The sequence below is a fragment of the Mesorhizobium sp. 8 genome, from assembly GCF_006351905.1.
In the GTDB taxonomy this organism is placed as follows: Bacteria; Pseudomonadota; Alphaproteobacteria; order Rhizobiales; family Rhizobiaceae; genus Mesorhizobium; species Mesorhizobium composti.
In genome coordinates, this window is the sequence record NZ_CP040914.1 from 331,617 (window position 1) to 387,325 (window position 55,709).

Here is a 55,709-nt window from a genome sequence, read left to right on the forward strand (position 1 = left end):
GGCGAAGGCGGCGGGATAGGCGCTCAGCCGGCGTCGCGCTTCCAGTCGAAGACGAGCTCCTCGCGGAAGGCGAAACGCTTGATATGGTCGGCCACCACCGTCTCCAGTCGCTCCAAAGCTTCGGCGTCCTGTGCCGTCACGGCGATGTGCAGCGCTTCGGCATCGGCATCCATCACGGTGCGGCCCAACGAAAGCTCGATCGTGCCGTGAGCCGGATCGAACGCGACCGGAAACTTGTGCGCCCAGTGCTTGCACAACTGCTGGAGATATTTGCTGGCCTGTCCGGTGACGACGTCGGCGCGGCTGGTCGGCATGGTCTTTCCTCTGGGGTCTACCAGGCGCCGGTGTTCGCCATCGATGCCCACGGCTCGGCCGGCGCCTTGGGCTGGCCCTTTTGCAGGAGTTCGATTGAGATGCCGTCCGGCGAGCGGATGAAGGCCATATGGCCGTCGCGCGGCGGCCGGTTGATGGTGACGCCGCTGTCCATGAGGCGCTGGCACAGCGCGTAGATGTCGTCCACTTCATAGGCGAGGTGGCCGAAATTACGGCCGCCCTTGTACTCTTCCGGATCCCAGTTGTAGGTCAGCTCCACCAGCGGCGCGTGTTCGGCGCGGCCGCTTTGCTCGTCCTCCGGCGCGGCGAGGAAGATCAGCGTGAAGCGCCCTTTGTCGTTCTCGATGCGCCGCACCTCCTTGAGGCCGAACTTGTTGCAGTAGAAGTCGAGCGAGGCATCGACGTCGGCGACACGGACCATCGTGTGCAGGTAGCGCATGGGTATCTCCGGAATTGTGGCTGGCGGTTCGGAACGCAACATAGGGTGGGTGTATTGGGGCGGCAACCGCCAAGTATTCGCCGCTGGAAATGACAGCAAAACAGGCGACAACCAACGAGCCGTGAAAAAAGCCCGCGCAGGTCTTGCACACCCCGGAAGCGCAAGTGTTAATCTGGCGTCAAGAATCAGTTTGCTGCACTGACGAAGAAAGGGGGCGCTCGATGGGGGAAAAGGCCTCTTGGATGGGGCAGGATGCGACAGCGGTGGGGCACGACGAAGCCGGCGAGGGCGCCGATCTTCAGGAGGTCTCCGGCGCAATCAAGTGGTTCGATGTCGCCAAGGGATATGGCTTCATCCTGCCCGACGACGGCGTCACCGGCGATATCCTCCTTCATGTCACCTGTCTGCGGCGCGACGGCTTCCAGACCGCGCTTGAGGGCGCGCGCGTGGTTTGCCTTGTGCGCAAGGGGGAGCGCGGCCTGCAGGCCTTCCGCGTCCTGTCGATGGATATCATCACCGCCGTCCATCCCGCCGAGATGCAGGAACAGCGCACGCACGTCACCGTCACGCCCGAGAGCGGGCTGGAGCGGGCGCTGGTCAAGTGGTTCAACCGCACCAAGGGCTTCGGCTTCCTGACGCGCGGCGAAGGCACCGAGGACATTTTCGTTCACATGGAGACGCTGCGCCGCTACGGCGTCACCGAGTTGCGGCCGGGACAGGTGGTGCTGGTGCGCTTCGGCCGTGGCGACAAGGGGCTGATGGCCGCCGAGATCCATCCGGACGTCGGGACCTTGCCTGTCGCGCACTGAGCGGATGGCGAAGCGATGCAGAGGGGGCCGCGCTTGCGCGGCCTTTGTTTTGCCCGCCGTGGGGTCGCCGCGGCTTGGCTTTGCCGTGGCCGCATGCTTGATGGGCATGCCACGTTTCCGGCCCTTTCCGTGCCGATAAGGGGCCGAGGGCCGGGAAGATGATTGGACGAAAGAGCAGGACCTTGCGATGGCGCGTTTTGGCTGGCTGAAGGCACCGGCGCTCTGCCTGGGAGCGGTCCTTGCTTTGATGGCGTTGCTGCGGCCCACATGGTCCGGGCCGGCCGAAGGCCAGCCGATGATCCTGCCGGTCGATCCTGCGCCGCTGGTGGCGGTCACAAACCGGGGTGAGCGCCCGTTCACCATCGAGATCGCCGACGATTCAGGCAAGCGGCAGGCCGGCCTGATGTTCCGGCAGGATATGGCGGACGACCACGGCATGCTGTTCGTCTTCGAGGCCACCCAGCCGGTTGGCTTCTGGATGAGGAACACGCCGATGCCGCTCGACCTGATCTTCATCGGTCAGGACGGCCGCATCAAGGCCATCCGTCAGGGTGAGCCGTTCTCGGAAGCCGTCATCTCGCCGGACGAGCCGGTGCGCTTCGTCTTGGAACTGAAATCCGGCACGGCTGAAAAGAACGGGATCGCCGACGGTGATCTGGTCAGGCATCCGGCCATCGCGGCCGCTCCCGTTCCCGGCGAACCGCCGCCCGACAACGGCGATGCGCCGAACGTCAATGATGGGCAAGGCACCGCGAAATGACGGTTCAGGACACGACGCTGCAATTCTTCCGCCACGACGGCTTCGATCTGGCCTATCTGGACCGCCGGCCGGCGTCCGGTGCCGGCGATCCGGTGCTGATGATCCACGGCTTCGCCTCCAGCCATTATGTCAACTGGGTGGCGCCCGGCTGGTTCAAGACGCTCAACGACGCCGGCTACCGGGCGATTGCGCTCGACAATCGCGGCCACGGTTCGACATCCAAAAGCTATGAGGCTTCCGACTACACGCCGGCGCGCATGGCTGGCGATGCGGCCGCACTTCTCGACCATCTCGGCATCGGGCGGGCGCACGTCATGGGCTATTCCATGGGCGCGCGCGTTTCCGCCTTCATGGCGCTGTCCGATCCCGACAAGGTCGCGACGCTGGTGCTGGGCGGATTGGGCATCGGGCTGGTCGACGGCGTCGGCGACTGGGACCCGATCGGCGAGGCGCTGCTGGCCGAGGATGCGGCCAGCATCGCCCATGCGCGCGGGAAGACCTTTCGGGCGTTCGCCGACCAGACGCGCAGCGACCGCCGCGCGCTCGCCGCCTGTATTATCGGCTCGCGCGATGAACTGACCGAGGACCAGGTGGCACTGATCGCCCAGCCGACGCTGATTGCCGTCGGCACGAAGGACGACATCGCCGGTTCGGCCGAGGAGCTTGCCGCGCTGATGCCGAACGCCACCGCCTTCGCCATCGAAGGGCGCGACCACATGCTGTCGGTCGGCGACAAGAGCTTCAAGCAGCGCGTGCTGGAATTCTATGCGGAGAATGCGCTGTAGGGCGCACGTTGTTTATTCCGTCCGGGCTTTGGTGCCTCGGATTTGAAGCTCTGAAAGCGGTGCAGATAAAGCCGCTACAGAGGCTGCCTTGCCAGCCTCTCAACCGACCGCGCCATGTTCTCCCGCGCCTGCGCCTCGAACCGGTCGCGGAATTCCGGCGTATGGAAAATATGCGGGCGGGCGAGGAAGTTGTTCAGCACCGCGCCGCGCCCGGCCCGCCACGCCGGCTCGTCCACCCAGCTGTATTCGCGTCGTACTGCCTGTTCGTAGGCATCGAAGACATCCGGCTCGGCGCCCAGGATGGACAGGTCCATGTCGAGCAACAGGGCGGCGTCGCGAACATGGTCCGGATCGGCGAGGGCAGGGACCTCGTGCGGGGCCGTCGCCTCGATCATTGTGGCGATGCGGTCGATCCGCGTTCCGTCCGTTCGCCCAGCGAGCTTTTGCCGGGCAAGGCCGGCGCTCTGCGCCTCGTTGTCCTTGGCCCGGCTGTCGTAGATGGCGTCGTGGAACCAGATCGCCGCATCCACCGCCTCCGGATCGGACAGGGCAGTGCGGTATTCGGCGGCCAGCGCCAGCAGTGCCTCGATGTGGGCGAGACCGTGATAGTGGCGCCCGGGCGCGCGATAGAGATCGGCAAGCTCGGCCTTCAGCGTGGTATCGAGCAGCGGCGTGCTCATCGGCCGGAAAACCGCGGCTGGCGTTTCTCGCGGAAGGCGGCGCGGCCTTCGGCGTAGTCGGCGCTCTCGAAGGTCCGCGCGCCGGCTACCCGCGCCGCTTCCGCATCGGCGGCGACACCGCTCAGCGCGGCGCGGATGGAAAGCTTGGAAGCCAGAACCGAAAGCGGCGCATTGGCGGCGATCGAGGCCGCGATGCTTGAAGCGCGGGCCTCCACCTCGTCTGTCGGCACGATCTCCAGGATCAATCCTGCCGCCAGTGCCGTCTTCGCATCGATGCGGGCGCCGGTGAATGTGAGGTAGCGCGCCATCTGCGGCCCCGCCGCCGCGACGATGTCCTGCATGGCGTCCTGCGGATAGGCCAGCCCCAGCCGCGCCGCCGGCACCGAAAACAGCGCGTCGGGCGCGGCGATCCTCAAATCGGCGGCTGCCGCGAGGCCGAAACCGCCGCCGAAGCAGACGCCGCGGATTGCGGCAACCACCGGCACGCGCGCGTTGCGCACCGCCGCGAAAGCGGCGGAATTGGCCGTCTCGTAGGCCTCGGCGTTGCCGGCGCCGCGCAGCGTGTCGAATTCCGCGATATCGGCGCCGGCGGAGAAATCGCTGCCGGCACCAGTAAGCACGATCGCACGAATTTCAGCGGAGGCGGAAAGGGTCTCGAAGAGCCGGGAAAGCTCCAGCCAAAGCGCGTGGCTGATGGCGTTCTTGCGGCGTGGTCGGTTGAGCGTCACCGTGGCGACGCCGCCGGCCATACGAACCATCAAGGGTTCCTGTTCCATTGCCGGTTGATTTTGCGTCATCACAAACCACTTGAAGACAGGATAAGGAAAATTCAGTTCACGCCTGTTATCATCTGGCTTATATCAGCGGCCGGATAAGGCAAGCGGCAGCGGAGGCCTTCGATGAACAGCATGACCATGGCCCGCCCGAACGGGCTCCAGCAGGCCGATCCGATCTGGCGCTCGGTCCGCGACGAGGCGATGACCACGGTGGAACGCGACCCGCTGCTGGCGGCCTTCCTCTATTCCACCATCCTCAACCAGGACAGCCTGGAAGAGGCGGTGATTCATCGCCTGGCCGAACGGCTGGCGCATGAGGACGTCGGCGCCGACCTGATCCGCCAGACCTTCAAGGCGATGCTGGCCGACGATCCGAACTGGTCGTCGGTGGTGCGTGTCGACATCCAGGCCTATTACGACCGTGATCCGGCCTGCGACCGCTTCATCATGCCGGTGCTCTACTTCAAAGGCTTCCACGCCATCCAGACGCATCGCCTGGCGCATTGGCTGTGGAATAAGGGTCGGCAGGATTTCGCGCTCTATCTGCAAAGCCGATCCTCCTCGGTCTTCCAGACGGATATCAACCCGGCCGCCCGCATCGGCAAGGGTATCTTCCTCGACCATGCCACCGGCCTCGTCGTCGGCCAGACGGCGGTGATCGAAGACGACGTGTCGATCCTGCACGGTGTGACGCTCGGCGGCACCGGCAAGGCTGGCGGCGACCGCCATCCGAAGATCCGCCACGGCGTGCTGATCGGGGCAGGGGCCAAGATCCTCGGCAACATCGAAATCGGCCATTGCTCGAAGATCGCCGCAGGCTCCGTCGTGCTTTCGGCCGTGCCGCACAACAAGACGGTGGCCGGCGTGCCGGCCCGCGTGGTCGGCGAGACCGGCTGCGACCAGCCGTCGCGCCAGATGGACCAGCTTCTGCCGTCGCAGACGATGGATCACGTCGTCTCCTTCGATATCTGACCAGGCGCGCCCGTCGGCGCCGATATCTTGTCTCCGCGCGGTCGAGGCATAGATGCCTTTACAGCGCCGCAGTCGGCGTGCCAGAAGCCGGCGAGCCAAGCGCGGCGCCGATTGCGCCGTCGCCAGCCGTCCAACCGGAGAAAACCGTTGAAGCCTGACGAAATCCGAAAGCTCGACGCCTATTTCAAGCGCGTCTTCCAGAACCCCAAGCTGGAAGTGAAGGCACGCCCGCGCAAGGAGGATTCGGCCGAACTCTATATCGGCGACGAATTCCTCGGCCTCGTCTACAAGGACGAGGAAGAAGGGGACTACAATTTCTCGATGGCGATCCTCGACATCGACCTCGGCTGAGCCAGCCCGCCCGGCGCAGCCTTTCAGCGCGCCGTCTTGAGGATGCGTCCGGTCTCGGTCGCGATCGCCGCGTCGAGATTGCGCCAATCGGCCAGCAAGCTCTGCGGAAAGCGGTAGGTGAGGCTGAGCGCATTGCCGACATGAACGTCGCGCTCGCAAGGCGCCAGCGATTGCTCGGCGGCCGGCCCGCTCAGGCAACGGGCGACGAACGGCTCCTGTCCCGCTCTTGCCGCGACCGCCAGCACTTCGTTCACATAGCCCGACGGCTCGGTGAAGTCGTAGAGCGTCGTGCCGCCCGGCCCGGGCTTGCCGGTCGGCGCGATGAGGTTCTTGTAGATCGGCTCGAAGCGGCCGCTCATGTCACGCGACATCATGCGCGGCTCGAAAGAGACGAAGACGATCGTCCTGCGTCCGCCGACGTCGTTGAAGTCGTCGCGGGCGGCCGTGCTGTAGCCATCCATCTGCGGATAGCGGAAATAAAGGTCGAGCCGCGAGGCGATGCCGTCGCGCCGGGCACGGTCGAAACGGATGACGTTGGCCGGTACGCTGACGACGTCGTTGCCGATGACGACCTCATGCACCGTCGTATCGTCCGTATAACCCGCCTTGATGATCGAGCGGCCCAGCCATTTGCCGCCGAAACTGATGACGAGCGACAAGAGCGCCATGGCCGCGAAGGCGTAGAACACCTTCATCATCAGCGACGAATCGATCACCCGCAACTGCGGGCTGTCGACGGTTGCGGCGTTGTTGGCGGTCATTCCCGTTCTCTGTGCCGATGCGCGGCGCGCGATTTTCGCAGGCTGCAATCTGCCGCGACTGTGCGGGCGTTATGGTAAACGGGCGGTAAACGTGGCGCAGCGTGTCGTCGGCGGGATTGAAATGGTGCCGGATACGGCACAGAAAGAATGAGAGCCCACGAAGCCGACGACCATTGGAGGAGAAATGCCGCTCTATGAACTGGAAGGGAAGGCGCCCCGCCTGATCGACGCCGACAGCAACTGGATCGCTCCGGATGCGTCGGTGATCGGCGATGTCGAGCTTGGCCGCAATGTCGGCGTCTGGTTCGGCGTCGTGATCCGGGGCGACAACGACCCCATCGTCATCGGCGACGATACCAATATCCAGGAACATACCGTCATGCACACTGACGAGGGTTTTCCGCTGACGATCGGAGCCGGCTGCACCATCGGTCACCGCGCCATGCTGCATGGCTGCACGATCGGCGACAACAGCCTGATCGGCATGGGCGCCATCGTGTTGAACGGCGCCAAGATCGGCAAAAACTCGCTCGTTGGCGCTGGCGCGCTGGTTACCGAAGGCAAGGAATTTCCCGACAATTCGCTGATCGTCGGGGTGCCGGCCAAAGCGATTCGTACGCTTGACGAGGCTGCCGTCGGGCGTCTTCGCGCTTCGGCCGCGCATTACGTCGTGAACGCCCGCCGCTTCAAGGCCGGGCTGAAACGAGCCTGAATTGTTGGATTTTTACGCCGGCCCAGCCATCAGCCGCGAATCGGCAGCGACGTCGTGGCGGCGAGAAGCTGAAGCAGCTCGGTCTGGCGCGAGGTCGCTGTCTTGGCGAAGATGCTCTTGAGTTGCGCGCGCACGGTTTCCTGCGAGACGCGGAAGGCCACGGCGCAGTCCTGCACGCTCATGCCGCCGAGCAGCGCGCGTGCGACGCGATCCTCCGCCGGGGAAAGGTCGAACAGGCCGCCGAGAATGTCGGCGTGCGGCGCCGGCGCCGGCACCAGCGGCGTGACGATGGCTAGGGCTACGGTGCGGGCGAAGACGTCGTGCGCCATGCGCCTGATCGGCACCAGATGCAGGATAGCGGCCCGTCCGTGTTCGACAGTTGGCAAGGGGATGGAGGCCACGCCGCCGGTATCCTTGCGGGCCATCCGCGCGAGACTGTCGGCGAGCAGGACATCGGCGGTCGGACTGGTCAGGTAGATGCGATCGCGCGCCCGGATGCCGACCTGACCCTCGAGCGTATCGAGGAGATCGTTCTTGGCGATCACGCGCCCGTCGGCGTCGACGGCGGCGGCCGGGAGGCCGAGCCTGCGCATCGTCTCGGTGGCGTTCTGCGCCTCCTGCAAATGCAGCCGTGCAGCAAGCAGGCCGGCACGGGCAAGATGCGGCCGGAAGCCGTCGAGCAGTTTCAGGGCCGGGCTCTCGTAGGGGCCACGCTCGATCCGCCGGTCGAAGATGACGCCGACCTGATCGCCGGACGGAATGGAAATGTAGGTGCTGGCAGTCCAGCCGACCCCTGCCGGCAGCAGAATTTCCAGATTGATGATGTCGGTGGCCATTTCCGCTTCCGTCATCACGTCCAGATCAGTCATGAAGCCTGCGTAGCGCTTGGCCAGGTTTCTTTGCGGACGGGTGTTGTACTTCTCGTAGCCGCCTTCGATGTAGCGTTCCATCAGCGGCACGGCGAAGTCGGAGGCAACCCAGTTTCCCGTGCGATTTCCGTCCAGCGTGGTCAGCAGGCCGCCTTCGGCGTCGGCCATCCCGGCGAGTTTCTCAAGTATCGCGGGCCAGCGCTCCGGAACGAACGGAGCCTCGTAGATTTCGTCGATGATCGCCGCTGTGTTGTCGTTGTCCGCCATCGAATCGATGCCGGACATCAATGCACCCGACATTCTCCACCGTCTGCCCGTGGGAAGTCTAACGCATGTATCGCAAAAGTGGGAACCGGTTTCGGGAAAAAGACAGACGCAAAGTCAAAAACCCGGGGCGTTCGATTTGAAGCGGAGATCGCAACGCTTTCCGGCCCGCTTTCGGCATCCGCTAGGCTTCGGAAAAAGTGGAGCCGGCCCGGGGACGGGGCCGGCTCCTTAACCCGGTCGTTGGGGACGGGGAGGGTGGGGACTCGACCGGGTATTCCTGGCGCGTCCTATTGAACGCTGGCGACCGCGTCGGCGCGGCCGTCGTTGATGGTGACCCAGACGCCGGAATTCTGCGTCGACTGGCGCTTGAGGTAGGTGTAGTCGGTGTCGGTCCAGGCCAGCACGCGCCCTTCCAGATTGTCGAGGATGAATTCGCCCAGACTGGTGCGCACGGTCAGCACCGCGTGGCCGTCGCCGTTCGGCTGGCGTGCCACCGTCATCAGGAGATCGCCGGCCGGCACGCCCGCCTGCATCAGCCGGCGGCGCTTTTCCAGCGCATAGTCCTCGCAATCGCCGAAGCCGCTGGTGGGATAGGACCAGACCTCTTCCTTGCCCCACATTTCCATGTCGGTGCGCGGCTGGACTTCCGTGTTCACGGCGTTGTTGACCGCCACGATCGTCGCCCACAGATTGCGCGACAGTTCGACTGGACCCTGTTTCGGCGTGCGCTGCCGGCATTCGGCCGGCAGTTGCTGGCAGAATTGATAGTGGCCGACCGGCTGGGTCGTGCGGCCTCCCGTGTGCATGAAGCTTGCACCGGCATTGGCGGCAGTGGCCCACCCGGCGACCTGCATCGCCATTGCCAGAAGCAACAGCTTTCCCCTTGTCCCGAACATTGTTGTCGTCTCCCCTGTTGAGGAGACAATGACACGACCGGATTTATTTGACGCAAAAGTGCGAAGAAGATATTGAGTAAAACGAATATTGGATTAGAATAGATTTTGAATTACATAAGAATAAAATAATCAGAAAATTCCCCTGATTTTTGAAAGAGTTCATTAAGGCGCGAAATGCCCGTCGGATCGCGGGTGGCAACGATAGGGCAAAATCAAAAGGCCGGCGCGAGGCCGGCCTTGATTATCGTTGGTGAGGTTGTTCAGGACCGTTGACGGTTGAATTCCGAATCCAGCGTTTCGGGCAGCTGGACGACGGCAAATTCGATGGCGATCCCGTCCTCGAAATGGCGGACGACCTGGCCGCGCATGGTGCCGAGCACCACCTGTACGCCGATCGCCGGTTTGACGTCGATCTCGATGGCCGCGCCCGACAGCGACAGGTCGATGATGCGGCACTGGTACTGGCGCCCGTCGGTCAATTGCAGCACGCTCACCGGGTTGCGCGGCGCCGCGCGCTCGTGGCGGCGATCTTCCGGCAGGTCGAGCTCGTGCTTGTTGGCGAGCCAGGTGAGCTGGGCGGCGAGCTTGTCCTTCTTGCGCTCGGAGGCGATGATGGTCATCGCGAAGCCGTCCTGTTGGGTGCGGGTGACGACGCCTTCGACGCGGCCGATATGGTCCAGATAGGCGATGACCTTCTCGCCGGGTTCGCCGATACGATCGGTCCGCAATGCCACGTTGCCGGGTGACATGTCGATCACCTGGCAGGGATGTTCGGTGCGGTCTTCCAGCATGAAGCGCCCGTAGATCTTCACGCGGACGCGCTGGAAATTGCGCCTTTCAACCGTGGACGGCGCGTATTCGACCGCCGCTGACCTCATCACTGCCTACACCCCATTGGCATTCTCTCCGGCCGATCACCGGGAATTTCACCAGTAAACTAGGGTGGAAGAGGTTAACAAAGCAGTAAATGCGGCGCCAAAACCCGCTGAATCGTTAAGATCGGATACGTGAAGACAATGATTGCCGGCCTGCCTTGCGGTGGCTCTATTCCTCGCGGCCGCCGTCCAGGACAACAAGGTGGCGGATGCGGCGTGCCCTGCCGAATTCCGAGATGGTTTGCGGCGCTTCCAGTTCCGATGGCGCCAGCGCCGGCACGGAAATCGCCGGGCGGTTCTTGAGGAAGAGCGGCTCCCGTTCGGGGTCGATGACGCGGATGGAATCGATCAGCACGTCGACGATCGGGTCGGCGCCCAGCCAGAACGGCTTTTCGGCCGTGCTGATGATGCCGAGGCAGCGCGGATGTTCGGCGCCGCCGTCGAGCGGCAGCGCCAGAAGCTCGAAGCGGGTGGATCGGCCGGCCCGGCTGAACCCTTCATAGGTCGCCAGAACCACCGATTTCTGCTGGAAGACCCCCTGAATGAGGCGCGCCATCAACCGCTGGTCCTTCTCGCGCCACAACGAAGGGAAGGAAAAGCCTTTCAGTTCGCGCCCGTAGATGGCGCACAGCCGCGTGCCGGCGAGGCGGAACACGGCTTCGCCGCGCGTATCCTTTTCCAGGATGAACGTATCGGCGAGCAGCGTCTTGATATCGGCGGGCTCGACCTCGGTCCGCTTGGGGGCTGGGCGCCCGTCGCGCAGGCGGTTCCAATATTGAAACAGGGTGATCGATCCGCTGAGGTTCATGAACTGGTCCGTTCCCTGACGTCTGCCGTTGGTTGTCCCATCGTTGAACAGAAGGGTGGCTCCGGGACACCTTCATGCGTCGCGGAGCACAGTCCGTGCCAGCTTCGTTAAGGTTTGTTCACGGGGATCGGGGCCGTTAAGGTTAACGAATGGTTTCCGTTGCACGCCGGCGGGCGCCGTGAGAGGCTTCGAACCACTCCGGGTCGCCATGTGCGACCGTCCAGTCGGAAGTTTTCAGGGGAGCAAGGGGGCTCGACCGGCCGTTCAAGGGAAACCTTGGACGGCTTCTTTTTTGGTGATTCGCCCCGTTCCGGCATTTCGCCGTTTGTGATTCGGCCAAGGCTCCTCTACATCGGCCCAATGTCGCGATCGCATGACGAACAGACGCATGGACAACCGGCCATGGAGCCGAACGGACCGGGGACCGAAGGGCAGGCGGGGCGACCGAGCCACGAACCGGTGTTCAACCTGCCGCCGGTGGTGCTCGCCATCATCGGCCTGTGCGCCGCCATCTTCCTCTTGCAGGCCTATGTGCTCACCCCGGACCAGAACCTGGACCTGATCCGCTACGGTGCCTTCATCCCGGTGATCTATACCGGCAAGTACGGTTTCGATATCTGGGCCTTCACCAGCCCGTTCACCTATACGCTGCTGCACGGCAGTTTCCTGCACGTCGCCGTCAACATGGTCTGGCTGGCGGCTTTCGGCTCGCCGCTGGCGAACCGCTTCGGCGCGCTGCGCTTCGCCGTCTTCTTCATGGTCACCGGCCTCGCCGCGGCCTTTTTCTTCTGCGCCATCCATCCCTTCACCCAGGCGCCGCTGGTCGGCGCCTCCGGCTCGATTTCGGGCATGATGGGGGCGGCAGCGCGCTTTGCCTTCCAGATCGACCGCTCGTCGGGCAAGGCCGCCTTCGCCGGAGCGCCGCTGCCGTTTCGTCTGGTGCTGCGTTCGCGCGCGGTGGTGACGTTCCTGGCGGTGTGGATGGTCATCAACCTCATCACCGGTCTCGTCGGCTTCGTGCCGGGCAACGAGGATCAGATCGCGTGGGAGGCGCATATCGGCGGTTTTCTCGCCGGTTTCTTCAGCCTGCGCGTCTTCGACCGACCGGAAAAACCGATGTCCTGACACGCCTCGATGCCGCTTTGGATGCCCTTGCAATGCAACCAATCGCGGCGCACCATGTTCACCGGAATGTGATGGCCGGTGACGGCTGGCGCCGGCCCCATCGACCAGAGGAGGACGCCATGACTGTTAAGGCAATTCTTGCGGCGAAGGGCCACGATGTGGTTACCCTCGGGCCGAACGAGAAACTTTCCGAAGCGATCCGTATCCTCGCCGAGTACAGGATCGGCGCGCTGGTGGTGACCAATGGCGACCGCAAGATCGTCGGCATTCTTTCCGAGCGCGATGTCGTGCGCATGCTCGCCAGGGAAGGGGCTGCCGCCCTCGACACGCCGGTGCGCTCGGCGATGACGCCGAAGGTCAAGATCTGCAACGAGAACCATACGGTCAACGAGTTGATGGAGATCATGACCACCGGCCGCTTCCGCCACCTGCCGGTCGAGAAGGACGGCCTGCTCGACGGCATCGTCTCCATCGGCGACGTGGTCAAGCGCCGCATCGAGGACGTCGAGCGCGAAGCGGAGGAAATCCGCGCCTATATCGCCACCGCGTGAGATATCCGGTCGGCCTGTGCGAGCCGACCGGAAACCGGTTCAACGGTTGTCGAGTTCGGCGCGGACCAGTTCCAGCCCGCGCCGTGTGATGCGGTAAGGGCCGCCGCCGGATGAGGCGACGGCCTTCTTCCGTTTCAGTTTCCTGAAAAGGCCGAGGTCGAAACCCGGATAGCGCCAGCCGTCGCGGGTGAGACAGACGACCGTCTCGATCTTCCTGTTCTCGTTCTTCTCGATTTCGATACGCCCGCCCTGTGCGAGCAGGTGCAGGATGCGCTGTTCGGTGCGCGAAATGTCCATGGAGTGTCTTCCGGGAAAACCAATGCAAAAAACCGCTGCCGCGATCTTTCGCGGCACGGTGGCTGAAGGTTTTCTGCCCTGCCTCGCTACGAGGTCAGGGCCTCACCGGGACTGAGAATAAGTGGACATCCACTCTCCATTGGGATGGACGTCCATAGCGCGGCACGACGGAAAAGGCCACTGCCGGCTGCCGGCCGGTCAGCCTTTCTCGACCATGCGGGCCAACTGGGCGATGACGGTGCCCCAGCCGTCGTGGAAACCGAGTTCGGCGTGCTTGTCGCGATCGGCCTGACTTTTGTGCATTGCCTGAGCCACATAGTCGGTGCCTTGCGGATGGTCGCGCAAAGTGATGACGGCGGTCACGAACGGCTGCTCGGCAGGCCGCCAGCCGCCGGTGAGCGCGTTGGTGAAGACGATCCTTTCCTCGTCGTCGACCGCGAGGAAGCAGGCGTCGAGGTGGGGGGAGAACGGCTCGCCGTCCTCGCTCATGTGGGTAACAAAGGCGCCGCCGGGCTTAAGGTCCATCGCAACGACCCTGCACAAGGCCGGAGCCGGAATCCACCATTGCTCGAACCGTGTAGGATCGGTCCACGCGCGCCAGACGGCACTGCGTGGTGCCTTGATGATGCGCGAGATCGTCAGGTCCAGTTCAGGGTTCGCGATGGCGTTCATTCGTTTCGGCCCTTTCTTGTTCATCCAGTAAGAAGGCTTCCAGCCGGTCGGTCCGGGCCTCCCAGATCGCGCGCTGTTCCGCCAGCCAGCCGTCGACCGCCGCCAGCCGCTGCCGCTCGAGCGTGCAGGTGCGTACGCGTCCCTGTTTTGCGGTGCGGATGAGCCCGGAGCTTTCGAGGAGCCGGACATGCTTCATGAAAGATGGCAGGGCCATGTCGAACGGCTCCGCCAACTCGCTGATGCCGGCCGGACCTCGGCCCAATCTCCCAATTACGGCGCGGCGTGTGGGGTCGGCCAGGGCCGCGAAAACCGTATCGAGTTCTGCTGAATACTGATCCATAAGGCTAAGTATCATGGTGCGATACTTAGCGCAATGGCTAAGTTTTGTCGCGCCGGCCGTGTGCCGGCCGGCTTTGCGCTTGTCTCTCCGGTCGCTTTGCACTAGCGAAGGGCCGAGCAAAATTGCGAAAATCGCGACTTCCGGATAGCTGCCCATGACCATCGTCGACACCCGCACGCCCGACCCGAAGCGACTGATCCCCGGCGCCACCGGCGACTGGGAGGTCATCATCGGCATGGAAGTGCATGCGCAGGTCACCTCCGAGGCGAAGCTGTTTTCCGGCGCTTCGACCAGCTTCGGCGCGGCACCCAACGCTAACGTGTCGCTGGTCGATGCCGCGATGCCCGGCATGCTGCCGGTCATCAACGAGGAATGCGTCAGGCAGGCCATTCGCACCGGCCTGGGCCTGAAGGCGGAGATCAACCTGAAGTCGGTTTTCGACCGCAAGAACTACTTCTATCCCGACCTGCCGCAGGGCTACCAGATTTCGCAGTTCAAGCAGCCGATCGTCGGCGAGGGCACCGTCGTCGTCTCCGTCGGCCCCGACAGCAAGGGCCAGTACGAGGACATCCAAGTCGGCATCGAGCGTCTGCATCTCGAACAGGATGCCGGCAAGTCGATGCACGACCAGCATCCGACCATGTCCTATGTCGACCTGAACCGCTCCGGCGTGGCGCTGATGGAGATCGTGTCGAAGCCGGACATCCGCTCGTCCGACGAGGCCAAGGCCTACATCACCAAGCTGCGCACCATCGTGCGCTATCTCGGCACCTGCGACGGCAACATGGACGAAGGCTCCTTGCGCGCCGACGTCAACGTCTCGGTGCGCCGGCCCGGCGAGGGCTTCGGCACCCGTTGCGAGATCAAGAACATGAACTCCGTCCGCTTCATCGGCCAGGCCATCGAATACGAGGCGCGCCGCCAGATCGCTATCCTGGAGGACGGCGGCAAGATTGACCAGGAAACGCGCCTGTTCGATGCCGTGAAGGGCGAGACGCGCTCCATGCGCTCCAAGGAAGAGGCGCACGATTATCGCTATTTTCCCGATCCCGACCTTCTGCCGTTGGAATTCGACCAGGCCTATGTCGATGCGCTGGCCAGGGACTTGCCTGAACTGCCGGACGACAAGCGGGGCCGCCTCATCGACAAGCTCGGCCTGTCCGCCTACGACGCCTCGGTACTGGTGTCGGAAAAGGCTATCGCCGACTATTTCGAACAGGTGGCCGCCGGCCGTGACGGCAAGCTCGCCGCCAACTGGGTCATCAACGACCTGCTGGGTGCCTTGAACAAATTCGGCAAGGCCATTGAAGAGACTCCGGTTTCGCCCGCTCAGCTCGGTGCCGTCATCGATCTCATCAAGGAAGGCACCATCTCCGGCAAGATCGCCAAGGATCTGTTCGAGATCGTCTGGACCGAGGGCGGCGACCCGAAGGAGATTGTCGAGAAACGCGGCATGAAGCAGGTCACCGACACCGGCGCCATCGAGAAGGCGGTGGATGAGGTGATCGCCGCCAATCCCGACAAGGCCGAGCAGGCGCGCGCGAAGCCGACGATGGCCGGCTGGTTCGTCGGCCAGGTGATGAAGGCCACCGGCGGCAAGGCCAACCCGCAGGCCGTCAACGACCTGGTCAAGGCCAGGCTGGGCATCGAGTGATGTTCGTCCGCACCGCCGGCGAGCGCGATCTCGAAGCGATCCGCGCTTTGCTGGTGGAGACGTGGCATGCCACCTATGACACCATCTACGGTGCGGCGAAGGTGACGGAGATCACCGGCGAATGGCATTCGCTAGTCCGGCTGAAAACCCGCCTCGTCGAGCCGAACTCCGAATTCCTCGTCGCCGACGACGGCGAGGCGCTTGCCGGCGTTGCCTTCGCCAGGTCGGAAATCAAAGCGGTCAAGCTGCACCAGCTCTATGTGCGACCCGCAATGCAGGGCAGAGGCGTCGGCGGCATGCTGCTGGACGAGATCGAGGGCTGCTTCCCTGAGGCGGATAAAATCACGCTGGAAGTCGAGCCGGCCAACGAGAGGGCCGTCGCCTTTTATGTGGCGCAAGGTTTCGTCAAGACCGGCACCGTCAACGACTGTGGCCGTCAGGGGTTCGGCATCGCCGCGAACGTCTACGAGCGGCCGATCCGTTGGGCGGAATGAGAAGGCTGCGTTCGTCCACTGCGGAGTAAGCCAGCCTGCCGTTCATCGTGCGCGCATAGTTCCGCCGCATTTTTGACGGAAAGGCTGGCTGAGAGGGCGCGCCGACAGGGCCCTCGGCGGGCTACCATGACTATTCGTTCCCATATTCGCAACACGACGATTATCGCCGGCACGGCGGTGGCCGTTTTCCTGGCCATTCTGGCTTTCCAGCAGGTGCTGCGCCTCAGCGGCAATTTCCATACCGTCGTTGCCGGCCAGTTCTACCGTTCCTCGCAACTCTCCACGGCGGCGCTCGAAGGCTACGTGCATCGCTATGGGTTGAAGACCATCATCAACCTGCGCGGGGCCGAGCCGAACAGAAAATGGTATCAGGACGAAAAGCATCTCGCCGACTCGCTCGGCCTGACGATGATCGATTTCGGTATGTCGGCGACCAAGCCGATCACGAGGGACCGGGCAGCGGCACTGGTTGCTGTTCTGAAGGCGGCGCAAAAGCCGATCCTCGTCCATTGCCTCGACGGCGCCGACCGCACCGGCCTTGTCTCCGTCATTTACGCCAGCCAGGTAGCCGGTGAGGACGAGGAGACGTCAGAGAGGCAACTGACGCCGCTTTACGGGCATTTCGGCATACCGCTGGTGTCGCCGACCTTCGCCATGGATTCGAGCTGGGAAGACCTCGAGACGTTTTTCGGCATTGCCGGGTCCTAGCTCTTGCCTTCGCCGCCGCCGGACGCCATAAGCGGGCAACGGGCGGTCGCACCGCGAGGATGACGATGAAGACGCTGATCCTGCAGTTTTTCACCTGGTGGAACAGCCAGACCTGGGGCACGCGCTTCCACACCTGGCGCTTCGGCAAGAAGGTCGGCGAGGACGAGTTCGGCAACGTCTATTACGAAGGCGGAATCAATTCCGACGGCCAGACCCGCCGTTGGGTGATCTACAACGGCTATGCCGAGGCTTCCGCCATTCCGCCGGGCTGGCACGGCTGGATTCATCACCGCACCGACACGCCGCCCTCGGCCGAGACCTACAAGCCGCGCGACTGGCAAAAGCCGCACCTCCCGAACCTGACGGGAACGGCGGGCGCCTACCGGCCGAAGGGCTCCATCCTCGGAGCCGGCCGCCGCCCGCAGGTGAGTGGCGACTACGACGCCTGGACGCCGGGCTCCTGAGCCTGTTCCGGTTCGGGTTCTCGCCACATTTGCCGTTTAGCTGGTTCGCTTCGTCGCAACGCTCTACCTTTGGGCGTCGAGAATCACCGCATGCCCAAAGACGGGTCGTCCGCATGATGCCTTCCAGCCGCCTTTCGACCGTCGCCCTGGCCGCGATGCTGGCGGCCGCCTGTCCGCTGGCCGCCCATGCGCAGCAGATGCCCTGGGACCCGCCGCTTGAGAACGAGGCGCCGGCAGAGGTGCCTTTCCAGATCCAGCCGGACCCCACACAGGACCAGCCGATGGGCGAGCCGGTTCCGGACCAGCCCGCGCAGGAACCGACTCCGGATCAACCCGCCGAAGGACAGCAGCCCGCACCGGATCAGCCGACGCAGGACCAGCCCGCCGACGGTCAGCCGGCCCAGGATCAGCCGGCGCCGGCGCCGAAGGTCGAGCGCGTGAAGAACCCGATCGCCGAATTCACCGGCATCGACAAGATCACCGGCCGCATCATCACCTTCGACGTCTATATCGACGAGACCGTGCAGTTCGGCGCCTTGCAGGTGACGCCGCGCGTCTGCTATTCGCGCCCCGGCGCCGAGGAGCCGAAGACGGATTCCTTCGTCGAGGTCGACGAGATCACGCTGGACCGCAAGATCCGCCGCATTTTCACCGGCTGGATGTTCGCCGAAAGCCCCGGCCTGAACGCTGTCGAGCATCCCGTCTATGACGTGTGGCTGAAGGCCTGCAAGCAGAAGTCCGACGTGCCGCCGCCCGAAAGTGTCAAGGCGCCCGCCACCACGACCGACACGGTTCCCGATTCGGCGTCGGCCACGGCCAAGCCGGCCAACTGACCGGAACCGCTACCCGCGCCGCGCGTTTGGTGCGGCGGACGGGCGCCAGCGGGACGGAGCAGGTTATGACAGCCAGCGAGAAGGAACTTCTCGAAATCGAGAAAGGGTTCTGGACCCTCGGCGAAGCGTATTTCAAAGCCCACGCCGACAAGGAATGCCTGGTGGCTTTTCCGGACATGACGATGGCCATGAGCAACGCCGATCTCGCGGCGACCGCGAGGAACCCCAACCGCTGGCGCGATCTCTCCATCGATCTCAAGGGCATGGTCGAACCCGGCAGCGATGTCGTCATGCTGAGCTACGAGGCGCATGCGACGCGTGAGGGCGGCGAGCCCTATGCGGCGCTCGTCAGCAGCGGCTACGTCCACCGCGCCGACGGCTGGAAACTGATGTTCCATGGTCAGACGCCACTGACCGTGGACCACGGCAAGAAGAAACGGTGAACCGTCCGCCATCTCTTAGGGGTTGAAGGTCGCGCTGCCCTTCAGCGCCTCGGCCAGCATTGTCTCGTATTTGGCCCGCGGCACGTCGACGGCGCCGAAGCGCTTCAGGTGTTCGGTGGTGAACTGCGTGTCGAGCAGCACGAAATTCCGCGCTTTCAGCCGCTCGACCAGATGGACGAGGCAGACCTTGGACGCATCGGTCTCGCGCGAAAACATGCTTTCGCCGAAGAAGACGCGGCCGAGCGACACGCCGTAGAGTCCGCCGACCAGCCGGTCGTCGCGCCACGCTTCGACCGAATGGGCATGGTCCATGCGGTGCAACTCGACATAGGCCTGCCGGATCGGCGCGTTGATCCATGTCGAGGTGCGTTCCTCGCGCTTTTCCGCGCAGGCGTCGATGGTCGCCTCGAAATCGGAATCGAAACGGATGTCGAAACGGCCTTTGCGCAAGGTCTTGGCGAGGCTCCTCGGCACATGGAAGCCGTCGAGCGGAATGATGCCGCGCGTTTCCGGCCGCACCCAGAACACCTCCGGGTCCGACGCGCTTTCCGCCATCGGAAAGACGCCCGAGGCGTAGGCCTTGAGCAGCAGGTCGGTCGGAATGTGGAAACCGGGCGCGTAGGGACGGGTCATGAAGGTTCGTTGATATTCAGGCCACATCGGCCTGCAAATGTCGGCTTGCTGTGCTTCCGGTGCTCACGTACCCAAATGTACGCTCCGCTCCGGTTCTCGCAACCCGGCATTTTGGTCGCTACGCGCCCATCTTCGATTCCGGCTCGCTCTGACCTGAATCTGAACGAACCTTATCCTTCCTTGGCCAGATATTTCTCCAGCCAGTGGATGTCGTAGTCGCCGTTGGCGATGTCGGGGTTGCCGACGAGGTCGCGGAACAGCGGCAGCGTCGTCTTGATGCCGTCGACGACGAACTCGTCCAGCGCGCGCCTCAGCCGCATCATGCACTCGACGCGGTTGCGGCCGTGCACGATCAGCTTGCCGATCAGCGAGTCGTAGTAGGGCGGGATACGATAGCCCGAATAGACACCCGAATCGACGCGGATGCCGAGGCCGCCCGGCGTGTGGAAATGCGTGATCGTGCCGGGCGAGGGCGTGAAGGTGCGCGCATCCTCGGCGTTGATGCGGCACTCGATGGCGTGGCCGTTGAACTTGATGTCTTCCTGCCTGACCGAAAGCCCGGCGCCGGAGGCGACGCGGATCTGCTCGTGCACGAGATCGATGCCGGTGATCGCTTCCGTCACCGGATGCTCGACCTGCAGGCGGGTGTTCATCTCGATGAAGTAGAACTCGCCGTCTTCGTAGAGGAATTCGATGGTGCCGGCGCCGGAATAGCCGAGATCGGCCACCGCCTTGGCGCAGATGCCGCCGATCCTGGCGCGCTGGTCGGCGTTGAGGGCAGGGGAATTCGCCTCTTCCCAGACCTTCTGGTGGCGGCGCTGCAGCGAGCAGTCGCGCTCGCCGAAATGGACGCCCTTGCCGAAGCCGTCGCCGAACACCTGCAACTCGATGTGGCGCGGCTTTTCCAGGTATTTCTCGATATAGACGGCGTCGTCGCCGAAGGCCGCGCCCGCTTCCTTGCTCGCCGTCTGCAACGCCTCGATGAGGTCGTCCTCGGTGCGCGCTACCTTCATGCCGCGCCCGCCGCCGCCGGCGGAGGCCTTGATGATGACGGGATAGCCGATCTCGGCGGCGATGCGCTTGGCGTCCTTCTCGTCGGAGACGGCGCCGTCGGAGCCGGGAACCACCGGGATGCCGAGGCGCTTGGCGGTGCGCTTGGCCTCGATCTTGTCGCCCATGATGCGGATGTGGTCGCCGGTCGGGCCGATGAAGGTGATGTTGTGAGCCGCCAGTATATCGGCGAACTTGGCATTCTCCGACAGGAAGCCGTAGCCCGGATGCACGGCGTCCGCGCCGGTGATCTCGCAGGCGGCGACGATCTGGTGGATGTTGAGATAACTGTCGCGCGACGGCGGCGGCCCGATGCACACGCTCTCGTCGGCGAGCCTGACATGCATGGCGTCGGCGTCGGCGGTCGAATGCACCACCACCGTCTGGATGCCGAGCTCCTTGCAGGCGCGCAGGACCCGGAGCGCGATTTCGCCGCGATTGGCGATGAGGATCTTCTGGAACATCGGCCTTTTCCCGGCCTTATTCGATCACGACGAGCGGCATGCCGAATTCGACCGGCTGGGCGTCCTCGATGAGGATGGCCGTCACCGTGCCGGCGCGCGGTGCCGGTATCTGGTTCATCGTCTTCATCGCCTCGATGATGAGCAGTGTCTGGCCTTCCTTGACCTTCTGGCCGATCTCGACGAACGGCTTGGCGTCGGGCGAAGGGGCGAGATAGGCGGTGCCGACCATCGGCGAGGGCACTGCGTTCTTGGACGGATCGGCAGCCGGCGCGGTGATGGGCGCTCCGGCAGTCGGCGCAGCGGCGGGCGGAACCGGGGCGGCGTAAGCCGGCGGCGCGGCGAAGGCCTGCACGGCCGGCGCCTGGCGCGAGACGCGCACCTTGAGGTCGCCCAGTTCCACCTCGATTTCGCTGAGGTTGGTGTCGTTCAGAATGCCCGCGAGATCGCGGATCAGCTGCTGGTCAACACCGGTCATTTTCGTCGACATGATCGATCCTTCTTCTTGTCCGCGCTCAGAACCGGGCCGCGAGCGCTTGCAGCGCCAGCCTGTAGCCGAGTGGCCCGAAGCCGCAAATCATGCCGAGCGCATGCGGAGCGACCATCGAGACGTGGCGGAACGGCTCCCGCGCGTGGATATTCGACAGATGCACTTCCACCACCGGCACCGGTGCGGCGGAACGGATGGCGTCGTGAATGGCGATTGAGGTATGCGTATAGGCGCCCGCATTGAGAACGATGCCGGCCGCGGCGCCGCCCGCCTCCTGCACCCAGGAGACGAGATCGCCTTCGTGGTTGGACTGGCGGAAATCGATCGCCAGCCCGAGTTCCTCACCGGCCTTGCGGCAGTCGGCGGCGATGTCGTCCAGCGTCTGCGTGCCATAGATGGACGGCTCGCGCTTGCCGAGCATGTTGAGGTTGGGACCGTTGAGGACGAAAATCGTTTTCAAAAATACAGACCTTTCCCGGCGCCGCCGCGGGCGGGCGCCGGACCCTCTATAATGGGCATAGTCCACCGCGAAAAGAGCGCAAGTGCCTTCTTCGGCTGTCCACAATAGCTGCATGGGCAGGCCGGCGGCGAGGAACGCCGGCTTGCGGATATCGAGCCGTCAGAGCGAGGCCTTGGCGGCTTCGATCTTCTCGGCAAGCACCTTCTGGCCGAGCGCGCCGAAGATCACCTCGTCGCCGACGACGTAGGAGGGCGTGCCGGTGATCGCCAGCTTGTTGGCGAGGTCGTAGGTCTTCTCCAGCGCCGCCGGGATATCGGGGTCCTGCATGTGTTCGCGCAGCTTGCCCTCGTCGGCTCCCAGCGACAGCGCGATCTTGATCGCCTTGGCTTCCGTCGCACGCCCTTCGCCGCCGAGCAGGGCGGTGTGGAACTCGCCGTACTTCTCCGGCATCAGCTTGTGGAAGGCCATCGAGACCACGCTGGCCTTGTGCGAATCCGGGCTGAGAATGGGGAATTCCTTCAGGACGAAGCGCAGGTCCGGGTCGGCCTTGGTCAGCGCCTGCATGTCTTCCATGGCGCGTTTGCAGAAGCCGCAATTGTAGTCGTAGAACTCGACGATGGTGACCTTGCCGTTGGGGTTGCCGACGACGCCGTCGAAGGCCGAATTGAAGATATCGCCCTTCTGGTTCTTGATGACGTCCAGGTGGGCGAGGCGTTGTTCTTCCTTCTGCTTGGTTTCCAGCGCCTCCTGCACTTCGAGCAGGATTTCCGGATTCTTCAGAAGGTAGTCGCGCACGATCGCTTCCACCTCGGCGCGGTCGAGCGTGCCGCCGGCCGGGACCGTCGTGGTCGAGGCGACCTTGATCACGTCCGGCGCGGCCTGCATGGCAGGCTTGTTGCCTGCCGCATAGCCGGCGCCGAGCATGGCGAGCGCGGCGATGGCTCCGGTCGCACTCAGAAGAACTGCCTTGTTCATGATCCCTGTCCTTTTGGTCGTTCCGGCGGCGACGGCGCCTGCCGGAGAAATGTTCAGTTGCTCTTGGCCGGTCCGAAATTGATGATGTCCTGCGCGCGTAGCCAGGCAGGCTCGCCGCGCTTCAGGCTCTTTTGCGCGCGCATGGCGAATATCTTCGCGTCGCGGAAAGCGCCGGAATAGAAATAGCCCTCGGCCGTCGCCAGTTCCGCCTTGGCGACGTCGCCTTGTTCGCCATAGGCTTGCGCAAGATAGCGGTAGGCCGCGCCGTTTTCGCGGTCGCGCGCAAGCCCGCTTTCGATCTGCGCGACCGCTTTCTTCAACGAATCCGGCGTGCCCTGTGCCAGCAGCGCCTGGCCGTAGGACACCGGCAGGATGCCCGATTTGGCCGGATCGAGACGGACCGCCTTGGCATAGGCCGTGGCGGCGTCCTTCGGCCGGTTCGCCTTCATCAGGATGTCGCCCCGCAATTCGTGGAAATAGGGGTTCTTCGGCTGCGCCTTGATGAGCGCGTCGGCCTGGGTCAGCGACGAGGCGAGGTTTCCATAAAGATAGGCCACCTGCGCTTCGCCGTACTTTGCGGCCAGCGGGTCGAGCTTCCTGCGGATCAGCCGCGACACCGCCGCCTGGCCGTCCAGATAGGCGGCGATCTTGACGCGCATCATGTCATGGCGCTGCTGCAGGGCCGGCGGGTCGGTCTTGTCGCGATAGGGGCTCTTCTTGACCAGTTCCTCGAGGTTGGAGATACGGTCCTGCGGCATCGGGTGGCTGATCCGGTAAGGGTCGATCTGCGCGCCCGACAGCGACAGCGCGCTCTGGAACCGTTGGAAGGTCTTGAGCATGCCCATGCCGGATTGGCCTGTGGCGTTGAGGTAGGTGATGGCCGAACGGTCGGCGGTGATCTCCTCGCCGCGCTGGTAGCTGAGCAGCGAGCGCTGAGCCATTTCGCCACCGCCGGCGGCCAGCCCCATGCCGGCGCCGGCAAGGCCCTTGCTGTTGGTGGCGGCACCCGCGGCGATCGCGCCGACGCCCAGCAGGCTGGCCACGATCGCCATCGTCTTGGCGCGATCGAGTTGCTCGCGCAGCTTATCCTGGTGCCCGCCGGCGAGGTGGCCGGCTTCGTGCGCGATGACGCCGATGATCTCGTTCGGCGTTTCGGATTGCATCAACGCGCCGGTGTTGATGAACAGGCGCCGGCCGGCGACGAAGGCGTTGAAGGACTTGTCGTTGACCAGCACGATCTGGATATTGGAGCTGGACAGGCCGGCGGCTTTGAAGATAGGCCGGGCGTAATCGCGCACCAGCGCTTCGATCTCCGCGTCACGCACCACCGGCACACCCTGCGCAAAGGCGCTGACGGTGCCGGCAAAGGCCATCACGGCGCCCAGCGACAAGGTCGCGACAGCGCGCGCGGCCTTGGCGACAGTCGAGGCGGGTCGTGACAGGCTCAGCATTGCGCGTCCACTGGTAGACGAGGCGGCGCGCGATGAAAAGCCGCCGCCCGAAACATCATGAACTTGTGATGCTCACGCCAATCGGGCATTTGTGCGGCGCGCCGGGCCAAAACGCTGGCATTGCCCGATGCGAAACAAATGGGAAAGGGACCAGATGGCTGTTTCGCTGTCACGCCGGGGCGAGGTCGAGCCGTTCCATGCGATGGACGTGCTGGCGGAGGCGAATCGGCTTTCGGCGGGCGGCGCCGACGTCATTTCCATGGCCGTCGGCCAGCCGTCCGACCCGGCGCCGGTTGCCGTGCGCGCCGCCGCCGCGGAGGCGTTGAAGCGCGGTCGTATCGGCTACACCGACACGCTGGGCCTGCCGGGGCTGCGCGCCGCCATCGCCGCGCATTACAGCGAGCACTACGGCATCGAGGTGCCGGCCGCCCGCATCGCCGTCACCACCGGCTCGTCGGCCGCCTTCAACCTCGCCTTTCTGGCCATGTTCGACGCTGGCGACCGTGTCGCCATCGCGGCACCCGGCTACCCGGCCTATCGCAACATCATGAAGGCACTCGGCATCGAAGTGGTCGAGATCGAACTGGAAGGGGAGGCGTGGTTGCATGCCGGCCATCTGGAGGCCGCGCACCGAGAAAGGCCGCTTGCCGGCGTGCTGTTCGCCAGCCCCGCCAACCCGACCGGCGCCGTCGTTCCGCCCGACGAATTGAAGACGCTGGTGGAGACGGCCGAGAGGCTCGGCATCGCCGTCATTTCCGACGAGATCTACCACCGTCTCGCCTATGGCGCGCCGAACACCACCGCGCTCGCCTACAGCAAGGACGTGACGGTCATCAATTCCTTCTCGAAATACTACTGCATGACCGGCTGGCGCATCGGCTGGATGGTGCTGCCGGAAACCCTGGTGCGGCCCGTCGAGCGGATTTCCCAGAGCCTCTACATTTCGGCGCCCGAACTGTCGCAGGTCGCGGCCGTCGAAGCCTTCGGCGCGACGGCGGAACTGGAGGCAGTGAAGGCCCGATATGCGGCAAATCGCGAGCTTTTGGCCCGGCGCCTGCCGGAACTGGGTTTTGCGCTGGCCGCCCCCATGGACGGCGCCTTCTATGCTTTCTGCGACGTCACGCGCCTGACCAACGACAGCATGGAATTCGCCCGCCGTATGCTGGCCGAGGCGCATGTCGCCGCCACGCCCGGCCGCGACTTCGATCCGCAGCGCGGCCACCGCACCATGCGCTTTTCCTATGCCGGCCGGACCGATGAGATGGCCGAGGCGATGAACCGCATCGAACGCTGGCTTGGCTGAGACGCCGCCGGTTCGCCCGGCTTGCATCTCATCGCGGACCGTTAACGTCTTTCACAATTGCGCGACTGTCGTGGCAATGCGCTGAAAAGGACTTACTTTTCAATGCAGGTAAACGAATTCGCGGAGGCGAACATGCGCGCGATCAACCAGATTACTCTCATCCTGACCATCATCGGCGGTCTGAACTGGCTGTCGGTCGGCCTTGCCGGCTACGATGTCCTCGGGGCCCTGTCAGGCGGCGCCGGCGATGCGGCTGCCCGCATTGCCTATGTCATCATCGGCCTGTCGGCGATATGGCAGCTGATGCCCATGGTCCAGAGCTTCACCGAAGGCGAGGTCTCGGCGGAACGTCACGCCCACCACTGACCCGAACCGCGCGAGGCGGTGGCATCCGATGCCGCCGCCTCGTCCTTGCAGATTCATGCAAAAATCCCGCGCCGATGGTCATGCGGCGCGGGATTCTTTTTGTCAGCCGATCAAGGCAACTGGCTGAAAAGCTTAGAAGAAGCTTTTCCGTTGCCACCAGCCGGCGCGCTTCGGCTTGTCTTCCGCCGGTTTGTCTTCGACGGCCGTAGCGTCTTCGCTGGCAGGCGTTGACGAGACCACGACCGGCGCAGCCGCAACTTCGGCTGCTGCCGGCTTGCGGCGCGACGACCGGGCCTTGGGCTTGTCTTCAGCGGGCTTATCCGCGACCGGGGGAGCCGTCTCGACGGCTGCCGGTTCGCTGGCCGCTTCGGTTTCTGCCGGGGCGGCGTCCGCTTTCTTGGCGCGGGTGCTGCGGCGCGGCTTCTTCGGCTTGGCTTCCTCCGTCACCTCGGCAACTGGCGCTGCCTCCTCGACCGCTGCCGGCTGTGCGACCTCGGCGCTGACGGTCTCGGCGACTTCGGGGGCCTCCATCGTTTCGGCTGCGGTTTCGCCGGCAGAAGCGACTGCTTCGTCGGTGTCGTCGCGGCGGTTGCGCTTGCCGCCGCGCTTGCCGCGCCGGCGCTTCTTGCCTTCGGCCTCCTCGGCAGCGGATGCCTCGGCGGCGACGGTGGCCTCGCCCGCTTCGCTGTCGGCGCTGGTCTCTGTCGACTCGGCTTCGCCGTCATGCGCTGCCGCGACAGCCTCGTCCTGCTGGGCAGCGCCTTGCTCGCGGTCGCGCCCGCCGCGCCGACGCCGGCGACGCTTGCGCTTGCGCTGGCCGTCGCCGCTCTCGCCGTCATGACCATGCTGAGTGTCGGCCTGCTGGGGCGGCTGTTCGTCTTCCGCCTCGTCCTCGGCCTCGACGACGATATCGTCTTCCGGTTCTTCCTCGACGAGAGCCGGCTGCGGCGCCTTGTTCTCCACAAAGCCTTCCGGCTTTTCGGCCAGCGCGCCGCGCACGATCAGGTAGTGCTGCACGCCGACCGTATCGTCCGCCTCGATGGTGATCGTCAGGCCGAAGCGCTGCTCGAGGTCAACCAGCGTCGAGCGCTTGTGGTTGAGCACGTAGAGCGCGGTGGCCACAGGCGTCTTGACGGTGATGTGGCTGCGCGAATCCTTGAGCAGGAATTCCTCGATGGCGCGGACCACCAGCAGCGCCGTGGAGGAATCGGAACGCACATGACCGGTGCCGCCGCAATGCGGGCAGGGCTTCATGGTCGATTCCAGCACCGAGGCGCGGATGCGCTGGCGGCTCATCTCCATCAGGCCGAAATGCGAGATGCGGCCGACCTGGATGCGGGCACGGTCGTTCTTCAGGCAATCCTTGAGCTTCTTTTCGACCGCACGGTTGTTGCGGTTCTCCTCCATGTCGATGAAGTCGATGACGATCAGGCCCGCAAGGTCGCGCAGGCGAAGCTGGCGCGCCGCTTCCTCGGCCGCTTCCAGGTTGGTCTGGAGTGCGGTGTCCTCGATGTTGTGCTCCTTGGTGGAGCGGCCCGAATTGACGTCGATGGCGACGAGCGCTTCGGTCTGGTTGATGATGAGGTAGCCGCCGGACTTCAGCGTCACCTGCGGCTGCACCATCTTGTCGAGCTGCGCCTCGATGCCGGCGCGCGCGAAGATCGGCGTGGTGTCGCGATAAGGCTGGACCATCTTGGCATGGCTGGGCATCAGCATGCGCATGAAGTCCTTGGCCTCGCGATAGCCTTCCTCGCCGGAGACCAGGATTTCGTCGATGTCCTTGTTGTAGAGGTCGCGCACCGAACGCTTGATCAGCGAACCTTCCTCGTAGACGAGGGCAGGGGCCGTCGATTCCAGCGTCAGGCTGCGGACGTTCTCCCACAGCCGCATCAGGTATTCGTAGTCGCGCTTGATCTCGGCCTTGGTGCGGCTCTCGCCGGCGGTGCGGAGGATGACGCCCATGCCCTGCGGCACCTCCAGGTCGGCGACCACTTCCTTCAGCCGCTTGCGGTCCTGCACGTTGGTGATCTTGCGCGAGATGCCGCCGCCGCGCGCGGTGTTCGGCATCAGCACCGAATAGCGGCCGGCCAGCGACAGATAGGTGGTAAGCGCCGCGCCCTTGTTGCCGCGCTCTTCCTTGACCACCTGCACCAGCAGGATCTGGCGGCGCTTGATGACTTCCTGGATCTTGTATTGCCGGCGCACCGGCTTGCGGCGGTTGCGCACTTCCTCCAGCGCGTCCTCGGCGCCGACCGACTCGACCTCATGATCGTCACCGTGGGCGTCGTGGTGCACTTCCTCGACCGTGCCGCGATCTTCCGTGCTTTCCGGCGCTTCCTCGGTCGCGACCTCTTCCGAGATCACATGCGCATCGGCGGCCGCCGCGATGGTGGTATTGGTTTCCTCGTCGAGGACCGCCGTTTCCGAAACCTCGACGGTTTCCTCGCCGGCATCGCTTGTCTCTGCCGCGTTATCGACCTCGACCGCGCCGTCTTCGCCCGAGGTGTCATGATCGCCGGCGCCGTTTTCGGCGGGCGCGCTGTCGTCGCCCTCGGCGGCATGACGGGCCTCGCCATTGTGGCGGTTGCGGCCGCGCCGGCGTCCGCGCCGGCCGCGATTGCGGTCGTGCCGCTCCTCGCTCTCGCCGTTCTCGTCGTTGTCCTCGTCTTCGGCTTCCTGCGCTTCGGCGCGCAGCAGCGCCTGACGGTCGGCGACCGGGATCTGGTAATAGTCGGGATGGATTTCACTGAAGGCGAGGAAGCCGTGCCGGTTCCCGCCATATTCGACGAACGCAGCTTGCAGGGAAGGTTCCACCCGCGTCACGCGGGCGAGGTAGATGTTTCCTTTGAGCTGTTTCTTGTCCTGGGATTCGAAATCGAATTCTTCGATGCGGTTACCGCGAACGACAACGACGCGTGTTTCCTCCGGGTGGGAGGCATCTATCAGCATTTTGTTGGGCATTATCGTGTTTCCTGCCGGCCACACGCAGCCGCGACGCGGAGGGAAAGACCCGCCGCCGTGCGGTTTGTACGGTGTCTGTGCCGGATGATTGAACGTCCGCCCTGCGAGGCTGGAGCGCAATGCCGGTGCCGCCCGCCGCCACTACAGCGCGGTTGATTGCGGACCTTTGCATGGTTGCGCCTGAAGCCATCGTGACCAAGCGGACCTCTTTGAACCAAAGCCCGGACGATCCGGACCAGCTTGTTGCTCCTTGCGGGAGCCGGCGCGGGCAGGGCCCTGGCCGTTTTCTTCACCGCAGGCGATTCCCCCGCCACGGGCGCACGCCTGCGAAAATCGATGCGATCACCCTTGCCTGTCGTCCGGTCGCCCGTGCGAAGGAACTGCCCTTTGTGCGATACCCAGCCGAAAGCTGCGCGGAAGGCGGTTCCTGGATTGCAGTGATCCAACGTCGCTTTTATGATTTGGCAGGAGCGAAGGCAACCCCGATTTCCACGCCGGCAAATTGGCTCTTGCGTGACCGAATCCGGTGCCGAAAAGGCTTGGTTAACCTTCTCTGGATACCAATCGTTAATCGAGTTCGCGGCCTGAACGGCAAAGTCCTGCAATCGCCGCACGCGGCGCGCCAACCGGAAGCGACTGGAATGAAGATGGGGTCCAAAGCGACAGCACACAAGGGGATCGCCCGCTTTGCCGGGCGCGTCTGCCTTGACGGCAAAGACGGTTTCGGCGCTGCCGTCCGTGCCTTGACGGTCGCGGTGGCTGTCATCCTGGCCTGCCTTTGTGCGCCGACCGTCGTTCAGGCGGCCGAGACGGCGCCGACGGTCGCAACCGGCTACAAGATGGCCGGCGACGCGGAAAAAATCCGCGTCGTGGTCGATGTCGACCGCGAGCCGCAACCGAAATGGTTCCTGCTGCGCGGGCCGAACCGGCTGGTGCTCGACCTGCCCGATACGCGCCTTGCCATCGATGCCCACGACCTGAAAGCAAGAGGGCTCGTTCGCAACGTGCGTTGCGGCCGGCTGGATGACGGCACCGCCCGCCTTGTGTTGACGGGCAAGGGACCGTTCCTCGTCGACAAGCTGGACGTGCTGAAGAACGAGGAGGGCGCCGGCTGGCGCATCGCCATCGATCTCAAGGCGGCCTCGGCGCGTGAGTTCGAGGCGGCGCTTGCCGATCAGGCCTTGTCGACCGGCTCTACCGCTGCAACCAAGGGCCAGCGCGTCGGCACCGGCCCGGTCTCGGCCCCTTCCCACCGCTTCACCGTCGTCGTCGATGCCGGCCATGGCGGTGTCGACGGTGGCGCCGAAGGCGTCACCGGCGCGGTCGAGAAGGATGTGACGCTGGCCTTTGCCAGGCTCTTGCGCGACAAGCTCGCCGCGGCCGGCCCCTACGATGTGTTCTTGACCCGCGACAGCGATGTTTTTCTGCGGCTGGACGAGCGCGTGGCGATCGCCCGCCAGCACGAGGCGGACCTGTTCATCTCGATCCATGCCGACACGATTTCGGTGAAGAGCCTGCGCGGTGCCACCGTCTACACCGTGTCCGACAAGGCCACGGACGCCGAGGCGCAGGCGTTGGCCGACCGCGAGAACCTGTCCGACCGCTTCGCCGGCATGGAGATCAAGGGTGACGATCCCGAGGTGACCGACATCCTCATCGATCTTATCCGGCGCGAAACGCACTCCTTCTCGCTGCGCTTCGCCCGCACGCTCGTCGGCCAGTTGTCCACGACCGTCGGCCTCATCAACAATCCGCATCGCGAAGCCGGCTTCCGGGTGCTGAAAGCGCCGGACGTGCCGTCCGTTCTGGTCGAACTCGGCTACCTCTCCAACGCCAAGGACGAGGCGCAACTCCTATCTTCGGACTGGCGCGACAAGGCCGCCGACAGCATCGTCAAGGCCGTCGGCCTGTTCGCGCAGGCCCGGCTGCAGACGGGCGGGTGAGCATGCGCCGCGGTCCTCGCCACAACCGGGACGGGCGTTGCGTGACGACAACACCGGTCGTTTTTATTCAGGGCGTCCGGAACGGAAATCAACCCTTGCCGCATTTTGCCCACATCGTGGCGACATGGGGTTCTGATTACGGATCGGGAGTGATCGGGAAGCTTGCGCTGCCCCGCGTTGCGTCTAGGACAATTCCCGACCACGGACTGGAGCGGGCATGATTCGGCTCATCGGCTATTTCTTCGGCGTCGCGACGACGCTCGGGCTGCTCGTCGCGGCGGCGGTGGCGGTCTATGTCGGCCATCTGGCCAAGGACCTGCCGGATTATGAAGTGCTGGCCAAGTACGAGCCGCCGGTGACGACGCGCTTCCATGCCGCCGACGGCGCGCTGATGGCCGAATATGCGCGCGAGCGCCGCCTTTATCTGCCGATCCAGGCCATTCCCGATCGCGTCAAGGCCGCCTTCCTGTCGGCGGAAGACAAGAATTTCTACAATCACCCCGGCATCGACATCACCGGCCTCGGCCGCGCCGCGCTGCGCTACGTCACCGGCGGCCCGACGCAGGGCGGCTCGACCATCACCCAGCAGGTGGCCAAGAACTTCCTGTTGACCAACGAGCAGACGATAGACCGCAAGATCAAGGAAGCGATCTTGTCCTTCCGCATCGAGCAGGCCTATCCGAAGGACCGCATCCTCGAACTCTACCTCAACGAAATCTATTTCGGCCTCGGCGCCTATGGCATCGCGGGTGCCGCGCTCACCTATTTCGACAAGTCGGTCAACGAACTGACGATTTCGGAAGTCGCCTACCTGGCCGCGCTACCGAAGGGGCCGTCCAACTATCATCCTTACAAGCACACCGACCGTGCCATCGAACGCCGCAACTGGGTGATCGACCAGATGGTCGACAACGGTTACGTGACCCGCGAAGAGGGCGCCAAGGCCAAGGCCGAGCCGCTCGGCGTCAAGCCGCGCCGCAACGGCACCTATCTGTTCGCCGGTGAATATTTCACCGAGGAAGTGCGCCGCCAGATCATCGCCCGCTACGGCGAGAACGCGCTCTACGAGGGCGGCCTTTCGGTGCGCACCACGCTGGAACCCAAGCTTCAGCGCCTTGCCCGCAAGGTCATGCAGCGCGGCCTGATCAAATACGACACGCTGCGCGGCTATCGCGGCCCCGTCACCACCATCGACGTCTCCGGCGATTGGGGCAAGCCGCTGAGCGAGGTCAAAGGGCTGAGCGACGTGCCCGAATGGTCGCTCGCCGTCGTCCTCGACAGTTCCGACAAGGGGCTCACCGTCGGCCTCCAGCCTGCACGCCAGGATTCCGGCGCGCTGGTCGACGAACGGGTCGAGGGCACTGTCGCCAAGGCCGACATGAGCTGGGCGATGCGCTACAAGAAGGACGGCAAGACCTTGAAGGCCAAGTCGCCCGCCGACGTGCTGAAGGCCGGTGACGTCGTCTTCGTTGAGAAGAAGGATGACGGCGACGGCTATCTGCTGCGCCAGGTGCCGGAAGTGGAAGGCGGCCTGGTCGCCATGGACCCGCATACGGGGCGCGTGCTCGCCATGGTCGGCGGCTTCTCCTATGCCGCCTCGGAGTTCAACCGCGCCACCCAGGCAATGCGCCAGCCCGGCTCCTCCTTCAAGCCGATCGTTTATTCGGCGGCGCTGGACAACGGCTACACGCCGGCCTCCGTCATCATGGACGGCCCGATCACCATCACGACGGGCAACACCACCTGGACGCCGAAGAACTATGACGGCCGCACTGCCGGTCCCGCGACGCTGCGCTCCGGCATCGAGCGTTCGCGCAACCTGATGACGGTGCGCCTCGCCAACGACATGGGCATGAAGCTGGTAGCCGAATATGCCGAGCGCTTCGGCGTCTACGACCATCTGGCGCCTTATCTTCCGATGGCGCTCGGCGCCGGCGAAACCACGGTCATGCGCATGGTCTCGGCCTATTCGATCATGGCCAACGGCGGCAAGTCGATCAAGCCGTCGCTCATCGACCGCATCCAGGATCGCTACGGCAAGACCGTCTACAAGCAGGACGATCGCAGTTGCGAAGGCTGCAACGCCACCGAATGGAAGAACCAACCGGAGCCGGAGCTGATCGACAATTCCGAGCAGGTGCTCGATCCGATGACGGCCTATCAGATCACCTCGATGATGGAGGGCGTCGTCCAGCGCGGTACGGCCGTCACCATTTCGGAGCTCGGCTATCCGATCGCCGGCAAGACCGGCACCACCAACGACGAGAAGGACGCCTGGTTCATCGGCTTCACGCCCAACATCGTCGTCGGCCTCTATATGGGCTACGACACGCCCAAGGGCCTGGGTCATGGTGCGACCGGCGGTGGCCTGGCGGCCCCGGTCTTCAAGGATTTCATGAAGACCTATCTGGTCGGCCAGCCGAAGATCGACTTCAAGGTTCCGGAAGGGATGAAGCTGATCGCCATCAATCGTAAGACCGGCATGCGCGCCAATCCGGGTGATCCGGGCGCCTTCATCGAGGCCTTCAAGCCCGGCACCGGTCCGGCCGACAGCTATTGGGTGATCGGCATGGGCACCGATGGCTCCAACGGTCCGGGCGGGAACCTGTCGCCGGGCGCGGCCCAAGCCATCGAATCGGGTGGCGGCGGCCTGTACTGACGCTTTCCCGAGCGGCATGCGAGCCGCTCGGATCCGTCGGGACCCGTTTTGCCGGCCCATTTTCCTTTACACACTCCGGCGCGCTGCCTATGTATCGCGCCGACCAGTCGAACTCTTGCATCGGGACAGCATCGTGCGCGCGGAAACGCAGAACATCGTCGACGAAATCAGGCAGGCCATAACCCTGCTGAGGAGGCATCTTTGACTGGGATCAGGCTGTAAAGAGGCTTGAGTACCTGAACGTCCGCGCCGAGGATTCCAGCCTCTGGAACGATCCCGCCGAGGCGCAGAAGCTGATGCGTGAGCGCCAGAGCCTCGATGAGGGCATCGGCGCCGTCAACAGCCTGACGCGGGCGCTTGAAGACAATATCGGCCTGATCGAGCTTGGCGAGGAAGAGGGCGACGAGAGCGTCGTCGCCGAGGCCGAGGCCGCGCTGCGCTCCATGCAGGGCGAGGTCAAGGCGCGCCAGATCGAAACGCTTCTGTCGGGCGAGGCCGACGCGAACGACACCTATCTGGAAATTCACGCCGGCGCCGGCGGCACCGAGAGCCAGGACTGGGCCTCGATGCTCCTGCGCATGTATACGCGCTGGGCCGAGCGCCGCCGCTTCAAGGTCGAGGTGCTGGAAGTCCATGACGGCGAGGAGGCCGGCATCAAGTCGGCCACCGTGCTTATCAAGGGCCACAACGCCTATGGCTGGCTGAAGACGGAATCGGGCGTGCACCGGCTCGTGCGCATCTCGCCCTACGATTCCAACGCGCGCCGCCACACCTCCTTCGCTTCGGCCTGGGTCTATCCGGTCATCGACGACTCGATCCAGATCGACGTCTCTGAATCGGACGTCCGCATCGATACCTACCGGTCGTCGGGCTCGGGCGGCCAGCACGTCAACACCACCGATTCGGCGGTGCGCATCACCCATCTGGCGACCGGCATTGCGGTCGCCTGCCAGGCCGAGCGCTCGCAGCACAAGAACCGCGCCAAGGCGTGGGAAATGCTGCGCTCGCGCCTCTACGAGGAAGAGCTGAAGAAGCGCGAGGCGGCCGCCAATGCGACCGAGGCCTCCAAGAGCGACATCGGCTGGGGCCACCAGATCCGCTCCTACGTGCTCCAGCCCTATCAGCTGGTGAAGGACCTGCGCACCGGGGTCGAATCGACCAGTCCGTCGGACGTGCTCGATGGCGACCTCGACGACTTCATGGAAGCCTCGCTGTCGCACCGCATCGAAGGTGGATCGGGCGAGCCGGTGGCCGACATCGACTGACCCTTGGACATCCGGCGACGGGAGCGAATTCCGTCGCCTTTTTGCACGGTAACGCTTTATTGACCGCGATCCGGCCGTGGCGGCTCTGCGCCCTGCCGATCCCTGGCATTCCGCATCGCAGCGGCCCATTCGGGGCGATTGCCATCGCTCAACGACCTCGGCCAAAACGGGCCGGCGCGGACCGGGGCAGGGCGTCGGCAGGAACCGGTACAGGGCAAGGCACGTTTCCCGCACGGGTGGGCTTGGAAAAGCCGCTCGTTCGAAAGGAAACGACGATGTCTGCTGCCACCCAATGTTCGGCCCGAGCCGTTCCGTCGGCGGGCCGACTTCTGTGTTCCCTGCCGGCCGCCGGGGTCCTTGCGCTTTTTGCCTTACCGGCTTTCGCCCATGACGCCGCGCCGACGCCTGCCAAACCTCTTGGCTGGTCCTATCCGTTCGCCTGCTGCGCGAACTACGACTGTCGGGCCACCCACACCGGCGAGGTGCTGGAGCGCCCGGAGGGTTACGTCATCGCCGATACCGGCGAGGTCGTGCCGATGACCGACAGGCGCGTCAAGGACAGCCCAGACGGGCAGTTCCACTGGTGCGCCCATCGCTCGGGTATCGATGCCGGCCACACCATCTGTCTTTTCGTGCCGCCACGCTCGTATTGAGCGACCCATTGATCCGGACGATCTCCTGGCAGGCGCCGGTTGCCAGTGGCAAGGTCCTATGATCGCATGCCCGTCTTCAGCCAGGGAGAACGGTTATGCCGCTCAAGGGAAGCTGCCATTGCAAGGCGACGGTTTTTGAAGTGACGCAGGCGCCTGTCAGCGTGACCCGCTGCACCTGTTCGATCTGTTCGAAGAAGGGCGCGCTCTGGGCCTACTACAGCCCTGATGAAGTCAGGATCGCGCCGCAGCGGTCGAGCGCCACCTACCGCTGGCAATCGATGACCGTGAAGCACAATTTCTGCCCGACCTGCGGCTGCACGACCTTCACCGAATCGCCCGACTGGAGTACGGGTGAGCCGAATTTCGACAATATGCGCGTCGCCGTGAATGCGCGCCTGTTTGACGATTTCGACCTCGACGCGGTCGAAATGGTGACGATCGACGGCAAGAATCTCTGGTAATTGCAACATCTGAAGGCGAAAACGGGCCGAAAGCCGTGGATCACGGCCACCGGCGGCTCCGTTTTTCGCCGCATTTCGTGTTACAAGTCGGCTGGAAGGGTGACGGCGCGCTCGCGCCGCGATTTGAGAGGGAATTCCATGAAAAAGGCCGTGCTCGCCGTGATGGCGACGTCATTCCTGGTCGCCGCTTGCACCACCGATCCCTATACCGGCGAGCAGAAGGTTTCCAACACCGCCGGCGGCGCCGTGATCGGTGGCCTCGCGGGCGCTGCGCTGGGCACGCTGGCAGGCGGTAACGACCGCCGCAACGCGCTGATCGGCGCCGGCATCGGCGCGCTGGCCGGCGGCGCCGTTGGTTCCGTCATGGACCAGAACGAAAACGCGCTGCGTGCCCAGCTTCAGGGTACCGGCGTCAGCGTCACCCGCACCGGCAACCAGATCATCCTGAACATGCCCTCCGACATCACCTTCGGCACGGACCAGGATGCGGTGAAGCCGGAATTCTATTCGGTGCTCAATTCGGTGGCGCTGGTGCTGAAGAAATACAACCAGACGGTCATCGACGTCTTCGGCCATACCGACTCGACCGGCTCCGACCAGCACAATTTCGACCTGTCGCAGCGCCGCGCTTTGTCGGTCGCCAATTACCTGTCCGCGCAGGGCGTGGATTCGCGCCGCTTCGCCGTCACCGGTTTCGGCGAGACGCGGCCAATCGCCTCCAACGGCAATGCCGAGGGCCGCGCGCTCAACCGCCGGGTCGAGATCCAGCTTTCGCCGCTCACCTGACCAGAGCGGCGGCGCCGTTACGAATAGAAAAAGGCCCTTCGCGGGCCTTTTTCATGCGCGGAACGTAGATGTCCGCCAAACCGATGGGTGAAGGTCAGACCTTGACGGCGATCTTCATGAAGGCCGGCACGTCATCGCCGAAGCCGACTGTCTTGTCGTCCTCCTCGTCGCGGCGGGGAGGGCGATTGCGGCCCGGCCGTTCGGTGTCTCCGGATTTCTGCCCGCGTTCGCCTTTGTGCCCGGCACTGCGCTCCGCGTTGTCGGCGCGGATGGCCTGCTTGCGCTCGCTGCGGCCGGCGTCGGCTGCCGGTTCGGCCGAAACAGCCTCGGCTTCCTCCGCGGCGGCGGGCTTGCTGCCACGCTTGCCACGTTCACGGCGGCCATCGCGCTCGCCGTCCTTGCGACCGGCCCGGCGCGGAGCACCACGGCCACGGCGCGGGGCGTCGTCCTCGCTGTCGCTGGCCGGCACGGTCGAAAGATCGCCGTCGTGCCATTCGATCTGCTGCCCGATCAGCTTCTCGATGGCGTCGATGTATTTGGTGTCGCTCTTGGTGGCGATGGTGAAGGACTTGCCCGATCGGCCGGCTCGGCCGGTGCGGCCGATGCGGTGGACATAGTCTTCCGAATGGATCGGAACGTCGTAGTTGAAGACGTGGCTGACGTCGGGAATGTCGAGGCCGCGCGCGGCGACGTCGGAGGCGACCAGCAGCTTCAGCTTGCCGTCGCGGAAATTGGCCAGCATCGTCATGCGGGCGCGCTGGTCCATGTCGCCATGCAGGGCGCCGGCATTGAAGTCGTGCTTGACCAGAGAGCGGAACAGCTCCGAGACCTCGACCTTGCGGTTGCAGAAGATGATCGCGTTCTTGAGGCCGTCTTCTTCCTCGTGGATCAGCTTGCGCAACACCTCGCGCTTGTCCCACGGCTTGGAGCCGGACTTGACCAGCCGCTGCGTCACGGTGGAAGCGGTGGAGGCGGCCCGCGCCACTTCCACGCGCACCGGCGCGTGCAGGAACTGCTCGGTCAGCTTGGTGATCTCCGGCGGCATGGTGGCCGAGAAGAACAGCGTCTGGCGGGTGAAGGGGATGAGCTTGCAGATGCGCTCGATGTCGGGGATGAAGCCCATGTCGAGCATGCGGTCGGCCTCGTCGATGACGAGGATGTCGACGCCGGTGAGCAGCAGCTTGCCGCGCTCGAAATGGTCGAGCAGGCGGCCGGGCGTGGCGATCAGCACATCGGCGCCGCGCTCCAGCTTGCGCTCCTGGTCGTCGAAGGAAACGCCGCCGATCAGCAACGCGACGTTGAGCTTATGGTTCTTGCCGTAACGGGTGAAGTTCTCTTCCACCTGGGCGGCAAGTTCGCGCGTCGGTTCGAGGATGAGGGTGCGCGGCATGCGTGCCCGCGCGCGGCCCTTTTCTAGCCGGGTGATCATCGGCAGCACGAAGGCGGCGGTCTTGCCGGTGCCCGTCTGGGCGATGCCCAGTACGTCCTTGCCCTGCAAGGCGTGCGGGATGGCGCCGGCCTGGATCGGCGTCGGCTGCGTGTAGCCGGCATCGGTGACTGCCGAAAGCACCTTCGGCGACAGGCCGAGGTCCGAAAAATGCAACGCTTCTTGAGCGGTCTGGCTGTCTGAGGACAAAATCTGCTGTCTTTGGCTTTTCGGGGAAGCGCGGCGGTTTGCGTCGCGGCGGGCGCCTCGCGCCTGCGTCATGTTGCATCGCGATAGGCGCAAGTCCGCGGTTTGTCAACTTAAACGGCTGTAATGAAGCTGCTTGCCGTAACCTAACCTTAACCATCAACGTTAATGTGCCGCTGGAATCAGTAGCGGAACTGCTCGCTGAGGATGCGCTCGTTCCACGAGTGGCTGGGATCGAACAGCAATGTCGCCGTCTTCGTCGGCGATTCGCGCACCGTCACCGCCGTCGCTGCCTTGACTTCGGTATGGTCGGCGGCGGCGTTCACCGGGCGCTTGCCGGGCTCGAGGATATCGAAGCGCACCGTCGAGCGGTTGGAGAGCAGCGCACCGCGCCAGTTGCGCGGCCTGAACGGGCTGACCGGCGTCAGCGCCAGCAGCGGCGCATCCAGCGGCAGGATCGGACCGTGGGCGGAAAGGTTGTAGGCGGTCGAGCCGGCGGGCGTCGCCACCATGACGCCGTCGCAGGATAACTCCTCCAGCCGCACATGGTCGTCGACGGTTATGCGGATTTTTGCCGTCTGGTACGATTGCCGCCACAGCGCCACCTCGTTGATGGCCAGCGCCGATACGGTTTCGCCGTCCTGCGTCACCGCCTCCATCTCCAGCGGGCGGATCGTCTCGGGCAGGGCGGCTGCGATGCGCTCGGGCAGGCCGCCGACGCGATACTCGTTCATCAGGAAACCGATCGTGCCACGGTTCATCCCGTACACTTTCCGGCCGCTGCTCATCGTCTCGCGCAGCGTTTGCAGGAGGAAGCCGTCGCCGCCGAGGGCGACGATGATTTCGGCCTCCTCCACCGCAACCTCGCCATAGCGGGCAGCCAGCGCGTCGCGTGCGGCGCGCGCATCCGGGACGTCGGACGAAACGAAGGCGAAGCGGCTGCTGTTGCTGCTCATGGTCCCCGGCGGTCGCTGTCTTCCTGCGAGATGGTGGGGCAGGTAGCACGGGCGCGCGTCGCCTGCAAAGGAAACGCACCGCGACTCGCCGCGCAGCCTCGGCGGAACAAAGGTTAACGACGCCCTTAAGTCATCGTAAAACCTCGATCGTCATGCTGACTGAGGGAGACGGGTGGCGGGGGCCAGACCGGTCGGGACACCGCGTTGCCACTGTCACGTTTGCTGTTTGTCTTGTTGCTCGTGTGCGGCTTTGCCGCCGCCTTCGCCGAACTCGTCGATCATTCCGACCGGCTGGGACCACGCCAGTCCGCATCGGCCAGATGCGGCGAAGCCGCTGGCGTGCCGTGCCCGTCGCGGGCGATGATGGACTGAGGGTGCGGCTGGCAGCCGCCATTCGGCCTTGAGTCGGTAGACGCACTAAATGTCACATTGAAAATATATCTTTTATGATGATACTGGCGCATCGAACCTGTTTCGGGGAACGGCGATGGCCGAGAAGAATGAAGACAGCACCCTCCTGCCGATGCTCATCGCCGGTCTTGTGCTGGTTGTTATCGGTGCCATTGTGGTGATGATGTTCGTCTGAACGGGCGGCAGGACAGGCCGCACGCAGGAGCGCTCCTTGATCGGGGTGCCGATGCGGATCATGCTGCCCGTCGAACCATGCGAAACACAACGATGGCCGGACGCATAGCCTTTGTCGGCGGCGCCGACAGCGAAACCATCCAGCGGCTGTTTGCGGCCGTCGCGGCTGATCTGAAGGCCGAAGGTGTCAAGGTGGCCGGAGCGCTTGCCGAAGCGCCGCCCCTGCCGGACAGCACCTGTAGCGCCGGGCTGTTGCGCACGCTTGGCATCGGAGAAGCCTATTCGATTCACCTGGACGCCGCGCCGGCCGGCACCTCTTGCCACCTCGATGCGCGAGGCGTCGAGCTTGCCTGCGCGGCGGTGCTCGGCGACATGCGCGGCTGCGACCTCGTCGTGCTCAGCAAGTTCGGCAAGCTGGAAGCCGTCGGCGAGGGGTTGTTCCCGGCCTTTGCAGCCGCAGTCGCAACCGGAACGCCGACCTTGACGACGGTATCGGCCCGGCACCGGCAGGCATGGCTGGCCTTCGCTCCGGGGGCCGATCTCATCGACGCCGACATCGCGGCGGTGAAGCGGTGGTGGCACCAGGTTCAAGAGGAAGTGTCGTCGGCTCGCCTGCCGATGGTAAAGCAGGCGTTTAAACCATAAAGTAAAACCAAGATTACATCGATTTTTTGCGGGATAACGCAGATGAAGAACTTCGCCGTATCGGCAGGTTTTTCGGTTTCGATAGCTGAGTTAGGGATTCCTTTGATATTTCGAGCCCATCCTTCGCACGGGTTTGGTGCAGAAGGGGCGGGCTTTGTTCAAAGTCGTTTCATGTCTTGCCTACGAGCATGACTATTCGTTCGTCGTAGTCGCCGCCATCGTGTGTGTCGCCAGCGCGGTCATGACCATCCGCCTGTTCGACCGGGCGGGGCGGCTCTCCAGCGACGCGCGCCTGTCGTGGATCCTGCTGTCGGCCATGGCCTGCGGCGCGGCGATCTGGACGACGCATTTCGTCGCGATGCTGGGCTTCCGGCTGCCGATGGACCATGCCTTCGATCCGGTGCTGACCATTGCGTCGCTGCTGATCGCCATCGTCTTCAGCGCCGGCGGCCTGTTTATCGCCACCAGCCGGACCAAGGGTGTGCCGGGAGAATGTGGGGGCGTGGTCATCGGCCTCGGCATCGTGGCCATGCATTTCACCGGCATGGCCGGGTTGGAAGTGGCGGGCCGCATCGAATGGGATTGGTCGCTTGTCGCCGCCTCGGTGCTGTTCGCGTTCTCCTTCGGAACGGCGACCACCCACATCCTCGCCCGGCACAGGTTCCGGTTCAGCCGGCCTCTGGCGATGGGCCTGCTCGTGCTGGCCATCTGCACCATGCATTTCACGGCCATGGGAGCCGCGACCCTGGTGCCCGATCCATCCGTGTTCGTGGAGCCGCGCACGATGTCGAGCGAGTTTCTCGCCGTGCTCGTGCTGGCCGCGATGGCGATCATCGCCGGCCTTGCGCTCTACAGCGTGGACGCGCGCTCGCAGCGCGAGCTCATAGACGGCTTTCGCCACGCGGCGCTCCATGATGCGCTGACCGGCCTGCCGAACCGTGCCTTCCTGTCGGCCAATCTGCCCGCCATCCTGGAGCAGGATCGCGCCGGCGGCCTGCAAACGGCCGTGCTCGTTCTCGACCTCGACCGTTTCAAGGAGGTCAACGACGTCCACGGGCACCACACCGGCGACTTCCTGCTGCAGGACCTTTCCCGGCGCTTCACGCAGCTGATGGGCAAGGGCGAGATGATCGCCCGCGTCGGCGGCGACGAGTTCATCGCCGTCAAGCGGCAGGTTCGGGGTAGGGCCGACGTCGATCAGTTCGCGCTGCGCCTCGTTGCCTGCGTGCTGGAACCTCTGGAACGTAACGCCAGCACCTTGAGCGTCGGCGCCAGCGTCGGCATCAACCTGTCATCGGGCGATTGCGGCGATGCCGAGGACCTGATCGGCGCGGCCGACCTCGCCATGTACCGGGCAAAGCGCTCGCTCGGTGACAAGATCTGCTATTACGAGCCGTCGATGGACGAGGGCCGGCGCGCGCGCAGCGCCCTGGCCATGGAGCTTCGCTACGCCATCGAGCGCGACGAACTCGAACTCTATTATCAACCCCAGCTCGACGTTCGGTCGGGCCGGGTCAGCGGCTATGAGGCGCTCCTGCGCTGGCATCATCGCCAGCGCGGCATCATTTCGCCTGCCGAGTTTATTCCGATCGCCGAGGAAACGGGCCTCATCATCCCGATCGGCGAATGGGTGCTGAGGACCGCCTGCGCGGAGGTGTCCGGCTGGAAGAAACCCTATAGGGTCGCCGTCAACATCGCTTCGGCCCAGTTGACCCAGGCCGACCTGCCGAAGATCGTGCACGAGACACTGCTGACGACGGGATTGCCGGCTTCCAGGCTGGAGCTCGAAATCACCGAGGCCAGCATCATCGAGGACCGCGAGCGGACGCTGCACGTCATCCGCCAGCTCAAGGCGCTTGGCGTGACCATCGCCATGGACGACTACGGCACCGGCTATTCGTCGCTGTCGACCTTGCAGGTGTTCCCCTTCGACAAGGTCAAGATCGACCGTTCCTTCATCGACGGGCTGCTGGCCGACGAGGCCGCGACGGCGATCGTCAAGGCGACCATCCTGCTCGCCTCCAGCCTGAACATCGCGGTCCTGGCGGAAGGGGTCGAGCGCCAGGAGCAGATCGATTTCCTGCAGGCCGAAGGCTGCACGGAAGCGCAGGGCTTCCTGTTCGGGCGGCCGCGCCCGCTGCCTGAGATTGCCGAGCAGGTCGGCCGCCGTGTGAAGCAGGCCGATCCGGCCGTCTCGCGCGCGGCCTGAAGTCGTCCCGGAAAGCGGGGCGATGTCGGGGGAGGGGCGTCAGAACTGGATATCGAAATCCGCTTTCGCGCCGTTGTCGGTTGCATGTGCGCCGAACTGTCCGGTGTAGGAGAGGCCGAGCGTGGCATTGTCGGAGATGGCGAAGTCGAGCCCGGCTTCGAGCACCGCGGCATCCTTCGCGATCGGGGTGCCGGCGATGGCGAAGCTGCTCGCACCGGCAAAGGCGAAGGCCTGCGTGGCCGGCGGCGTGGTGTCGCCGAAGGCATGACGCCAGCCGACCATGCCGCGTGCGGTGGCCGTCATGCCGCCGAGGTCGAAGCCGGTCGAGGCGCGCATGCCCAGCGTGGTGAAGGTGGTGTCGGTGGTCCGGCCGGCGCCGGTGAGGGCCGCCGCACCGCCTTTCTCGGCAAAGCCGTCGGTGTGCAGGCTGACATAGGCGAGGTTGGCGAACGGCTCGAACGAGGCGCTCGCCGTGTCGATGCGGTAGCCCGCCTCGCCGAAGGCTTGGAAGGTGCCGGCATTGTAATCCGCCGACAGGCTGTCGGCAAAGCCGGGGAAGGCGACCGAGCGGGCCGTCGAGATATCGTGCCAGCTGTAGGCGAGGCCCGAGCGCAGGCCGAGCGCGCCCATCTCCGTGCCGCCATAGAGGCCCAGATGATAGCTGTCGCTGGAACCGGAAGAGGCGCGGCCGTCCACGTCGAAGCTGGAATGGCTGTAGCCGGTCATGATGCCGAGGCGGACGTTCTCCGCGACCAGTCCGTCGATGCCGGTGAAGAAGCCGCCGGCGGAGCGGTCGAGCCCGGCGGCATTGCCGTCGCCGTCGGTCGAGCCCCAGGAGCCGAAGACCGAGCCCCATGCCGCCACGCTTGCCGTATCGGCCGGCGCCAGCGCGTGGCTGAAGGCCGCTGTCGCGGCACCATCCGTATCCGTCTCGCCATAGGCCAGCACCGGCGAAGCCGCCGCGCCGACGCCGGCGAAGGCAGCGCGGATGCGCTCGTTGACGGCATCGCGCAGGAAGCGGCTGTCCTCGACCAGCACCGTCCTGGCCGACGCGTGGATCTCGCCGGACAGACCGTCGAAGGCGCTTTCGGCTTGCGTGGCGCTCAACGAAACGACGGCATTCCAGATCGGATTGCCGGGGCCGAACAGATCGACGGCGCCGCCGACGCTGCGCTGGTTCGGCGTTTGGCCGGCAGATGCGAAGGCGACGTCGTTACGGACGAGCCTGAGATAGACGCTGGTAGGGTCGTAAGACAATTTTGGGTCGAGGAAGGCGAAACTGGAGGTGACCGCGCCGAAAGTGCCGCTCACGCCGGCGTCGGCTTTCAGGATGGTGTAGCTGGCGTTCGGCTCGTAGGTGCCGGCCTGGCCGACATGCACGACCTTGCCGCCTTTGAGGAAAGCTTTTCCCGTCGCGTGGATCTGGTCGCTGCCGGTGCCGCCTGGTTCGACTTCCACTTCGTAGGTCGAGTCCGGCTCCAGGGTAATGTCGCCCGCCACGGTCAGCGTGCCGATCGAATTGCCCGGCGCGACGGTGCCGGCGACCGACGTCGTGCCCACGGTGCCAGATCCCATCAGCCTGCCGCCCGACTGGACGTCGAGCGTGCCGCCGAGCGTGCCGTTGACGGAGAGCGCTCCGCCTTCGACCGTCGTGCTGCCGGCGAAGGCCGAGGACAGTCCGCTGAGCAGCAGGCGACCGTCGCCCTTTTTCACGATACCGCCGCCGCCCGTTATGGTTCCCGCGAAGAGCGCGTCGGCCGCCTGGTCGAATACAACGGCCGCGTCGTTGCTGAGGTTGCCGCGGATGGAATCCACATTTCCCACCAGCGTGCCAGCCTGCACCACCGTGCCGCCGGTATAATTGTTGGTGCCGGACAGAAATACGGTGTCATTACCCGATTTGACGAGCATCCCAGCCCCCGTCAGGTGGCCGCTGACGGTTCCGGCCTGCATGTCGAACAGGGTCGCCGCCGTCGCCATGCCGGAAATCAGGCCGCCGGTGAGCTGATAGGTGCCGGCATCGGTCGTTCCGGCCATCGTGCCGCCGGACTGCTCGACTTTCGTGGCCGTGACCGCGCCTTGGGTCAATCCGCCGGACTGGTCGTAAGTGCCGGTGGTGGCGCTGCCGTTCATCGTGCCGCCGGTGAAAACGAATTGCGTCGCGATCACCGTGCCGCTGGTCAGGCCGCCGGACTGTTGATAGGCGTCGGCATGCACGTTTCCCGCCATGGTGCCTTCCACCAGGGCATAGAGCGGCGCGTTGCCGATCCCGCTCGGGCCTGCCACGGTACCCGCCATGGTGGTGTTGGCGCCGTCCTGCGTCATCCCGCCGCCGGGAATGATGTTGTCGATATTGATGAGGCCGGTAGCCGACACCGCGCCGTTGCCCGTCAGCTCGAACTTGCCTGTGTCGGCGCTGCCGGACAGAGTGCCGCCCGTGAGCTTGTATTGCGTCGTCGCCACGGCGCCGGAAGTCAGCCCGCCGTCCTGCTCGTACTGGGTAGCGGCGATAACGCTGCCGGACATCGTGCCGCCGGTCAGCGCGTAGTCGGTGCTGTAGGATGTCGCTGCCATCGTGCCGCCCGACTGGGCAAAAGTTGCGAGGTCACGAAGCGTGCCGCCGCGGATTTCTCCATTGCCGGAAAGGTCGACGGCAAACTGGCTGACATCGAAGCCGCCGAGATCGACGACGCCGCTGGACGTGACCTGCAAGGAATTGGTGGGATCGCCGAATGCCGAGGCATTGCCTGCTTGCAACGTGCCGTTCGAAACCAGCGTCTGGCCGGTGTAGGTGTTGGCCCCGTTCAGCACCAGCGTGGCGCCGCCTTCCTTGGTCAGCGCGCCGCCGCCGGAAACGACGCCGTCGATGATCAAATCGGCATCGGTCAGGAACGTGCCGCCGCCGTTCAGCGTGACATTGCGCGTGGACGTGAAGGAAGCCGTGTTCTCCAGCGTGCCGCCGTTGAAGGTGAGGGCGCCGGCGCTTGCACCGAGATTGGCCTCGGAGGATACCGACAATATGCCCTGCTTCAGCGTCCACGGCGTCACCGCGGTGGTCGTGTTCGTCAGCGTCCAGGTGCCGGAGCCGGTCTTCTCGTAGCCGGTGAAACCCCGATATTGCTGCGCGGCGCCGACTTTCGAAACATCGAAACTGCTGGCGGCCGCTCCGCCGAGCGTCAATAGGTTGCCGGTGCCGGCCGTCGCATCGACATTGCCGACGATCGTCGACCCGGCCTGCAATTCCAGCCGGTTGGTGCCGCCGGTGAAGGTGATGGCGTTTGCTCGCGCTGGCCCGCTACCGTTCAATCCACCGGAAATCGTGCCGGAATTGATGACGGTGAGGTTCGACCCGATAATGCCGACGCCGCCCGCACCGCCCGCACCGGCTGAACTGCCCGGAATGCCGGGAGTGTAAGGGGCGCCGCCACCCGCGCCACCGGCGCCGCCGTAACCGCCGAAACCGCCCAAGGTCGCCCCGCCACTCGTACCACCAGGACTTCCGGTCGTGCCAGGAGCGCCGGCAACACCTGAACCCGTACCGCCCGTACCGCCAAAGCCCCCATCGCCGCCCTGACCACCCGGGCCAGTGATAGAACCGAAGCCACCAACGCCGCCGATGCCACCGTAACCGCCTCTCCCCCCGGCACCGCCCTTGCCGTTGGCGGCATTTCCTCCCGCCCCGCCAAAACCGCCAATCCCGCCGGTGCCCCCGGATGCGCCTAAGAGGCCAGAGCCGCCAGAGCCGCCCCAGCTACCATCTCCGCCTGAACCGCCCGATCCACCGTCGCCAGCGACGCTTCCCCCTGCGCCCCCTGCGCCCCCTGCGCCGCCGACGCCACCTGCACCGCCTGGTCCGGCGGCAGTGCCTGGACTTCCGTCCATGCCCAAGCCGCCGGCGCCGCCCTTGCCGCCGTTGCCGCCAACGCCACCAGTGCCAATCGTGCCGGCGTTGCCGCCAGCCCCGCCAACCCCACCGGCAACACCAGCGCCGCCGAGGGAGCCACCACTGGTGCCATCTCCGCCATTGCCGCCGGCGCCGCCATTGCCGCCGCTGGTATTCTGGAGGCCCGCGGCGGCGCTGCCGCCGGCCCCTCCGTCGCCGCCGGCAATCGTGCCGGTGTTGATCACGGTCCCGTTGCTGCCGCTCACCGCGTTCCCGCCGGCGCCACCCGCACCCGCCGTGCCGGAAACTCCCCCGGCACCCAGATCGCCGCCGTCGCCACCTCGGCCGCCCGCTCCGCCCGAGATCCCGACGCCACCGGCAGCACCATTGCCGCCCGCGCCGCCGTTGCCCGCCGCACCGCCGGTGCCGCCACTGGCGTCGCCGCCCGAGCCACCCAGGCCGCCGACGATGGCTCCGGCATTCTGCAAGGTGAAACCGCTGCCGTCGAACGCCGTGCCGCCGGAACCGCCGGGACCAGCCTGAGCGCCCGCTCCTCCCTGTCCACCGTTGCCGCCATCGCCGCCGGCACCACCGTCGCCACCAGAGCCGGCTGCGGCGTTTGCACCGGCTACACCGTTGGCACCATTGCCACCCGCCCCGCCTTTGGCGCTGCCGCCCACGCCGCCAGTGCCACCGATCGCGGCCGCATCCGAGTTAATCGTAATGACCGGGGTGCCGATGAACGCGCTGCCGCCAACGCCACCGGCGCCGCCGTTTGTAGCGTCGCCGCCCATCGTGCCGACGCCGGCAACCGTTGTCCCTGCGGTACCGTCGCCAGCGGCGCCGGTCGACCCTGCGACGCCCTGGGTACAGGTCGTGTAATTCACGTCGTTGATCGTGCAACCCGCGCCCCAGGCAGGCGGCGCGTATGCCCCCGCCGTGAGTGCCGTCGAGCACAGCAGGACAAACGCCGCCCGGTCATGCTTATGGAATGAACGCTTCGCCATGCTCCCCCAGCGCGCCCAAGATCGCGCCGCCTCCTCCCCACAAACCCGTCAGACTTTCAGCCGGGCTAAATTCCTCCTGGATTGTCAAATCTATCGGGTTGCGACCTTTCAGCTATACGTTACTTCCATGATTTTGCGGCCTGCAAGGAAAAACGGTCCGCATCCCCGACATAGTCTCGAATTCGCAGGGATTGCGGGCGGCCGAAAGCGTCCAGCGGCGGGTGGGCCGTTCGGTCCGGACGGGAAGCGAAGCAACTGTCGGGAAGGCGGAAAGTGGTGCGGATGAGAGGACTCGAACCTCCACGCCTTTCGGCACTGGAACCTAAATCCAGGGCGTCTACCAGTTCCGCCACATCCGCTACGCCTGCGGCAATCCCATGTAGCCATCATTCTGTCAATGTCGGGGCCTTGATTGCGCTCGTCTGGAAGCGCGAAGACGGTTGAAAATTGGCCTCGCCTGTGACAGAAGGCGTGTCGAATGTGACGGGATGAGACGATCCGCTTCTGGAAGATGTGATAAGAAGTCGGAAAAACAAAGACTTAATCACATTTTGGAGCGTGTTTCGGATGCTTCGGCCTAATCGCGGCCGGCTTTCCGGGTCCCGCGCCAAAGCTATCCCGGCCAAGACTGTTCCACAGGCTGCAAACGGCGAACACCGTTTTGACGGCCTGATCGATTGAAACAAAGGTTTGATGATGCAGGTCACCGAAACGCTCAATTCCGGCCTCAAGCGCGAGATCAAGGTCACCGTACCGGCCGGCGATATGGAAGCCAAGCTGATGGCGCGGCTGTCCGACGCCAGGGACAAGGTCCGCATCAACGGCTTCCGTCCGGGCAAGGTGCCTGTGCAGCACCTGCGCAAGGTCTACGGCAAGTCGTTCATGGCCGAGGTGGTCAACGAGATTCTCAACGAGTCGCGCACGATCATCACCGGTCGCGGCGAGAAGGCCGCCATGCAGCCCGAGATCGTCATGACCGAGGACGAGAAGGAAGCCGAGAAGATCCTCGCCGGCGGCGCCGATTTCGAGTTCAAGCTGAACTACGAGGTCATCCCGCCGATCGAGATCAAGGACTTCGCCGACATCAAGGTCACCCGTCCGGTCTACGACGTGCCGGAAAGCGAGATCGACGAGCAGGTCAAGCGCGTCGCCGAATCCGCCCGCACCTATGAGCCGAAGGACGGCAAGGCCGCCGAGGGCGACCGCGTCACCATCGACTACGTCGGCAAGATCGACGGCGAGGCTTTCGCCGGCGGCGCCGGCAACGACCAGCCGCTGGTGCTCGGCTCGAAGGAGTTCATCCCCGGCTTCGAGGATCAGCTTGTCGGCGCCAAGGCCGGCGACGAGAAGCAGGTCACCGTGACCTTCCCGGAGAACTACCAGGCCGCGCATCTGGCCGGCAAGGAAGCCACCTTCGACGTCACCGTCAAGGAAGTCGCCAAGCCGGGCGCGCTGGAGATCAACGACGAGACGGCCAAGAATCTCGGGCTGGAGTCGCTGGAGCGCCTGCGCGAGGTGGTCAAGGGCCAGATCGAGAGCCAGTTCGGCTCGATGACCCGCCAGAAAGTCAAGCGCCAGCTTCTCGACCAACTCGACGCCGCCTACATCTTCGAGGCCCCCTCCAAGCTGGTGGACGCCGAATTCAACAACATCTGGGCCCAGGTCAACCGCGATCTCGAAGCTGCCGGCCATACCTTCGCCGACGAGGACACCACCGAGGAGGACGCGCGGGAAGAGTATCGCCGTCTGGCCGAGCGCCGGGTGCGCCTTGGCCTCGTGCTGGCCGAAATCGGCGAGAAGGCCGGCGTGACCGTCACCGACGACGAATTGCAGCGCGGCCTGTTCGAGCAGATCCGTCGCTTCCCCGCCAACCAGCAGCAGGAAGTCTACGAGTTCTACCGCTCCAATCCGGATGCGCTGAACACGCTGCGCGCGCCGATGTTCGAGGAAAAGGTGGTGGACCACCTGCTCGGCCAGATCTCCGTGACCGACAAGAAGGTCAGCAAGGAAGAGCTGATGGCCGAGGACGACGAGGACGAGGTGAAGGCCAAGCCGGCCAAGAAGGCGTCCGCCAAGAAGGCCGACAAGGCCGAGGAAGCCGGTGAAGAGCCGAAGAAGAAGGCGGCGCCGAAGAAGAAGGCTGCCAAGGACGCAGAGTAAACCGTCCCGCGTTCGTTTTCGAGAAGGCCGCCGCGAGGCGGCCTTTTCCGTTTGCGGGGATCGCCACGGTATCCGATCCCGTCAGATCAGAAGCAGCCCCTTCATCGACACATGGCCTTTTTTGCCGATGATGATGTGATCATGAACGGCGATGCCCAGGCGCTTGCCGATCTCGACGATTTCCTTGGTCATGTCGATATCGGCGCGCGAGGGCGTCGGGTCGCCGGAGGGGTGGTTGTGGACCAGCACGATGGCCGTCGAGGAAAGCTCCAACGCCCGCCGCACGACCTCGCGCGGATAGACCGGCGTATGATCGACGGTGCCGGTCTGCTGCACTTCGTCGGCGATCAGCGCGTTCTTCTTGTCGAGGAACAGGATGCGGAACTGCTCGCGCTCTTCGAAGGCCATGGCCGCGCGGCAATAGTCGAGCACCTGCGCCCACGACGACAGCGTCTCGCGTCCCTTGATCTCGGAGCGCAGCATGCGTTGTGCGGCGGCGGCGATGATCTTCAGGTCGAGTGCCACCGCCGGGCCGATGCCCTTGACCTCTCGCAAGAGGTTTTCCGGCGCGCCCAGCACCTCGGCCAGCGTGCCGAAGCGCGCCAGCAGCGCCTTCGCCACCGGCTTGGTGTCGGCGCGCGGTATGAGGCGGAACAGCAAAAGTTCCAGGAGTTCGTAGTCGGGCAGGGCGCTATGCCCGGCGCTGGCGAAGCGTTCGCGCAACCGGTCGCGATGACCGAGATAGTGCGGCTTCTGTTCGGCGGTCGGTGGCGCGACGGCCTGCTCCGCCAGGAATCCAGCTTCTTGTCGCCTGTCTGCGCCCACTTGCACCGCTCCCTGCCGGCATCATGATAGGCGATGTTTCCGGCACGTTGAACGGGCGTGGCGGCCTTTTTTCCACAGCGCCGCGCAGCAGGCAGTTGTTGAAATCAGGCGGGCAGGCCGGGGCGGTCCAATCCCTTGGGCGAGAGCGTGAAGATCTCGCAGCCGGTCTCGGTCACGCCCACCGTATGCTCGTACTGCGCCGACAGCGAACGGTCACGCGTCACCGCCGTCCAGCCGTCCGACAGCACCTTCACATGCGGCCGGCCAAGATTGATCATCGGCTCGATGGTGAAGATCATGCCCGGCCGCATCTCGACGCCTTCGTTCGTATGGCCGTAATGCAGGATGTTCGGCGCGTCGTGGAATAAAAGGCCGACGCCGTGGCCGCAGAAGTCGCGCACCACCGAGCAGCGCTCGCCCTCGGCATAGCTCTGGATCGCGGCGCCGATGGCGCCGGTGCGGGCGCCGGGCCGAACCGCCGCGATGCCGCGCGTCAGGCATTCGTGCGTGACCTCTAGCAGGCGCTCGGCCGCCCGCTTGATCTGGCCGACCGGATACATGCGCGAGGAATCGCCGTGCCAGCCGTCGAGGATGTAGGTGACGTCGATGTTGACGATGTCGCCCTCGCGCAGCGGCTTGTCGTCGGGGATGCCGTGGCAGACGACATGGTTGATCGAGGTGCAGGACGATTTGGTGTAGCCGCGATAGTTGAGGGTCGCGGGCAGGGCGCCGTTGTCCATGCCGAATTCGAAGACGAAGCGGTCGATCGTCTCGGTGGTGACGCCCGGCTTCACCAGGTCGGCGAGCTCGTCCAGGCAGCGCGCCGTCAGCTGGCAGGCCTTGCGCATGCCGACGAAGCCATCCTCGTTGTAGAGGCGGATCTGGCCGGTGTTGCGCAACGGAGCAGTGGCGGCGTCGAGATAGGTGGTCATGAACGGTGCGGCAGGGTTTGTTTCGATATCGACCCTTCATGTGACATCGAAAGGCTCATTCTTCAACCTTCAATATCGCGCGATGGCCTTGAAGCGCCCGCATGGAAGCCACAATTGAGGGCGACAAGCGCCCGATCAATCGCAACCTTTCACCACGCAAGGCGTTGCCGTCGCACGACGGCGCCGGATGAAAAGACGTTCCATGAGCAGCCTGCAATTTTCCATTCCCGTCAGGGTCCGCATGGTGGACGGCCTTCCGATCGAGGAAATCTACGGGGTCGAGCAGGCCCTGGACCTGCTGGCCGAATGGCCGGCGGGCCGGCAGGGCAAGCTCTACCAGGCGGCTTTCAACGCCTGTTTCAGCGCCAGTGTCGGCGTGGTCGACGTCGAGGAAGCCGGCCGCGCCTTCACGGCTTTCTGCCGCGTCGGCGGCATCCTGGCCAAGGATATGATGTGGCAGGCCAAGCGCGGCCGCGACAACCGCAGGCCGCTGTCCGCCTGATCAGGCGGAAACGCGCGCCAGCGTTGGCGGGCGAGCCGCTTCCCGTCAGGCGATCGATCTCGGCTGTGCGACCGCGAATTGTTGTATTCTTCCGTTTCTTACGTGCTCAGATGCCTCGACTGCAGGGCAATAGTGGAGAAGGCAGGAACAGTGACGCGATTGGCCGAGCGTTTCGCAATCTCCCTGCCGATCTCGATCAGCGGCTTTTCGACCGCACGATGCAGCGCATAGGCAACAGCGATCGAGGCAGCGTAGGAAAGTACGAAAACTGCCATCCAAGGCATCGCAATGTTCAGCTTTGTCAGGATCAGCACGACCACGTTCATGGTGAGGACGTGAGTTAGATAAACGGCATAGGTCAAACGACCGGCGGCGGCCAGGGGACGCATGGAAAGCGCCCTGCTGAGGAGCCACTCGCCTTGCGCCAGCCAGAGATTACCGATCAAACCTGCTGCAAAGAAAGCGATACCGACGTTCCACAGATACAAGTGAGGCAAGGCGAGCGAGCCTATGTAGGAGGCGGCAATTCCGACCAGCGCCAGCCATGCCGTCTTTTGCGACTGGAGCCGAACCCTCAACCTGCCTGACTGTGAGGCCGCGACAGCCAGCGCGGCGCCGAAGCTCAACCCGGCGTAGCCCCGGATGAGCAGTTCCGGGTTTTGCCCGATCCAGATCAAGGACAATAGCGCACTCGCCAGCGCGGTCACGGCAAAGAGCCTGGAGTTCCACAGGAACACCATGATGAACGGCCAGATGATGTAGAATTTTTCTTCTATGCCGAGCGTCCAGGAGTGGCCGAAGAGCGTTCCCGTCTCCTGGTGCATGTATTCGCCGTTGAACGTCGCGAAATAGGGCAAGCCGTCGCGAAAATTGAGGATCTCCGCATCGCTTCCCGTCAAGAATCCGAGCGCCAGCGCCGCTAGCCCGTAAAGGATGACAGTGAGTGCATAGAGCGGCACGATGCGGAAGACACGACGGATATAGTAGGAAGCCAGTTTGGCTCCTCTGCCGTCATGTGTGTCGTGGATCAGCAGCCAGGTGATCAACCATCCGCTCAAGGCGAAGAAGATATCGACACCGACCGAGCCGTTGATCAGTCGTGGCGTGCCCAGAACATGGTTCGCCACCGTGAACAGGATGCAGATGGCGCGAACCCCGTCGAGTTCGGGCCGGTAACCGGTTCGCATTGCGGTCTTGGCGTTTCCGCCGCGTGTCAAAGCCATCGCAACAAATCCCTGTACCGTTCCAGTTTGGAACAACTCATCCGCCTGTCGTCCGTTGAGAGGGATAAAGCAAAAGACATGCCAAGCACGGGTGGTGATGTCAGCATTGAGCGAGCGGCCTCTGGTTTGGCCACTTGGCGGTGGAACTCATTGTGATCGCTGCAATGCTCCGATCGGAAGACGGATGATCCCCCGGTGGCCTACATCAGGCCCGTTGCGCGATGGGGCGCCTTTCGGGACCTCGCGTCGGGTGCGGCGGCATGTTTGCGGGTAGGCGGGCAAGCCATTTCACATAGCCGTATATGCCCAGGGAAATGACGAGGAACATCAGGAAGAACGACGATGTCGAGCGGCCTATCTGGTTCTCGACCAGATTGCTGACCAGGAACATCATCGTGAAGGCGAAGGCGACGCTGAGATAGGCATCCCTGAGATGGCCGACCGAGACGAGAAGCAGCAAAAGGATAAAGCCGATCGCCGTGAGCATCAGCAGCAACCCAACCAGCCCGCCTTCGATGAGGATGGTGATGTAGCCGTTATGGAAATTATCCAGCACCCAGCCGTGCATATCCTGGAAAATGAGCAGCCGCGCCGGTGTCCAGAAGCCGCCGACGCCGAAGCCGAGGAACAGGTGGCTCTGGAGCTGGTCGAGACCGTAGAACCAGAGCGTCGTGCGATTGCTGGTGTTGAGGGTCGTACCCAACACGCCGATCCTGTCGTCGGTCAGGGAGATGGTCGAGAGCACGAGCTGAATCAGCGGCACCGAAAAGACGACGAGCGCGACGAGGATCAAGCGCTGCAACGTCTTCGGCAGGCGCGAGCAGATGAGCGAGGCAACGCCGACGATCGCGATCAACTGGCCGCCGCGCGATCCTGAATTGATCAGGCAAACCATGGCGATGGCGATGTTGGCCAGCCGTATCGGCATGGCCAGCCGGCCGAGTCCCACGGGCAGGGCGAGGGCGCCGACCACGACGAAGGCCGAGATCGCCCCAAGTTCGTTCTTTTGCGCGGCAAAGCCCTTCCAGTCGCCTTCCAGTTCCCAGCCAGTTTCGATGCCTTGCGCCGGAAACAGCACCACGATGATCAGCGATACGACCACGAAGATGCAGGCCAGTGTGTAAAAGACCACGAGAAGCTCATCGAGCCGCTTCAGGTTGACGATGCAGATCGACACCGTAAGGGTGAAAAGGATCAGCACAGCCTTGATCATTCCGTTCGCCCCGCCGTCGCCCCACAGGGCCGACAGCGCCGTATAAAGCAGGAACGCGATCAGCAATGCCCAGTCCGCGGACAACGATACCCTGATGCGCCGCGCGAAGTAGGTATAGGCGATCAGCGTCAGCGAGATGCCGGCGAACAGGGCATAGCGGATCGGTTCGCCGAGGCTGCCGAGCGGCGAGTCCGGGGCAGGACTCCACATCGAGACGATTATCAGCGCATAGATCGCGACGCTTTCGAATTTCGGGGATGCCATGGCCTGGTCCGAACATCTGCGCGGGCACTGCCGCGTGCTGCCGCCTGCGGATGCGGTCCGTGCGCCATGATTACCGGGAATGGTAAACAAACTCGGAACCGGGGCGGGGAGGCAACACGCGGGATTGGCCCTCGAAACCGAAAATTAAATACGCTGCCCGTAATGGAATTGAGGGACTTTCCGCGAAGCGCGGAGAGTCGCTGCAACGCGAGGTTCGCATGCCGATGAACCAGGACCACGATCAGAGCCCATACGGTACGCAGCAGCGTAACGGATGGGACGCCGTCAGCGCCTATCTGCTGGTCGACCTGCCGCGCCTGTTCTTCTGGCTGCGCAAGGGCGTTCGCTGGATCGTTCTTGCCATGGTCGTCGGTCTGCTGGCGGGCGTGTCGTACTCGATGCTGTCAAAGCCCCGCTACACGGTAACGACCGACATATTGATGAATCCGGCGGGCCTGCAAATCGTCTCAGACGACCTCTTCAGGCAGAACGACCAGCAAAGGGACGCACAGCTTCTCAACGTCGAGAGCAAGCGGCAGACGCTGGTTTCGCGCAGTGTGCTTCTCAGGGCCATCGCCGCGCTCGACCTCGAGAACGATCCGGAATTCGTGCCGCCGCCGTCCGCGTTCAGCATCGGCCGGCTGCTCGGCCGCGCGCCTTCGCAGAGCAACGAAGTAATTGCCCTCGCCAACCTCATGAAACGCCTGAGTGCCCGTCGTGACGAACTTTCCTTCGTCGTCACCCTGTCGGTCTGGACGAACAATGCCGACAAGTCGATCCGCATTTCCGAGGCGATCATCAAGGCGTTCCGGGAAGAGCTGGTTTCGGCCGATTCCGAAGGCGCCGGCCGCACCGTGGATGCGCTGACCGAGCGCATTGGCAAGCTGAAGGCGGACGTCAACGCCGCCGAGGAAGCGGTCGAGGCCTTCCGTCGCCAGAACGGATTGCAGGCCATCCAGGGCGAACTTGTCTCCTCGCGCTCCATGTCGCAGATCAACCAGCAGCTCGTCGAGGCGCGGCAAAAGCTGATCGCGGCGCAATCGCGCTATCGCGAACTGTCTTCCGGCAACGCCGATGCGGT

The 55,709-nt window shown here is 64.6% G+C and carries 55 protein-coding genes, 1 tRNA gene and 1 pseudogene (2 of these 57 cut by a window edge); 28 read left to right on the forward strand and 29 right to left on the reverse strand.

What is annotated here, in order from left to right; all coding sequences use genetic code 11:
* Positions 1–19 carry the 3' portion of a DUF1697 domain-containing protein gene (locus FGU64_RS01720; RefSeq protein WP_139950631.1) on the forward strand. Its footprint begins 536 nt before the window's first position, so 19 of the gene's 555 nt are visible here — the last part of the coding sequence; its start codon lies beyond the left edge, outside the window; its stop codon occupies positions 17–19.
* A gap of 4 nt (positions 20–23) precedes the next feature.
* Here the strand turns inward: FGU64_RS01720 and FGU64_RS01725 are convergent, their stop codons facing one another.
* Both FGU64_RS01725 and FGU64_RS01730 read right to left on the reverse strand, forming a co-directional pair.
* A complete protein-coding gene (locus FGU64_RS01725) occupies positions 24–314 on the reverse strand; it encodes a DUF2218 domain-containing protein (RefSeq protein ID WP_139950632.1) in 291 nt (96 codons plus the stop codon).
* 17 nt (positions 315–331) lie between these two features.
* The gene (locus FGU64_RS01730) at positions 332–772 is read right to left on the reverse strand and encodes a VOC family protein (RefSeq protein ID WP_139950633.1); all 441 of its coding nucleotides are present in this window, start codon (positions 770–772) and stop codon (positions 332–334) included.
* 221 nt (positions 773–993) lie between these two features.
* On the opposite strand from FGU64_RS01730, the gene FGU64_RS01735 reads away from it, so the two are divergent.
* From FGU64_RS01735 to FGU64_RS01745, 3 genes are all read left to right on the forward strand, one after another.
* Positions 994–1,581: a cold-shock protein gene (locus FGU64_RS01735; RefSeq protein WP_139950634.1), complete on the forward strand. Its 588-nt coding sequence runs from the start codon at positions 994–996 to the stop codon at positions 1,579–1,581.
* A gap of 187 nt (positions 1,582–1,768) precedes the next feature.
* Positions 1,769–2,341 carry a DUF192 domain-containing protein gene (locus FGU64_RS01740; protein ID WP_139950635.1) on the forward strand — a complete coding sequence of 191 codons (573 nt, stop codon included), beginning with the start codon at positions 1,769–1,771 and terminating at the stop codon, positions 2,339–2,341.
* A 17-nt stretch (positions 2,342–2,358) separates the two neighbouring features.
* Entirely contained in the window at positions 2,359–3,126 is a 768-nt protein-coding gene (locus tag FGU64_RS01745; RefSeq protein ID WP_180375690.1) for an alpha/beta hydrolase, read from the forward strand.
* A gap of 74 nt (positions 3,127–3,200) precedes the next feature.
* Here the strand turns inward: FGU64_RS01745 and FGU64_RS01750 are convergent, their stop codons facing one another.
* Together FGU64_RS01750 and FGU64_RS01755 are read right to left on the reverse strand one after the other, a co-directional pair.
* Complete coding sequence (locus tag FGU64_RS01750) at positions 3,201–3,806, reverse strand: hypothetical protein (RefSeq protein ID WP_139950637.1); 606 nt, start codon at positions 3,804–3,806, stop codon at positions 3,201–3,203.
* A complete protein-coding gene (locus FGU64_RS01755) occupies positions 3,803–4,564 on the reverse strand; it encodes an enoyl-CoA hydratase-related protein (protein ID WP_246671209.1) in 762 nt (253 codons plus the stop codon). The genes FGU64_RS01750 and FGU64_RS01755 overlap by 4 nt, the downstream gene beginning before the upstream one ends.
* Before the next feature lie 141 nt (positions 4,565–4,705).
* On the opposite strand from FGU64_RS01755, the gene cysE reads away from it, so the two are divergent.
* Positions 4,706–5,554, forward strand: a complete 849-nt coding sequence (gene cysE, locus FGU64_RS01760) for a serine O-acetyltransferase (RefSeq protein ID WP_139950639.1) — start codon at positions 4,706–4,708, stop codon at positions 5,552–5,554.
* Between the two features lie 147 nt (positions 5,555–5,701).
* On the forward strand, positions 5,702–5,905 hold the full coding sequence (locus FGU64_RS01765; protein WP_129415718.1) for a DUF3126 family protein: 204 nt from the start codon (positions 5,702–5,704) through the stop codon (positions 5,903–5,905).
* Between the two features lie 23 nt (positions 5,906–5,928).
* On the opposite strand, the gene FGU64_RS01770 is transcribed toward FGU64_RS01765, so the two are convergent.
* Positions 5,929–6,666: a hypothetical protein gene (locus tag FGU64_RS01770; RefSeq protein ID WP_139950640.1), complete on the reverse strand. Its 738-nt coding sequence runs from the start codon at positions 6,664–6,666 to the stop codon at positions 5,929–5,931.
* A 184-nt stretch (positions 6,667–6,850) separates the two neighbouring features.
* Between FGU64_RS01770 and FGU64_RS01775 the strand changes: the two genes are divergently transcribed.
* On the forward strand, positions 6,851–7,378 hold the full coding sequence (locus FGU64_RS01775; protein WP_139950641.1) for a gamma carbonic anhydrase family protein: 528 nt from the start codon (positions 6,851–6,853) through the stop codon (positions 7,376–7,378).
* Between the two features lie 29 nt (positions 7,379–7,407).
* Here FGU64_RS01775 and FGU64_RS01780 read toward each other — a convergent pair whose 3' ends face one another.
* The 4 genes from FGU64_RS01780 to FGU64_RS01795 all read right to left on the reverse strand — a co-directional run bounded on the left by FGU64_RS01780 (position 7,408) and on the right by FGU64_RS01795 (position 11,093).
* Entirely contained in the window at positions 7,408–8,532 is a 1,125-nt protein-coding gene (locus FGU64_RS01780) for a helix-turn-helix transcriptional regulator (RefSeq protein WP_136355495.1), read from the reverse strand.
* Between the two features lie 269 nt (positions 8,533–8,801).
* A complete protein-coding gene (locus FGU64_RS01785; protein WP_139950642.1) occupies positions 8,802–9,410 on the reverse strand; it encodes a transglutaminase-like cysteine peptidase in 609 nt (202 codons plus the stop codon).
* Positions 9,411–9,670: 260 nt separating this feature from the next.
* Entirely contained in the window at positions 9,671–10,288 is a 618-nt protein-coding gene (locus tag FGU64_RS01790) for a PilZ domain-containing protein (protein ID WP_136355924.1), read from the reverse strand.
* Between the two features lie 166 nt (positions 10,289–10,454).
* Positions 10,455–11,093 carry a PAS domain-containing protein gene (locus FGU64_RS01795; protein ID WP_139950643.1) on the reverse strand — a complete coding sequence of 213 codons (639 nt, stop codon included), beginning with the start codon at positions 11,091–11,093 and terminating at the stop codon, positions 10,455–10,457.
* A 402-nt stretch (positions 11,094–11,495) separates the two neighbouring features.
* Here FGU64_RS01795 and FGU64_RS01800 point away from each other — a divergent pair, with 402 nt between their 5' ends.
* Positions 11,496–12,218 (forward strand): rhomboid family intramembrane serine protease, encoded by a 723-nt coding sequence (locus tag FGU64_RS01800; RefSeq protein WP_246671210.1) that lies wholly within the window; start codon positions 11,496–11,498, stop codon positions 12,216–12,218.
* A gap of 119 nt (positions 12,219–12,337) precedes the next feature.
* The gene (locus FGU64_RS01805; RefSeq protein ID WP_136355504.1) at positions 12,338–12,769 is read left to right on the forward strand and encodes a CBS domain-containing protein; all 432 of its coding nucleotides are present in this window, start codon (positions 12,338–12,340) and stop codon (positions 12,767–12,769) included.
* Positions 12,770–12,808: 39 nt separating this feature from the next.
* Here FGU64_RS01805 and FGU64_RS01810 read toward each other — a convergent pair whose 3' ends face one another.
* From FGU64_RS01810 to FGU64_RS01820, 3 genes are all read right to left on the reverse strand, one after another.
* A complete protein-coding gene (locus FGU64_RS01810; protein ID WP_136355507.1) occupies positions 12,809–13,066 on the reverse strand; it encodes a YjhX family toxin in 258 nt (85 codons plus the stop codon).
* 198 nt (positions 13,067–13,264) lie between these two features.
* Positions 13,265–13,738 (reverse strand): SRPBCC family protein, encoded by a 474-nt coding sequence (locus FGU64_RS01815; protein WP_139950645.1) that lies wholly within the window; start codon positions 13,736–13,738, stop codon positions 13,265–13,267.
* Positions 13,716–14,078: a metalloregulator ArsR/SmtB family transcription factor gene (locus tag FGU64_RS01820; RefSeq protein ID WP_139955225.1), complete on the reverse strand. Its 363-nt coding sequence runs from the start codon at positions 14,076–14,078 to the stop codon at positions 13,716–13,718. The genes FGU64_RS01815 and FGU64_RS01820 overlap by 23 nt, the downstream gene beginning before the upstream one ends.
* A 154-nt stretch (positions 14,079–14,232) precedes the next feature.
* Here FGU64_RS01820 and gatB point away from each other — a divergent pair, with 154 nt between their 5' ends.
* The 6 genes and pseudogenes from gatB to FGU64_RS01850 all read left to right on the forward strand — a co-directional run bounded on the left by gatB (position 14,233) and on the right by FGU64_RS01850 (position 18,674).
* Complete coding sequence (gene gatB, locus FGU64_RS01825; RefSeq protein ID WP_139950646.1) at positions 14,233–15,732, forward strand: Asp-tRNA(Asn)/Glu-tRNA(Gln) amidotransferase subunit GatB; 1,500 nt, start codon at positions 14,233–14,235, stop codon at positions 15,730–15,732.
* Positions 15,732–16,226 carry a GNAT family N-acetyltransferase gene (locus FGU64_RS01830; protein WP_139950647.1) on the forward strand — a complete coding sequence of 165 codons (495 nt, stop codon included), beginning with the start codon at positions 15,732–15,734 and terminating at the stop codon, positions 16,224–16,226. The genes gatB and FGU64_RS01830 overlap by 1 nt, the downstream gene beginning before the upstream one ends.
* A gap of 126 nt (positions 16,227–16,352) precedes the next feature.
* A complete protein-coding gene (locus tag FGU64_RS01835) occupies positions 16,353–16,934 on the forward strand; it encodes a tyrosine-protein phosphatase (RefSeq protein WP_139950648.1) in 582 nt (193 codons plus the stop codon).
* A gap of 65 nt (positions 16,935–16,999) precedes the next feature.
* Positions 17,000–17,398 (forward strand): NADH:ubiquinone oxidoreductase subunit NDUFA12, encoded by a 399-nt coding sequence (locus tag FGU64_RS01840; RefSeq protein WP_139950649.1) that lies wholly within the window; start codon positions 17,000–17,002, stop codon positions 17,396–17,398.
* 431 nt (positions 17,399–17,829) lie between these two features.
* Positions 17,830–18,231, forward strand: a pseudogene (locus FGU64_RS01845) (DUF2155 domain-containing protein); the annotation flags it as partial.
* A 65-nt stretch (positions 18,232–18,296) separates the two neighbouring features.
* Positions 18,297–18,674: a hypothetical protein gene (locus tag FGU64_RS01850; RefSeq protein WP_139950650.1), complete on the forward strand. Its 378-nt coding sequence runs from the start codon at positions 18,297–18,299 to the stop codon at positions 18,672–18,674.
* Between the two features lie 15 nt (positions 18,675–18,689).
* Here the strand turns inward: FGU64_RS01850 and aat are convergent, their stop codons facing one another.
* The 6 genes from aat to FGU64_RS01880 form a co-directional block, all read right to left on the reverse strand.
* Positions 18,690–19,307 carry a leucyl/phenylalanyl-tRNA--protein transferase gene (gene aat / locus FGU64_RS01855; protein WP_139950651.1) on the reverse strand — a complete coding sequence of 206 codons (618 nt, stop codon included), beginning with the start codon at positions 19,305–19,307 and terminating at the stop codon, positions 18,690–18,692.
* Positions 19,308–19,477: 170 nt separating this feature from the next.
* The gene (gene accC, locus FGU64_RS01860) at positions 19,478–20,821 is read right to left on the reverse strand and encodes an acetyl-CoA carboxylase biotin carboxylase subunit (protein ID WP_136355522.1); all 1,344 of its coding nucleotides are present in this window, start codon (positions 20,819–20,821) and stop codon (positions 19,478–19,480) included.
* Positions 20,822–20,837: 16 nt separating this feature from the next.
* On the reverse strand, positions 20,838–21,308 hold the full coding sequence (accB, locus tag FGU64_RS01865; RefSeq protein WP_139950652.1) for an acetyl-CoA carboxylase biotin carboxyl carrier protein: 471 nt from the start codon (positions 21,306–21,308) through the stop codon (positions 20,838–20,840).
* Positions 21,309–21,333: 25 nt separating this feature from the next.
* Positions 21,334–21,768 carry a type II 3-dehydroquinate dehydratase gene (aroQ, locus tag FGU64_RS01870; RefSeq protein WP_139950653.1) on the reverse strand — a complete coding sequence of 145 codons (435 nt, stop codon included), beginning with the start codon at positions 21,766–21,768 and terminating at the stop codon, positions 21,334–21,336.
* A 159-nt stretch (positions 21,769–21,927) separates the two neighbouring features.
* Positions 21,928–22,743 carry a DsbA family protein gene (locus tag FGU64_RS01875; protein WP_136355539.1) on the reverse strand — a complete coding sequence of 272 codons (816 nt, stop codon included), beginning with the start codon at positions 22,741–22,743 and terminating at the stop codon, positions 21,928–21,930.
* A 53-nt stretch (positions 22,744–22,796) separates the two neighbouring features.
* Complete coding sequence (locus FGU64_RS01880) at positions 22,797–24,194, reverse strand: M48 family metalloprotease (RefSeq protein WP_139950654.1); 1,398 nt, start codon at positions 24,192–24,194, stop codon at positions 22,797–22,799.
* Positions 24,195–24,348: 154 nt separating this feature from the next.
* Here FGU64_RS01880 and FGU64_RS01885 point away from each other — a divergent pair, with 154 nt between their 5' ends.
* Both FGU64_RS01885 and FGU64_RS01890 read left to right on the forward strand, forming a co-directional pair.
* Entirely contained in the window at positions 24,349–25,497 is a 1,149-nt protein-coding gene (locus FGU64_RS01885) for an aminotransferase class I/II-fold pyridoxal phosphate-dependent enzyme (RefSeq protein ID WP_139950655.1), read from the forward strand.
* Between the two features lie 132 nt (positions 25,498–25,629).
* Positions 25,630–25,863 carry a DUF378 domain-containing protein gene (locus FGU64_RS01890; RefSeq protein WP_136355545.1) on the forward strand — a complete coding sequence of 78 codons (234 nt, stop codon included), beginning with the start codon at positions 25,630–25,632 and terminating at the stop codon, positions 25,861–25,863.
* A gap of 132 nt (positions 25,864–25,995) precedes the next feature.
* On the opposite strand, the gene FGU64_RS01895 is transcribed toward FGU64_RS01890, so the two are convergent.
* Complete coding sequence (locus FGU64_RS01895; protein WP_139950656.1) at positions 25,996–28,824, reverse strand: ribonuclease E/G; 2,829 nt, start codon at positions 28,822–28,824, stop codon at positions 25,996–25,998.
* A gap of 647 nt (positions 28,825–29,471) precedes the next feature.
* Here FGU64_RS01895 and FGU64_RS01900 point away from each other — a divergent pair.
* From FGU64_RS01900 to FGU64_RS01925, 6 genes are all read left to right on the forward strand, one after another.
* Positions 29,472–30,767 carry an N-acetylmuramoyl-L-alanine amidase gene (locus tag FGU64_RS01900; protein ID WP_139950657.1) on the forward strand — a complete coding sequence of 432 codons (1,296 nt, stop codon included), beginning with the start codon at positions 29,472–29,474 and terminating at the stop codon, positions 30,765–30,767.
* 217 nt (positions 30,768–30,984) lie between these two features.
* Positions 30,985–33,426, forward strand: coding sequence for a penicillin-binding protein 1A (locus tag FGU64_RS01905; RefSeq protein WP_139950658.1), 2,442 nt, complete (start codon positions 30,985–30,987; stop codon positions 33,424–33,426).
* A 133-nt stretch (positions 33,427–33,559) separates the two neighbouring features.
* Positions 33,560–34,691 (forward strand): peptide chain release factor 2 gene (gene prfB / locus FGU64_RS01910; protein WP_136355552.1). Its coding sequence is split into 2 segments (ribosomal slippage): positions 33,560–33,625 and positions 33,627–34,691, totalling 1,131 coding nucleotides; the frame shifts between segments, so codons are not numbered across the junction.
* 275 nt (positions 34,692–34,966) lie between these two features.
* Complete coding sequence (locus FGU64_RS01915; RefSeq protein ID WP_139950659.1) at positions 34,967–35,344, forward strand: hypothetical protein; 378 nt, start codon at positions 34,967–34,969, stop codon at positions 35,342–35,344.
* A 95-nt stretch (positions 35,345–35,439) separates the two neighbouring features.
* Positions 35,440–35,805 (forward strand): GFA family protein, encoded by a 366-nt coding sequence (locus FGU64_RS01920; RefSeq protein WP_139950660.1) that lies wholly within the window; start codon positions 35,440–35,442, stop codon positions 35,803–35,805.
* Between the two features lie 138 nt (positions 35,806–35,943).
* A complete protein-coding gene (locus FGU64_RS01925) occupies positions 35,944–36,591 on the forward strand; it encodes an OmpA family protein (protein WP_139950661.1) in 648 nt (215 codons plus the stop codon).
* 94 nt (positions 36,592–36,685) lie between these two features.
* Here FGU64_RS01925 and FGU64_RS01930 read toward each other — a convergent pair whose 3' ends face one another.
* Together FGU64_RS01930 and FGU64_RS01935 are read right to left on the reverse strand one after the other, a co-directional pair.
* Positions 36,686–38,227: a DEAD/DEAH box helicase gene (locus FGU64_RS01930; protein ID WP_246671211.1), complete on the reverse strand. Its 1,542-nt coding sequence runs from the start codon at positions 38,225–38,227 to the stop codon at positions 36,686–36,688.
* Between the two features lie 179 nt (positions 38,228–38,406).
* Complete coding sequence (locus tag FGU64_RS01935) at positions 38,407–39,180, reverse strand: NAD kinase (protein ID WP_139950662.1); 774 nt, start codon at positions 39,178–39,180, stop codon at positions 38,407–38,409.
* Positions 39,181–39,858: 678 nt separating this feature from the next.
* Here FGU64_RS01935 and FGU64_RS01940 point away from each other — a divergent pair.
* Positions 39,859–40,410 (forward strand): DUF2478 domain-containing protein, encoded by a 552-nt coding sequence (locus FGU64_RS01940; protein ID WP_246671212.1) that lies wholly within the window; start codon positions 39,859–39,861, stop codon positions 40,408–40,410.
* A gap of 154 nt (positions 40,411–40,564) precedes the next feature.
* Positions 40,565–42,619, forward strand: a complete 2,055-nt coding sequence (locus tag FGU64_RS01945; protein ID WP_139950664.1) for a bifunctional diguanylate cyclase/phosphodiesterase — start codon at positions 40,565–40,567, stop codon at positions 42,617–42,619.
* Positions 42,620–42,658: 39 nt separating this feature from the next.
* Here the strand turns inward: FGU64_RS01945 and FGU64_RS01950 are convergent, their stop codons facing one another.
* The 4 genes from FGU64_RS01950 to FGU64_RS01965 form a co-directional block, all read right to left on the reverse strand.
* Positions 42,659–46,087: an autotransporter domain-containing protein gene (locus FGU64_RS01950; RefSeq protein ID WP_139950665.1), complete on the reverse strand. Its 3,429-nt coding sequence runs from the start codon at positions 46,085–46,087 to the stop codon at positions 42,659–42,661.
* Positions 46,088–46,338: 251 nt separating this feature from the next.
* Complete coding sequence (locus FGU64_RS23170; protein WP_180375608.1) at positions 46,339–46,626, reverse strand: hypothetical protein; 288 nt, start codon at positions 46,624–46,626, stop codon at positions 46,339–46,341.
* A gap of 138 nt (positions 46,627–46,764) precedes the next feature.
* Entirely contained in the window at positions 46,765–47,127 is a 363-nt protein-coding gene (locus FGU64_RS23175) for a hypothetical protein (RefSeq protein WP_180375609.1), read from the reverse strand.
* 656 nt (positions 47,128–47,783) lie between these two features.
* A tRNA-Leu gene (locus FGU64_RS01965) sits at positions 47,784–47,868 on the reverse strand.
* A gap of 337 nt (positions 47,869–48,205) precedes the next feature.
* Here FGU64_RS01965 and tig point away from each other — a divergent pair.
* On the forward strand, positions 48,206–49,669 hold the full coding sequence (tig, locus tag FGU64_RS01970; protein WP_139955227.1) for a trigger factor: 1,464 nt from the start codon (positions 48,206–48,208) through the stop codon (positions 49,667–49,669).
* 81 nt (positions 49,670–49,750) lie between these two features.
* On the opposite strand, the gene radC is transcribed toward tig, so the two are convergent.
* Both radC and map read right to left on the reverse strand, forming a co-directional pair.
* Positions 49,751–50,461 (reverse strand): DNA repair protein RadC, encoded by a 711-nt coding sequence (gene radC / locus FGU64_RS01975; RefSeq protein WP_246671312.1) that lies wholly within the window; start codon positions 50,459–50,461, stop codon positions 49,751–49,753.
* A gap of 137 nt (positions 50,462–50,598) precedes the next feature.
* Positions 50,599–51,426 carry a type I methionyl aminopeptidase gene (map, locus tag FGU64_RS01980; RefSeq protein WP_139950667.1) on the reverse strand — a complete coding sequence of 276 codons (828 nt, stop codon included), beginning with the start codon at positions 51,424–51,426 and terminating at the stop codon, positions 50,599–50,601.
* Between the two features lie 202 nt (positions 51,427–51,628).
* Here map and FGU64_RS01985 point away from each other — a divergent pair, with 202 nt between their 5' ends.
* Positions 51,629–51,928, forward strand: coding sequence for a DUF982 domain-containing protein (locus FGU64_RS01985; RefSeq protein ID WP_139950668.1), 300 nt, complete (start codon positions 51,629–51,631; stop codon positions 51,926–51,928).
* 98 nt (positions 51,929–52,026) lie between these two features.
* Here the strand turns inward: FGU64_RS01985 and FGU64_RS01990 are convergent, their stop codons facing one another.
* Positions 52,027–53,151, reverse strand: coding sequence for an acyltransferase (locus tag FGU64_RS01990; protein WP_139950669.1), 1,125 nt, complete (start codon positions 53,149–53,151; stop codon positions 52,027–52,029).
* Positions 53,152–53,356: 205 nt separating this feature from the next.
* A complete protein-coding gene (locus FGU64_RS01995) occupies positions 53,357–54,718 on the reverse strand; it encodes an O-antigen ligase family protein (RefSeq protein WP_139950670.1) in 1,362 nt (453 codons plus the stop codon).
* A 128-nt stretch (positions 54,719–54,846) separates the two neighbouring features.
* Between FGU64_RS01995 and FGU64_RS02000 the strand changes: the two genes are divergently transcribed.
* Positions 54,847–55,709: the 5' portion of a GumC family protein gene (locus FGU64_RS02000; protein WP_139950671.1), read on the forward strand. Its footprint extends 757 nt past the window's final position; the window shows 863 of its 1,620 coding nt (coding positions 1–863); it begins with the start codon at positions 54,847–54,849; the stop codon falls past the right edge of the window.

Excerpts from the sequence above, each read along its gene's own strand:
- FGU64_RS01725 (WP_139950632.1), bottom strand. The coding sequence starts at position 314 with ATGCCGACCAGCCGCGCCGACGTCGTCACCGGACAGGCCAGCAAATAT.
- FGU64_RS01730 (WP_139950633.1), bottom strand. The coding sequence starts at position 772 with ATGCGCTACCTGCACACGATGGTCCGTGTCGCCGACGTCGATGCCTCG.
- FGU64_RS01735 (WP_139950634.1), top strand. The coding sequence starts at position 994 with ATGGGGGAAAAGGCCTCTTGGATGGGGCAGGATGCGACAGCGGTGGGG.
- FGU64_RS01740 (WP_139950635.1), top strand. The coding sequence starts at position 1,769 with ATGGCGCGTTTTGGCTGGCTGAAGGCACCGGCGCTCTGCCTGGGAGCG.
- FGU64_RS01750 (WP_139950637.1), bottom strand. The coding sequence starts at position 3,806 with ATGAGCACGCCGCTGCTCGATACCACGCTGAAGGCCGAGCTTGCCGAT.
- FGU64_RS01755 (WP_246671209.1), bottom strand. The coding sequence starts at position 4,564 with ATGGTTCGTATGGCCGGCGGCGTCGCCACGGTGACGCTCAACCGACCA.
- cysE (WP_139950639.1), top strand. The coding sequence starts at position 4,706 with ATGAACAGCATGACCATGGCCCGCCCGAACGGGCTCCAGCAGGCCGAT.
- FGU64_RS01770 (WP_139950640.1), bottom strand. The coding sequence starts at position 6,666 with ATGACCGCCAACAACGCCGCAACCGTCGACAGCCCGCAGTTGCGGGTG.
- FGU64_RS01775 (WP_139950641.1), top strand. The coding sequence starts at position 6,851 with ATGCCGCTCTATGAACTGGAAGGGAAGGCGCCCCGCCTGATCGACGCC.
- FGU64_RS01780 (WP_136355495.1), bottom strand. The coding sequence starts at position 8,532 with ATGTCCGGCATCGATTCGATGGCGGACAACGACAACACAGCGGCGATC.
- FGU64_RS01785 (WP_139950642.1), bottom strand. The coding sequence starts at position 9,410 with ATGTTCGGGACAAGGGGAAAGCTGTTGCTTCTGGCAATGGCGATGCAG.
- FGU64_RS01790 (WP_136355924.1), bottom strand. The coding sequence starts at position 10,288 with ATGAGGTCAGCGGCGGTCGAATACGCGCCGTCCACGGTTGAAAGGCGC.
- FGU64_RS01795 (WP_139950643.1), bottom strand. The coding sequence starts at position 11,093 with ATGAACCTCAGCGGATCGATCACCCTGTTTCAATATTGGAACCGCCTG.
- FGU64_RS01800 (WP_246671210.1), top strand. The coding sequence starts at position 11,496 with ATGGAGCCGAACGGACCGGGGACCGAAGGGCAGGCGGGGCGACCGAGC.
- FGU64_RS01805 (WP_136355504.1), top strand. The coding sequence starts at position 12,338 with ATGACTGTTAAGGCAATTCTTGCGGCGAAGGGCCACGATGTGGTTACC.
- FGU64_RS01810 (WP_136355507.1), bottom strand. The coding sequence starts at position 13,066 with ATGGACATTTCGCGCACCGAACAGCGCATCCTGCACCTGCTCGCACAG.
- FGU64_RS01815 (WP_139950645.1), bottom strand. The coding sequence starts at position 13,738 with ATGAACGCCATCGCGAACCCTGAACTGGACCTGACGATCTCGCGCATC.
- FGU64_RS01820 (WP_139955225.1), bottom strand. The coding sequence starts at position 14,078 with ATGGATCAGTATTCAGCAGAACTCGATACGGTTTTCGCGGCCCTGGCC.
- gatB (WP_139950646.1), top strand. The coding sequence starts at position 14,233 with ATGACCATCGTCGACACCCGCACGCCCGACCCGAAGCGACTGATCCCC.
- FGU64_RS01830 (WP_139950647.1), top strand. The coding sequence starts at position 15,732 with ATGTTCGTCCGCACCGCCGGCGAGCGCGATCTCGAAGCGATCCGCGCT.
- FGU64_RS01835 (WP_139950648.1), top strand. The coding sequence starts at position 16,353 with ATGACTATTCGTTCCCATATTCGCAACACGACGATTATCGCCGGCACG.
- FGU64_RS01840 (WP_139950649.1), top strand. The coding sequence starts at position 17,000 with ATGAAGACGCTGATCCTGCAGTTTTTCACCTGGTGGAACAGCCAGACC.
- FGU64_RS01850 (WP_139950650.1), top strand. The coding sequence starts at position 18,297 with ATGACAGCCAGCGAGAAGGAACTTCTCGAAATCGAGAAAGGGTTCTGG.
- aat (WP_139950651.1), bottom strand. The coding sequence starts at position 19,307 with ATGACCCGTCCCTACGCGCCCGGTTTCCACATTCCGACCGACCTGCTG.
- accC (WP_136355522.1), bottom strand. The coding sequence starts at position 20,821 with ATGTTCCAGAAGATCCTCATCGCCAATCGCGGCGAAATCGCGCTCCGG.
- accB (WP_139950652.1), bottom strand. The coding sequence starts at position 21,308 with ATGTCGACGAAAATGACCGGTGTTGACCAGCAGCTGATCCGCGATCTC.
- FGU64_RS01875 (WP_136355539.1), bottom strand. The coding sequence starts at position 22,743 with ATGAACAAGGCAGTTCTTCTGAGTGCGACCGGAGCCATCGCCGCGCTC.
- FGU64_RS01880 (WP_139950654.1), bottom strand. The coding sequence starts at position 24,194 with ATGCTGAGCCTGTCACGACCCGCCTCGACTGTCGCCAAGGCCGCGCGC.
- FGU64_RS01885 (WP_139950655.1), top strand. The coding sequence starts at position 24,349 with ATGGCTGTTTCGCTGTCACGCCGGGGCGAGGTCGAGCCGTTCCATGCG.
- FGU64_RS01890 (WP_136355545.1), top strand. The coding sequence starts at position 25,630 with ATGCGCGCGATCAACCAGATTACTCTCATCCTGACCATCATCGGCGGT.
- FGU64_RS01895 (WP_139950656.1), bottom strand. The coding sequence starts at position 28,824 with ATGCCCAACAAAATGCTGATAGATGCCTCCCACCCGGAGGAAACACGC.
- FGU64_RS01900 (WP_139950657.1), top strand. The coding sequence starts at position 29,472 with ATGGGGTCCAAAGCGACAGCACACAAGGGGATCGCCCGCTTTGCCGGG.
- FGU64_RS01905 (WP_139950658.1), top strand. The coding sequence starts at position 30,985 with ATGATTCGGCTCATCGGCTATTTCTTCGGCGTCGCGACGACGCTCGGG.
- FGU64_RS01915 (WP_139950659.1), top strand. The coding sequence starts at position 34,967 with ATGTCTGCTGCCACCCAATGTTCGGCCCGAGCCGTTCCGTCGGCGGGC.
- FGU64_RS01920 (WP_139950660.1), top strand. The coding sequence starts at position 35,440 with ATGCCGCTCAAGGGAAGCTGCCATTGCAAGGCGACGGTTTTTGAAGTG.
- FGU64_RS01925 (WP_139950661.1), top strand. The coding sequence starts at position 35,944 with ATGAAAAAGGCCGTGCTCGCCGTGATGGCGACGTCATTCCTGGTCGCC.
- FGU64_RS01935 (WP_139950662.1), bottom strand. The coding sequence starts at position 39,180 with ATGAGCAGCAACAGCAGCCGCTTCGCCTTCGTTTCGTCCGACGTCCCG.
- FGU64_RS01940 (WP_246671212.1), top strand. The coding sequence starts at position 39,859 with ATGGCCGGACGCATAGCCTTTGTCGGCGGCGCCGACAGCGAAACCATC.
- tig (WP_139955227.1), top strand. The coding sequence starts at position 48,206 with ATGCAGGTCACCGAAACGCTCAATTCCGGCCTCAAGCGCGAGATCAAG.
- map (WP_139950667.1), bottom strand. The coding sequence starts at position 51,426 with ATGACCACCTATCTCGACGCCGCCACTGCTCCGTTGCGCAACACCGGC.
- FGU64_RS01985 (WP_139950668.1), top strand. The coding sequence starts at position 51,629 with ATGAGCAGCCTGCAATTTTCCATTCCCGTCAGGGTCCGCATGGTGGAC.
- FGU64_RS01990 (WP_139950669.1), bottom strand. The coding sequence starts at position 53,151 with ATGGCTTTGACACGCGGCGGAAACGCCAAGACCGCAATGCGAACCGGT.